This window comes from Acinetobacter sp. ANC 4636, assembly GCF_054454555.1.
Genome location: NZ_JBTKVD010000001.1, coordinates 344,683 through 402,353 on the forward strand (window position 1 = coordinate 344,683; position 57,671 = coordinate 402,353).

At 36.6% G+C, this 57,671-nt stretch carries 46 protein-coding genes and 2 pseudogenes (2 of these 48 only partly in view); 36 read left to right on the top strand and 12 right to left on the bottom strand.

Going from position 1 to position 57,671, the window contains the following annotated elements; genetic code table 11:
* The 3 genes in view from ACX1N5_RS01700 to ACX1N5_RS01710 are tightly spaced (at most 1 nt apart) and all read left to right on the top strand, a layout consistent with a single transcriptional unit that may run on beyond the window.
* Positions 1 to 1,671: the 3' portion of an efflux RND transporter permease subunit gene (locus ACX1N5_RS01700; protein WP_458802260.1), read on the top strand. The gene continues 1,473 nt to the left of window position 1, outside the view; 1,671 of the gene's 3,144 nt are visible here — the last part of the coding sequence; its start codon lies off the left edge, out of view; the stop codon is at positions 1,669 to 1,671.
* Positions 1,668 to 4,784 carry an efflux RND transporter permease subunit gene (locus ACX1N5_RS01705; protein WP_458802258.1) on the top strand — a complete coding sequence of 1,039 codons (3,117 nt, stop codon included), beginning with the start codon at positions 1,668 to 1,670 and terminating at the stop codon, positions 4,782 to 4,784. The genes ACX1N5_RS01700 and ACX1N5_RS01705 overlap by 4 nt, the downstream gene beginning before the upstream one ends.
* Before the next feature lies 1 nt (position 4,785).
* Complete coding sequence (locus ACX1N5_RS01710; protein ID WP_458802256.1) at positions 4,786 to 6,186, top strand: efflux transporter outer membrane subunit; 1,401 nt, start codon at positions 4,786 to 4,788, stop codon at positions 6,184 to 6,186.
* Positions 6,187 to 6,237: 51 nt separating this feature from the next.
* Here the strand turns inward: ACX1N5_RS01710 and ACX1N5_RS01715 are convergent, their stop codons facing one another.
* Both ACX1N5_RS01715 and ACX1N5_RS01720 read right to left on the bottom strand, forming a co-directional pair.
* Positions 6,238 to 7,437: a multidrug effflux MFS transporter gene (locus ACX1N5_RS01715; RefSeq protein WP_458802254.1), complete on the bottom strand. Its 1,200-nt coding sequence runs from the start codon at positions 7,435 to 7,437 to the stop codon at positions 6,238 to 6,240.
* Positions 7,438 to 7,547: 110 nt separating this feature from the next.
* Positions 7,548 to 8,855 carry an SIP domain-containing protein gene (locus ACX1N5_RS01720; protein ID WP_458802253.1) on the bottom strand — a complete coding sequence of 436 codons (1,308 nt, stop codon included), beginning with the start codon at positions 8,853 to 8,855 and terminating at the stop codon, positions 7,548 to 7,550.
* A gap of 458 nt (positions 8,856 to 9,313) precedes the next feature.
* Between ACX1N5_RS01720 and ACX1N5_RS01725 the strand changes: the two genes are divergently transcribed.
* From ACX1N5_RS01725 to ACX1N5_RS01750, 6 genes are all read left to right on the top strand, one after another.
* Positions 9,314 to 11,914, top strand: coding sequence for a PepSY domain-containing protein (locus ACX1N5_RS01725; RefSeq protein ID WP_458802251.1), 2,601 nt, complete (start codon positions 9,314 to 9,316; stop codon positions 11,912 to 11,914).
* A gap of 1,018 nt (positions 11,915 to 12,932) precedes the next feature.
* Entirely contained in the window at positions 12,933 to 14,417 is a 1,485-nt protein-coding gene (locus ACX1N5_RS01730; protein ID WP_458802249.1) for a hypothetical protein, read from the top strand.
* Positions 14,418 to 14,727: 310 nt separating this feature from the next.
* Positions 14,728 to 15,618, top strand: coding sequence for a YagK/YfjJ domain-containing protein (locus tag ACX1N5_RS01735; protein WP_458802247.1), 891 nt, complete (start codon positions 14,728 to 14,730; stop codon positions 15,616 to 15,618).
* A 96-nt stretch (positions 15,619 to 15,714) separates the two neighbouring features.
* Positions 15,715 to 15,993: a hypothetical protein gene (locus ACX1N5_RS01740; protein WP_458802246.1), complete on the top strand. Its 279-nt coding sequence runs from the start codon at positions 15,715 to 15,717 to the stop codon at positions 15,991 to 15,993.
* A gap of 23 nt (positions 15,994 to 16,016) precedes the next feature.
* Positions 16,017 to 17,054, top strand: coding sequence for a DUF932 domain-containing protein (locus tag ACX1N5_RS01745; RefSeq protein WP_458802244.1), 1,038 nt, complete (start codon positions 16,017 to 16,019; stop codon positions 17,052 to 17,054).
* Positions 17,055 to 17,144: 90 nt separating this feature from the next.
* Positions 17,145 to 18,149 carry a YqaJ viral recombinase family nuclease gene (locus ACX1N5_RS01750; RefSeq protein ID WP_458802242.1) on the top strand — a complete coding sequence of 335 codons (1,005 nt, stop codon included), beginning with the start codon at positions 17,145 to 17,147 and terminating at the stop codon, positions 18,147 to 18,149.
* A gap of 22 nt (positions 18,150 to 18,171) precedes the next feature.
* Here the strand turns inward: ACX1N5_RS01750 and ACX1N5_RS01755 are convergent, their stop codons facing one another.
* From ACX1N5_RS01755 to ACX1N5_RS01780, 6 genes and pseudogenes are all read right to left on the bottom strand, one after another.
* Complete coding sequence (locus ACX1N5_RS01755) at positions 18,172 to 18,396, bottom strand: hypothetical protein (protein ID WP_458802240.1); 225 nt, start codon at positions 18,394 to 18,396, stop codon at positions 18,172 to 18,174.
* Positions 18,393 to 18,527, bottom strand: coding sequence for a hypothetical protein (locus tag ACX1N5_RS01760; protein ID WP_458802238.1), 135 nt, complete (start codon positions 18,525 to 18,527; stop codon positions 18,393 to 18,395). The genes ACX1N5_RS01755 and ACX1N5_RS01760 overlap by 4 nt, the downstream gene beginning before the upstream one ends.
* Before the next feature lie 3 nt (positions 18,528 to 18,530).
* The gene (locus tag ACX1N5_RS01765) at positions 18,531 to 18,788 is read right to left on the bottom strand and encodes a hypothetical protein (RefSeq protein WP_458802237.1); all 258 of its coding nucleotides are present in this window, start codon (positions 18,786 to 18,788) and stop codon (positions 18,531 to 18,533) included.
* A 181-nt stretch (positions 18,789 to 18,969) separates the two neighbouring features.
* Positions 18,970 to 19,275 carry a hypothetical protein gene (locus ACX1N5_RS01770; RefSeq protein WP_458802235.1) on the bottom strand — a complete coding sequence of 102 codons (306 nt, stop codon included), beginning with the start codon at positions 19,273 to 19,275 and terminating at the stop codon, positions 18,970 to 18,972.
* Positions 19,276 to 19,303: 28 nt separating this feature from the next.
* Positions 19,304 to 19,687: a DUF4431 domain-containing protein gene (locus ACX1N5_RS01775; RefSeq protein ID WP_458802233.1), complete on the bottom strand. Its 384-nt coding sequence runs from the start codon at positions 19,685 to 19,687 to the stop codon at positions 19,304 to 19,306.
* Between the two features lie 395 nt (positions 19,688 to 20,082).
* Positions 20,083 to 20,157, bottom strand: a pseudogene (locus ACX1N5_RS01780) (hypothetical protein); the annotation flags it as partial.
* A gap of 444 nt (positions 20,158 to 20,601) precedes the next feature.
* Here ACX1N5_RS01780 and ACX1N5_RS01785 point away from each other — a divergent pair.
* The 3 genes from ACX1N5_RS01785 (at position 20,602) to ACX1N5_RS01795 (ending at position 37,474) form a co-directional block, all read left to right on the top strand.
* Positions 20,602 to 36,567: a LysM peptidoglycan-binding domain-containing protein gene (locus ACX1N5_RS01785; RefSeq protein ID WP_458802231.1), complete on the top strand. Its 15,966-nt coding sequence runs from the start codon at positions 20,602 to 20,604 to the stop codon at positions 36,565 to 36,567.
* Between the two features lie 48 nt (positions 36,568 to 36,615).
* Positions 36,616 to 36,789 carry a hypothetical protein gene (locus ACX1N5_RS01790; protein ID WP_458802229.1) on the top strand — a complete coding sequence of 58 codons (174 nt, stop codon included), beginning with the start codon at positions 36,616 to 36,618 and terminating at the stop codon, positions 36,787 to 36,789.
* Between the two features lie 205 nt (positions 36,790 to 36,994).
* Positions 36,995 to 37,474, top strand: a complete 480-nt coding sequence (locus ACX1N5_RS01795; protein WP_458802228.1) for an Sbal_3080 family lipoprotein — start codon at positions 36,995 to 36,997, stop codon at positions 37,472 to 37,474.
* Positions 37,475 to 37,479: 5 nt separating this feature from the next.
* On the opposite strand, the gene ACX1N5_RS01800 is transcribed toward ACX1N5_RS01795, so the two are convergent.
* Positions 37,480 to 38,133 (bottom strand): tetratricopeptide repeat protein, encoded by a 654-nt coding sequence (locus ACX1N5_RS01800; protein ID WP_458802226.1) that lies wholly within the window; start codon positions 38,131 to 38,133, stop codon positions 37,480 to 37,482.
* A complete protein-coding gene (locus ACX1N5_RS01805; RefSeq protein WP_458802224.1) occupies positions 38,133 to 39,335 on the bottom strand; it encodes a tetratricopeptide repeat protein in 1,203 nt (400 codons plus the stop codon). The genes ACX1N5_RS01800 and ACX1N5_RS01805 overlap by 1 nt, the downstream gene beginning before the upstream one ends.
* A 137-nt stretch (positions 39,336 to 39,472) precedes the next feature.
* Between ACX1N5_RS01805 and ACX1N5_RS01810 the strand changes: the two genes are divergently transcribed.
* Genes ACX1N5_RS01810 through fliP form a run of 24 tightly spaced genes read left to right on the top strand, consistent with a single transcriptional unit; the run spans position 39,473 to position 57,099 of the window.
* The gene (locus ACX1N5_RS01810; protein WP_458802222.1) at positions 39,473 to 39,736 is read left to right on the top strand and encodes a flagellar biosynthetic protein FliQ; all 264 of its coding nucleotides are present in this window, start codon (positions 39,473 to 39,475) and stop codon (positions 39,734 to 39,736) included.
* Between the two features lie 6 nt (positions 39,737 to 39,742).
* Positions 39,743 to 40,474: a flagellar biosynthetic protein FliR gene (locus tag ACX1N5_RS01815; RefSeq protein WP_458802220.1), complete on the top strand. Its 732-nt coding sequence runs from the start codon at positions 39,743 to 39,745 to the stop codon at positions 40,472 to 40,474.
* Between the two features lie 17 nt (positions 40,475 to 40,491).
* Positions 40,492 to 41,565 (top strand): EscU/YscU/HrcU family type III secretion system export apparatus switch protein, encoded by a 1,074-nt coding sequence (locus ACX1N5_RS01820; RefSeq protein WP_458802218.1) that lies wholly within the window; start codon positions 40,492 to 40,494, stop codon positions 41,563 to 41,565.
* 3 nt (positions 41,566 to 41,568) lie between these two features.
* On the top strand, positions 41,569 to 43,638 hold the full coding sequence (locus ACX1N5_RS01825; protein ID WP_458802216.1) for a flagellar biosynthesis protein FlhA: 2,070 nt from the start codon (positions 41,569 to 41,571) through the stop codon (positions 43,636 to 43,638).
* A complete protein-coding gene (locus ACX1N5_RS01830; protein ID WP_458802214.1) occupies positions 43,635 to 44,360 on the top strand; it encodes a flagellar hook-basal body complex protein in 726 nt (241 codons plus the stop codon). The genes ACX1N5_RS01825 and ACX1N5_RS01830 overlap by 4 nt, the downstream gene beginning before the upstream one ends.
* A 1-nt stretch (position 44,361) precedes the next feature.
* Complete coding sequence (locus ACX1N5_RS01835; RefSeq protein ID WP_458802212.1) at positions 44,362 to 45,117, top strand: flagellar hook-basal body protein; 756 nt, start codon at positions 44,362 to 44,364, stop codon at positions 45,115 to 45,117.
* A gap of 1 nt (position 45,118) precedes the next feature.
* On the top strand, positions 45,119 to 45,802 hold the full coding sequence (locus ACX1N5_RS01840) for a flagella basal body P-ring formation protein FlgA (protein ID WP_458802210.1): 684 nt from the start codon (positions 45,119 to 45,121) through the stop codon (positions 45,800 to 45,802).
* Complete coding sequence (locus ACX1N5_RS01845) at positions 45,795 to 46,367, top strand: flagellar basal body L-ring protein FlgH (RefSeq protein ID WP_458802208.1); 573 nt, start codon at positions 45,795 to 45,797, stop codon at positions 46,365 to 46,367. The genes ACX1N5_RS01840 and ACX1N5_RS01845 overlap by 8 nt, the downstream gene beginning before the upstream one ends.
* Positions 46,364 to 47,467, top strand: coding sequence for a flagellar basal body P-ring protein FlgI (locus ACX1N5_RS01850; protein ID WP_458802206.1), 1,104 nt, complete (start codon positions 46,364 to 46,366; stop codon positions 47,465 to 47,467). Before ACX1N5_RS01845 ends, ACX1N5_RS01850 begins: the two co-directional genes overlap by 4 nt.
* 10 nt (positions 47,468 to 47,477) lie before the next feature.
* Complete coding sequence (locus tag ACX1N5_RS01855) at positions 47,478 to 47,822, top strand: hypothetical protein (protein WP_458802205.1); 345 nt, start codon at positions 47,478 to 47,480, stop codon at positions 47,820 to 47,822.
* Positions 47,822 to 48,220 (top strand): flagellar basal body rod protein FlgC, encoded by a 399-nt coding sequence (locus ACX1N5_RS01860; RefSeq protein ID WP_458802203.1) that lies wholly within the window; start codon positions 47,822 to 47,824, stop codon positions 48,218 to 48,220. Before ACX1N5_RS01855 ends, ACX1N5_RS01860 begins: the two co-directional genes overlap by 1 nt.
* A gap of 4 nt (positions 48,221 to 48,224) precedes the next feature.
* On the top strand, positions 48,225 to 48,521 hold the full coding sequence (gene fliE, locus ACX1N5_RS01865) for a flagellar hook-basal body complex protein FliE (RefSeq protein WP_458802201.1): 297 nt from the start codon (positions 48,225 to 48,227) through the stop codon (positions 48,519 to 48,521).
* Between the two features lie 25 nt (positions 48,522 to 48,546).
* Positions 48,547 to 49,893: a flagellar basal-body MS-ring/collar protein FliF gene (gene fliF / locus ACX1N5_RS01870; RefSeq protein WP_458802199.1), complete on the top strand. Its 1,347-nt coding sequence runs from the start codon at positions 48,547 to 48,549 to the stop codon at positions 49,891 to 49,893.
* The gene (locus ACX1N5_RS01875) at positions 49,880 to 50,314 is read left to right on the top strand and encodes a hypothetical protein (protein ID WP_458802197.1); all 435 of its coding nucleotides are present in this window, start codon (positions 49,880 to 49,882) and stop codon (positions 50,312 to 50,314) included. Before fliF ends, ACX1N5_RS01875 begins: the two co-directional genes overlap by 14 nt.
* The gene (locus tag ACX1N5_RS01880) at positions 50,298 to 51,008 is read left to right on the top strand and encodes a FliH/SctL family protein (RefSeq protein WP_458802195.1); all 711 of its coding nucleotides are present in this window, start codon (positions 50,298 to 50,300) and stop codon (positions 51,006 to 51,008) included. The genes ACX1N5_RS01875 and ACX1N5_RS01880 overlap by 17 nt, the downstream gene beginning before the upstream one ends.
* Positions 50,998 to 52,341 carry a FliI/YscN family ATPase gene (locus tag ACX1N5_RS01885; protein ID WP_458802193.1) on the top strand — a complete coding sequence of 448 codons (1,344 nt, stop codon included), beginning with the start codon at positions 50,998 to 51,000 and terminating at the stop codon, positions 52,339 to 52,341. Before ACX1N5_RS01880 ends, ACX1N5_RS01885 begins: the two co-directional genes overlap by 11 nt.
* A 5-nt stretch (positions 52,342 to 52,346) precedes the next feature.
* A complete protein-coding gene (locus ACX1N5_RS01890; protein ID WP_458802191.1) occupies positions 52,347 to 52,748 on the top strand; it encodes a hypothetical protein in 402 nt (133 codons plus the stop codon).
* 10 nt (positions 52,749 to 52,758) lie between these two features.
* Positions 52,759 to 53,406 (top strand): hypothetical protein, encoded by a 648-nt coding sequence (locus tag ACX1N5_RS01895; RefSeq protein WP_458802189.1) that lies wholly within the window; start codon positions 52,759 to 52,761, stop codon positions 53,404 to 53,406.
* Positions 53,407 to 53,416: 10 nt separating this feature from the next.
* Positions 53,417 to 53,830: a flagellar hook capping FlgD N-terminal domain-containing protein gene (locus ACX1N5_RS01900; RefSeq protein WP_458802187.1), complete on the top strand. Its 414-nt coding sequence runs from the start codon at positions 53,417 to 53,419 to the stop codon at positions 53,828 to 53,830.
* A 5-nt stretch (positions 53,831 to 53,835) separates the two neighbouring features.
* Positions 53,836 to 54,990, top strand: a complete 1,155-nt coding sequence (locus tag ACX1N5_RS01905) for a flagellar hook-basal body complex protein (protein ID WP_458802185.1) — start codon at positions 53,836 to 53,838, stop codon at positions 54,988 to 54,990.
* 3 nt (positions 54,991 to 54,993) lie between these two features.
* Complete coding sequence (locus tag ACX1N5_RS01910) at positions 54,994 to 55,743, top strand: FliM/FliN family flagellar motor C-terminal domain-containing protein (protein WP_458802183.1); 750 nt, start codon at positions 54,994 to 54,996, stop codon at positions 55,741 to 55,743.
* Positions 55,740 to 56,045, top strand: a complete 306-nt coding sequence (locus ACX1N5_RS01915) for a FliM/FliN family flagellar motor switch protein (protein ID WP_458802181.1) — start codon at positions 55,740 to 55,742, stop codon at positions 56,043 to 56,045. Before ACX1N5_RS01910 ends, ACX1N5_RS01915 begins: the two co-directional genes overlap by 4 nt.
* A gap of 15 nt (positions 56,046 to 56,060) precedes the next feature.
* Complete coding sequence (locus tag ACX1N5_RS01920; RefSeq protein ID WP_458802179.1) at positions 56,061 to 56,378, top strand: hypothetical protein; 318 nt, start codon at positions 56,061 to 56,063, stop codon at positions 56,376 to 56,378.
* Complete coding sequence (gene fliP / locus ACX1N5_RS01925) at positions 56,353 to 57,099, top strand: flagellar type III secretion system pore protein FliP (protein ID WP_458802177.1); 747 nt, start codon at positions 56,353 to 56,355, stop codon at positions 57,097 to 57,099. Before ACX1N5_RS01920 ends, fliP begins: the two co-directional genes overlap by 26 nt.
* Before the next feature lie 138 nt (positions 57,100 to 57,237).
* Here fliP and ACX1N5_RS01930 read toward each other — a convergent pair.
* Positions 57,238 to 57,339: pseudogene (locus ACX1N5_RS01930) on the bottom strand (IS3 family transposase); the annotation flags it as partial.
* A 36-nt stretch (positions 57,340 to 57,375) separates the two neighbouring features.
* Positions 57,376 to 57,671, bottom strand: the final stretch of a protein-coding gene (locus tag ACX1N5_RS01935) for a tyrosine-type recombinase/integrase (RefSeq protein WP_458802175.1). It continues 1,099 nt past the right edge of the window; 296 of the gene's 1,395 nt are visible here — the last part of the coding sequence; its start codon lies beyond the right edge, outside the window — the gene reads right to left on this strand; the stop codon is at positions 57,376 to 57,378.

Sequence of the window (57,671 nt, forward strand, 5' to 3'; positions counted from 1 at the left end):
CATATTCCTGAAGAAAAGCACAATAAACTGGCACAAGGTTTTGGGCGTGGTTTTGACAAACTGCTCAAGGTTTATGAAAAATGCCTGCTTTGGGTATTGGATCATCAACCATTGACATTATGCGTTGCGATTTTATCGCTTGTGATGACAGCCGCCTTATATCTATGGATTCCTAAAGGTTTTTTCCCTTCACAGGATACAGGCAAGATTCAGGGGATTACCCTTGCTTCACAAGATGTGTCGTATGCTGAAATGGTGAAACGTCAGCAGGCAATGGCAACAGAGTTGCAAAAAGATCCTGCTGTGGATTCGATTGCGTCAATTGTCGGGGTAGACGCTGCCAATAACACCTCACTGAATATGGGGCGTTTGCAGATTAGCCTGAAAGATTTTGGTGAGCGCGATAAAGCCGATGTGGTGATTGCCCGTTTAAAAGAGCGTGCTGCGAAAATTGCAGGGATTCAACTGTATGCAATTAAAAGCCAAGACCTGAATGTCGATGATCAGGTCACACCAAGCCAGTATCAATTGACGCTGGATGCTTCTATTCAGAGTGATCTGGAAAACTGGGCGCCGCAGTTTGTTGATGCACTCAAAGAACGTCCTGAATTTAAAGATGTAAATACCAATTTGCAAAATCGGGCAAAAGTTGCGTATGTGCAAATCAATCGCGATGAAGCCAGCCGTTATGGACTAACCGCCAGTGATATTGATACAGCATTGTATAACGCTTTTGGTCAGCATTTAATTTCAACCATTTATACTCAAGCCAATCAGTACCGTGTGGTGCTTGAAGTCCCACCCGAATATAAACAGGATCTGTCAGCCTTTTCGCATATTTATCTGAAAGCAGCAACCAGCTCATCATCAACATCGACCACTACGAGCAGCAGCAGTTCAACCAGCACAAGTAGCACAGCGAGCAGCAGTATGGTGCCGCTGAGTAACCTGATTACGGTCACTGAAAAAGAGGGTTATCTGGCGTATGCACGCCGTGACCAGACGCCAGCGGCAACAGTATCCTTTAACCTTGCTGATGGTTACTCGATTGAACAGGCACGTCAGGCAATTGATGATGTGAAGCAAAAAATCCAGATGCCAGATACGGTTAATCTGCAATATCAAGGGTCGCTCGAAGCATTCAGCTCGTCTAGCCAAAATACTTTGTGGCTGATTCTTGCAGCCGTGATCACCATGTATATCGTACTGGGAATTTTGTATGAAAGCTGGATTCATCCAATTACGGTACTGTCGACTTTACCTTCGGCAGCAATTGGTGCATTACTGGCACTGAAACTCACAGGCACTGAATTTAGTTTGATTGCGTTGATCGGGATTATTTTGCTGATCGGGATTGTGAAGAAAAATGCCATCATGTTGATTGACTTTGCGCTTGATGAGAAGCGCCAAGGGAAAAGTGCGCACGATGCGATTTATCAGGCATGTTTACTGCGTTTCCGTCCAATTTTGATGACTACCTGTGCTGCGTTACTTGGTGCAGTGCCATTGATGCTGGCATCGGGTTCAGGAGCAGAACTGCGTCAACCTCTTGGTTTAGTGATTGTTGGTGGTCTGATTTTTAGTCAACTCCTTACCTTATTTACTACACCTGTGATTTATCTGGCGTTTGAAAAATTAACGCAACGGAAAAAATCAGGGGCAGTGTCATGAACTTGTCTAAAGTCTTTATTTTAAGACCGATAGCAACGATCTTGGTCAGTCTGGCACTGACCTTGCTTGGGGTACTGGCATTTCGTTTGTTACCTGTAGCGCCGTTACCGCAAATTGATACGCCAACGATTATGGTGCAAGCCAGTCTGGCAGGAGCAAGCCCTGAAACCATGGCAGCGACTGTCGCTACTCCACTTGAACGTGCCATGGGGCAGATTGCAGGAATTACGGAACTCACCTCGACCAGTGGTCAGGGTTCAACCAATGTTGTTGTGCAGTTCGACTTAAACCGTGATATTGATGGCGCGGCGCGAGATGTGCAGGCAGCAATCAACGCGGCACGCAGCTTGTTGCCAAGCAGTATGAAAACTTTGCCGACCTATCGTAAGGCAAATCCTTCTGATGCACCGATTTTAATGTTGGCATTGACCTCAGATACCTTAAACCGTGGGCAGTTATATGACTTGGCTTCAAGTCAGTTACAGCAGAAAATTGCACAGGTGCAGGGTGTTGGACAGGTGTCAATTCGTGGTGGTGCTTTGCCTGCGGTGCGGATTAATCTGGATCCCAAACAGCTCACCAGTTATGGCATTAGTTTAGATACAGTACGCGCAGCAGTGGATCATGCCACGACGAATTCTCCGCGAGGTTTGCTCAGTGGGAGTCACTATACGTGGTGGATCGATGCCAATGGGCAGCTCACCAAAGCAAAAGATTATCAAAATCTGATTGTGGCTTATCGTAATGGTGCGGCTGTACGTCTGCACGATGTGGCATCGGTGACGGATTCGATTCAGGATATTTATTCGGCAGGTTATTTTAATAATCAACCTTCAGTTTCGATTGCGGTGACGCGTCAGGCTGGCGCGAATATGCTGGAAACCATTGACTCGATTAAAGCGTTGATTCCTGTGCTGAATGAAATGTTGCCTAAAGGCACACAAATTACTTTAGCTATTGACCGTTCACTGAATATTCGTAGTGCCTTGCATGAAACTGAACGAACGCTGATTATTGCCATCTTATTGGTGATTTCAGTGGTATTTGTTTTCCTGCGCAAAGGTCATGCTTTGCTGATTCCCGCGATTACCTTGCCGATTTCAATTGTCAGTACTTTTGCTGCCATGTACGCTTTGGGTTATAGCCTCGATGCACTGTCGATGATGGCGTTGATTGTCGCCACGGGCTTTGTGGTTGATGATGCGATTGTGGTGCTGGAAAATATTAGTCGCCATATTGAAGACGGCATGAATCCGATGGATGCTGCACTGAAAGGTAGCAAGGAAGTGGGATTTACGGTCTTGTCGATGACTGCATCATTGATTGCGGTGTTTATTCCATTACTGTTGATGGGTGGCGTACTGGGACGTTTGTTTCGTGAATTTGCCGTTACATTGTCGGTTGCGTTGCTCATTTCCATGTTTGTCTCTTTAACGCTGACGCCGATGTTGTGTTCGCGTTTGCTGAAGAAAGAAACAGGTGAGGAAAAAGAAAACCGTGTCATGGCATGGATTGGCAAAGGTTTAGACAAACTACATGTGAGTTATGTCAGCAGTCTTGCGATCGTTATGAAGCATAAGCGTCTGACCATGGTTACGTTATTGCTGACCGTGATCGGTAATGTCTATCTGTATAAGAATGTGGAAAAAGGCTTATTTCCTGATCAGGATAATGGCATGCTGATGGGGCAATTACGTGCCGATCAAGCCACCAGTTTTCAGTCGCTCGAACCGCGATTGAAAGCGATAAGTCGTATGTTACAAAAAGACAAAGACATTCAATATGTCATTGCTTCAACGGGTGGTGGTGGTTTTGGCGCTCGTAATACGGCAAATTTCTTTATTCGCCTCAAAGATGAAACTCAGCGTACACAAACAGCCATGCAAATTGCCAATCGTATCAGTATGAAAACGCGCCACATGGCAGGGGCATCGTTATTTTTAATGCCCGCTCAGGATTTACGTGTTGGCGGGCGTAGTGCCAATGCCACTTATCAGTACAGTTTACAAAGTGATAATTTGCAAACTTTGCGCGAGTGGAGTCCTAAAGCTTATGCGACCTTGAAACAGTTACCTGAACTGACCAGTGTCGATAGTGATGCACAGTCAGGCGGTTTGGACGTCAAAGTGGTGATTGATCGCGCTGTAGCACAGCGTTATGGTTTAAATGTCAATGAAATTGATACCTTTTTAAATAACGCATTTAGTCAGCGTCAAATAGCAACTCAATATCAAATGCTGAACCAGTATTACAGCATTATTGGTTTAAATAACAATTACATTCAAAACCCTGAAGTCTTAAAGCAATTGTATGTACTGACCAGTAATAATCAGTCGATTCCGATTTCAGCCTTTGCGCATCTGGAATATACCACTGCACCATTATCGGTTGCCCATCAAAGTCAGATGGCAACGACCACGATTGCCTTTAACTTGGCAAATGGGGTGTCTTTACAGCAAGCCAAAGCTGTGATTGAGCAAGCGATGGTGAAAATCGGAATGCCTGATTCGATTCATGGCAGCTTGCAAGGGACAGCACAGGTGTTTGAAACTTTGGTTAAACAAATGCCGTGGCTGATTTTGGCAGCTCTGGCAACCATTTATATTTTGCTGGGTATGTTGTATGAAAGCTGGATTCATCCAGTGACAATCTTATCAACTTTGCCGTCGGCAGGAGTCGGTGCACTGGTTCTGATGATGCTCACTGGCACACAGCTTACAGTGATTGCGTTGATCGGGATTTTGCTGTTGATCGGGATTGTGAAGAAAAACGCCATCTTGATGATTGATTTTGCTTTAACCGCAGAAAAACAGCAGCAGCTTTCACCCGAGCAAGCCATTATCAAAGCCTGTGATAAGCGTTTCCGTCCTATTTTAATGACCACGCTGGCTGCATTTTTTGGTGCATTGCCGCTGATTTTGCAGACTGGTTCAAATTCATCACTGCACCGCCCATTGGGAATTGCCATTTGTGGTGGTTTGGTCTTTAGCCAGTTATTAACCTTGTATACAACGCCTGTGGTGTATGTGTATTTAGATCGTTTTGGTTCATGGGTGAAATCGTTCTGGAAACGTCCGAATTCATCGCAAGTGCCCCTGAATGATGAGCATTGATATGTTAAAAAATAAATTATGCCTCGCTTTATGTTGTGTGTTGCCAATCTTCTCAGGTTGTACGGTAGGCCCAAATTACATCAAGCCTGAGATTTCAATGCCTGTGACTTATAAGGAAGTACAAGGTTGGAAAGTCGCTCAGCCACAAGATCAGCAAACTCGTGGCGCGTGGTGGGAAATTTACCAAGATGCAACTTTAAATCACTTACAGCAGCAAGTAGTGCTGTCAAACCAGAATATTGCCCAGTACGTTGCCAAGTATGAACAGGCTGCGGCGTTGGTATCACAGGCGAAAGCCAATCAGTATCCGAGTATAGATGCGACAGGCGCTGGTACGCGTAGCGAACAAAATCAGGCGAAGCCGAGTAGCAGTTATAGTGCTAAGGCGAGTTTGAGTTGGGAGTTGGATGTCTGGGGTAAACTGAAACGCACCGTGCGTGAAAATCAAGCCTCGGCACAAGCCAGTGCAGCAGACCTTGCCAATGCCACTTTAAGCGCACAAGCCACGTTAGCGAAGGATTATTTTGCGCTGCGGGTTCTGGACAAACGTATTGCCCTGTATGACAAAACGATTGACACCTATACGCGTTATCGTAAGGTTTTGGCGGCCAAATATAAAGAAGGCGTGATTGCAAAGTCCGATCTGACTCAGGCTGAGCAGTCACTGTATAGTGCCAAATCAGCACGTGAAGACTTGGTTTGGCAACGTGCCCAGTATGAACATGCCATTGCCATACTCATTGGGAAAATGCCTGCCGAATTTGATCTTCCTGTCAGTCAGGCAGCATTGCCTAAACCTCCAAGCATACCACTGACTTTACCAAGTCGCTTACTCGAACGCCGTCCCGATATTGCGTCTGCTGAGCGCAGTGTGGCTGCAGCAAATGAAGCCATTGGTATTGCGATTACGGGGTATTTTCCTGACATTACGCTATCAGGTTCAAGTGGTTATTCAGCAAGTAGTTTGTCCAATTTAATCAGCGCGCAAAACTTGCTCTGGTCATTGGGTGCTTCTGCGACACAAACGGTATTTGATTTTGGCGCAAACAAAGCCAAAGTGAAACAAGCACGAGCTGCTTATGATGCGTCAGTGGCGAACTATAAGCAGACAGTACTTGAAGCCATGCAAAATATTGAAGACTATTTGGCACAAGGCACAAGTTTAAGTAAAGAAGTGCAACATACCAGTCAGTCTTTGGCAGCGGCAACGGAAACCGCACGGATTATACGTAACCAGTACAATGCAGGCGTGATTGACTATACAAATGTAGCGTCGACTGAAGCCACACGTTTATCAAGCGAACAAAGCTTGTTACAGCTCCAGTCGACCCAATTGCAAAATAGCGTGGCACTCATTACTGCGCTTGGTGGAGGTTGGCAAAGTTCTGATCTGCCAAAATAGTTTTGCTTTAAAAAAAGACCTTGTTCAACAAGGTCTTTTTTTATGTCTCTTTTAAGCAATATGATGAGATTTAATCGGTTGAATTTTCCGAACCAGTATGCCGCCAATCACGCTATATAAGATCATCACGATGCTGACTGAAACTTCTAGTTTTAGCGGTAGAAGATACAAAATTGCACCTGAAACCAGTCCAAAGGCAAATTGTAATGCGCCGAGTAAGGCACTGGCTTGACCTGCGCGTTGTCCTTGTTTGGACAAGGCCAGAACAGTTGCATTGGGGCCAATAAAACCGACACATGCCACAATCATGAACAGACCCGACATTATGCTCCAAACGGCAACATGTTGGCTAAACACAAAAGCGCTCAGAACAATTGCACCTAAAAATTGTATGCTTGAACCTAACTTTAACAGTTCGAGTGAATCATAGCGTTTGATTAGAAAACGATTAAGGTTGGAAACTGCAATAATCCCACAGGCATTCACGCCAAATAACAGGGCAAATATACCTGAACTGACTCCTAAATGATCAATCATGATTTCTGAAGCACTGTTGATATAAGTAAATAGCATGCCCATTAAAATACCACTGGCAACAGCAGGCACAATAAAACTGCGGTCTTGGCATAAATAGATATAACTTTTCAGTGCAGAACTAACTGTATGTTTTTGGCGGCGTTCAGGGGGTAATGTTTCAGGAAATCTAAAATATGAAATGATCATACTGATGATGCCCAAAACCAACAGCACCACAAAAATAGAACGCCAGTTGAACGCCCAAAGCATTAGGCTACCGATAAGAGGGGCAATAATTGGTGCAACCCCTTGAACAATCATCAATAGTGAAAAGGCATGTGCCGCATCTGTCCCATTAAGTCTGTCACGAATTGCGGAGCGAGCCACCACTACACCAACACAGCCACCTAGCGCTTGGGCAATACGTGCAATTAGCAAGACTTCAAGGTGCATAGCAAACACGCACACTGCACTGGCCAGAACATAGAGCGTCAAACCAAAAAATAATGGTTTACGCCGCCCAAAATGGTCGCTAACAGGACCGTAAACCAGCTGCCCAAATGCCAGACCAATAAAGTAAGCCGGTAAACTATTGGCAATTTGTGCAGTGCTCACCGATAAATCTTTTGCCATTGTGGGTAGGGCAGATAGATACATATCAATAGAGAATGGCCCCAATGCCGTAAGTACGGCAAGCGCTGCGATCCACAACAGAGAAAATGGCTTTTGTTGCATGAGAAATACCAAAATAAAAGATGACTGTGGCGCTACTGATGCTGGATTGGTTCATCACATCAGCAACTCAGGTTTTGAGAGTCTAGAATCAGAAGATAACGATGAAAAACTTATTCGTCATCAATGACTGTATGCGCGCTCGATGCACCATGTTGCCAGTAACCTGCTGCTTTAATCGCATGCTTCGCTACCTGATACTGTTCGACCAGTATTTTACGCAACTGGCGTGCGACCTGAGTTTCTGCGGCCAGCCAGATAAAATAATCGTGCTGTGGCAAAGACAGATTTTGTAATGCTTGCTGAAATAAAGTCGTTTGACCACTGGCTTGACCTTCACGGTGCAACCAAGTGATCTGAACTTTAGCCGCCGAATCCAGAACAATTTCATCGGCTGGCGAATTCACTTCGATAATCACTGTTGCCTGAGCCGATGCAGGGAGTTCCTCTAAACGCCGTGCAATTGCAGGTAAGGCAGTGTCATCACCCATCAAGACATAATGTTGATATACCATTGGAATGATCATTGAACCACGAGGGCCACCGATGGCGATTTGATCGCCAATGCTTGCATGTTGTGCCCATTTTGTTGCAGGACCTGCATCATGAATCACAAAATCAATAGTTAAGGTTTTGGCATCTAGGTCAAACAGACGCGGGGTGTAGTCACGTGCAATCGGTTTAGTGTCATCGGCAAATTTTAGGCCTTGTTCAGTCATTTCAGGTTTGACCAAATGTCCTGTTGCCGCATCTTGGAAGAACAGTTTAACGTGGTCATCAAAACTGTCGCTTTTAAAATCGGCGAGATCTTGACCTTTAAATACAATGCGAATCAGGCTTGGGCTAATATTGAAAATATCTTGAACTGTCACAATGCGAAATTTGAGGTGATGGCGCACACGGTAAGGTTTTTTATCGAGCGTTGTTGTACTGGTTGTCACTATTGCATCCTGTTTTAGTTGTTGTAATGTTGTCGCAGCGGTTTGGAGTGCATTTACAAAAATCTCTGCTTCTTCGGCGTTTAGTGGGCGACCTGCCAATACTTCACGCACCTGTTTTTTAAACACATGCAAAGTATCAATAACCGATGTTGGTTGTTGTGAACGAATGTTGATTCGGTTCAAAATTTCCTGAATATGCTCTTTATATGCATCGATCACCTGATGACCAAGTTCAGTCATCTGATAACTTTGTTTACGTGCATCTTCCGCACAGACTTGCATGCGAATCAGTTGTTTTTCCTGTAATTCAGCCAGTAATGGATAGACCATACCTGCACTTGGGCTGTAGTTGCCATTGGTCATTTCTTGGATGGCTTTGATCAGCTCATAGCCATGACGAGGTTTTTGGGCAATCAGATGCAAGACCACCCAGCGTAAACCGCCATGCCCAAAACCTTTGTGATTGGATTTACCACGCATAGGAAGATTAGAAATAAAAAAGATATATCTATATTACACAATAAAAAAGATATATCTATTTTATTTTTTGAATCTGAATCGAAATCAGACTGAAAAAATGTGACAAGATGTAGCCAAATATGCTGCTAGATTTTTTGGAGGAGCTGAGTTGTCACATTGCTTATGTGCAATAAAAGTAACAACTAAAATGAACAGAAATATTCAAAAATACGGAGTATGTTATTTACCACCGATCTTTGTATATCTATGTATTGTGGAGAAATTGATCCTTTGAGGAGAGAAACATCAGCTGATATCAGAGCGAAATGAATAGCTCTCATCTCACTGGTAGGTTGCTTGAGCTGTAAGTTATGAGCAATTTTTTATGATCTTTCTAAATGAGAATGTAAATCCATATTATTTACATAGATGTTCGGTATAATTTATTTCAATTTTAATGAACCTATTCAATAAATAATATGCTGAAAAAAACACTGTTCCAGATTCACTGGTTTTTGGGTATCACCGCAGGTCTGATTTTGTCACTCATGGCTGTCAGTGGTGCTATTTTTTCCTATCAGCCACAAATAACCAAGCTGATTAATCCAGAAAGTTATAATGTGACAGAGCAGCCACGTGCCAAACTGACGCCTAGTGAATTATTTTTTCATTTTAAACAGCAGCAACCTAAGATAGAGATTAATAGTATCAGTGTGACCAAGTCACCGACAGAATCTTCGGTGGTCAATATCCAAAAACAAGGTGAGCGTCGTGGTTATGACATGATGGTCAACCCATATACGGCTGAAGTTCTCCCTGAAATTAAGGGGCAGGCATTTTTCCGTTTTATTGAGCAGTTTCACCGCACTTTGACCGTTGGCGAATTTGGTAAGCAATTGACGGGTGCCAGTGCGCTGATTCTGATTTTCTTTGTGCTCAGTGGTTTGTATTTACGATTTCCCAAAAAGCATTCTTTTAAACAATGGTTTGCTATTAAACCACACCTGAATGGACGTAATTTTTTGTGGGATTTGCATGCGGTAGTCGGTACATGGGTCATGGTGTTTTATCTGACGTTTGCATGCACAGGACTGTTCTGGTCGTATGACTGGTGGCGTGCAGGTATGTTTAAAGTCATGGGTGTGGAAAATACTCGTGTCGGAGGAAAGGAGAAGCCTGAGGGACGCCCAGCAAAAGGGATGCAGCAACGCGGTACAGACGTTCAGCGACCACAACGTGTACCAGAGGCTGAACAGCAAGGTTCAACATTGTCAAATGTATTGGTTCAGCAGCAATTAAACCAAGCATGGGCAGGTTTTAATGCTCAGATTGCGCGTGATTATTCGAGTGTGACTTTCACCGTGCCGCAGCAGGCAGATGGGCGAGTAAAAATTTCATTTGTTGATGCGATTCCACAAAATGAACGTGCACGTAACAGCGCCGTATTTAATCTCAAAAATAATCAACTGGAAAAAGTTGATTTGTATGCCAATAAAAAGCTCAATGAGAAAATCATGTCGAGCATGTTGCCTGTGCATCGTGGCAGTTTCTTTGGCCCTGTATATCAATTCATTGCCATGCTGACAGCACTGGCAATGCCATTATTCTTTGTTACAGGCTGGATGTTGTACCTAAAACGTCGCAAGCAAAAACGTCTAACTCAGGCGGCACGTGGTGATTTGGGATCAGAACATGCAGCATTGACTGAACATGCATGGCTGATTAGCTACGCAACCCAAACCGGCACGGCTGAGCAATTGGCTTTGGCAACAGCCAAGTCTTTACAACAGGCAGGTTATGCAGTTATGGTCAAATCTGTACAGCAGTTAACAGCTCAAGATTTGCAACAAGCCCAGCAGGCACTGTTTATTGTGAGTACTTATGGTACAGGTTCGGCACCTGATCTGGCGGTTGGTTTCAGTAAACAATTTATGAAGTGTCGTGCAGATTTGGCTCAGTTAAACTATGCGGTGCTGGCTTTGGGTTCTAAAGAATATCCCGAAAGTTTCTGTCAGTTTGGTCATGCAGTGGATACATGGTTGGCTCGACAAGGTGCGAATCCTTTATTTAAGTTAATTGAAGTCAATAATGCCAATCCAAAAGAGATTCAGCAGTGGTATGAGGCTTTAGCAGAAGTTACAGCAAGTGATGTTCAGCAAGTTGAAATCAAAAAACAATTTGAAACATGGACACTGAGCAAACGTGAATTACTGAACCCAAACAGTCTTGGCGCGCCAGCCTTTCATCTGGAATTGCAAACCATAGCCGATGTGACATGGCAGGCGGGGGATATCGCTGAAATCCAACCACAAAATAGCGTTGAACGTATTCAGCAATTTTTACAGCAGCAATCTATCTCAGCAGAAAGCCTTACCAGTCAAGGTAAGACGATTTTTGAAGTGTTACGTAGCAAAGATTTAACCCAGCCCATTTGTGCTTATGCCACGCTGGATGAATTGCTCGAACAATTACCTGAACTGCCGCGACGTGAGTATTCAATCGCCAGTATTCCCGAGCAACAGTGTCTACAGTTGGTGGTACGCCAGCAGTCCGATGCTCAAGACCAACTCGGTTTAGGTTCAGGCTGGTTGACTCAGCATAGTGTTATTGGTCAAGAGATGGCGATTGCGATTCGCAGCAATCCATCGTTCCATCTGCTTGAAGATGACCGACCTATCATTTGTATTGGTAATGGGACAGGCATCGCAGGTTTATTAAGTTTATTGAAACAGCGCATCCAGCAAAATCGTGGGCGTAACTGGCTGATTTTTGGTGAACGTCAGCGTGAGCATGATTATTTTTATCAACAACAGCTAGATGTCTGGCAAGCTGAAGGCATGTTGCAACACTTGGATCTAGCTTTTTCCAGAGATCAGGCTGAAAAACAATATGTTCATCACCGCTTACGTGAGCAAGCTGAATTATTAAAAAACTGGATTGCTGACGGTGCGGTACTTTATGTTTGCGGCAGTATTCAGGGTATGGCAACCGATGTTGACCATGCTTTAGAAGAAATTTTAGGTACAGAGCTATTGCAGCAGTTACGTGATGCAGGGCGTTACCGCCGTGATGTTTATTAAGATTTAAAATGTGAATTGCCAGAAAGCTGACGTTTTCTGGCGATCTCATTTAATTCAATAATAGATAGATACATCGGCCCGTAGTTATTTATCGTCTTTATTTTAAATGCATGCTTTTGCGTTGCTCGCTTTTCTTCAGATAAATCATCTATTTCATATCATTGCTGCTTTTTGATGGGCTGCGTGCTTAGACTTCAATCAAGTAGTGCTAAAAACTGTATTTATTCATTATTTTTAAATGCTTTTAAAAGCAGAGGTTTTAAAAAGCATTTGTTGAGATAATTTCGCTTTACGGTGTGGCAAACAATAAGTTTTTGCTAAAATGCGCCACTTGTATTGGTCAGTAAGCCAAATTTTTACGCATTTTAATTTTGAAATTTTAAAGGCATGAATTGATATGACAGACAGTAAAATCATGGCTGATCTTTCCTCCCATACCCCAATGATGCATTGGTTTTTATTTATTGATTTATAATAAAATATTAAATAAATTTTTAAAAAAGTATACTAAAAGGTATACTTTGAAAAATTTACTAACTGATAACAAAAAATATTCTATATAAGTATCAATTTCTAAAAGTAACTCACCTAAGTCAATTATATACAAGGATGATCATACAACCATGCCCATTATTTAGATGAGCGTAAAGTAATGATGCAGCCTTGGTCAGACTATCTTGATCAGCTAAAAGAATAATTTTTTAGATTTATAAAATATATTCCAAATGGATTTTTATTTTTGATGCTTTTGCCTAAAGGTACATGGAGGTAGCTGAGGTGGAGTAATTTCTTGTATTTTTAGCTCATCATAGGCTTGTTCAATAATCTTATATATTTTTTGTTATAAAGATTATTTTTGTTTAAAAAAGCAACAATTTTTTCCATGGGTTCTTGTGGAATTAAGCCTAAAAATAGTGTGAATTCTAGTAAAAATATATGGGAATTAGTAGTTTACTGAGTTGGAATTATAGCGGACAATACGTTGTTTAGAACATGCTTCCACTGGGTAATTATTAGAATGAGCGAAGATACTTTAGAAGAAATTGCTAAGTCTGAAAGTATAGATGAAGACTTAGAGGAAACGACATACACCTTAACAGAGAATTCAATAGAAAAATTATCAGACGAAATTATTGAAAATCTACTGAATAACGAGAAATTTAAAAAAATATTTATTTCTAAGGATATAGGGGAAAGGAGAAGAAGCAGAGATTCACTTACAAGTTCAAATAGAAATAGAGAAGAGAAATTAGAGTATGTTTATTTAAAGGAAATAATACCTAAAGATAATTTGCCACTAAAGTCCAGTCTTAAAAGACTTAAGTCAGCCCAACAATATTTGCATATAGTTGAAATTCTGTATAGGGAACTTCAGGTTGATTATGTAGATTTTCCAATAAGACCTACTCGTAGGAGAGGGTTTGATCTTTTAATGAGGGTAGAAACTTTTATGCTGAGTTTAGCATTACAACCTATACCAGCATTCATAAAATCAGCAAGCCAAGAAGAATATACACAACAAGAAAATACTACTCAATTATTAAAAAGGGTGACTCGTCTAGGAAAAGAGTTTCTTTTTTTATGGGCAAATAAGGAACGTATAAAAAAATTTAGTGGAAACTATTTCACAACAAATGTGCAGATTCTAGCTGAGTTCTTTATAGAGAAAGACAAATTTACGAGAGGTCTGGAATCTAAACTTGATTTAAGTCTCGATGTAACATCTGACTCGTTGAGTCAAATAAATGAATATTTAATTTCACTTAGAAAGTTCATTGAAACTGGTGAGTATAAAATTGGACTCAATCGGCGATATGTAAGAGAAGGTGATCCTGACCCTATCACTAAGATTGTTAAACCTACGCGTATTCAGATGGATGGCAAATGGAAAAAGCGTTCTGAGCGATTTGAATCAGCTATTGAGTACTTTCAGGAATATAAGAAAATAGATATCGTGCTATATAGATTTGAAATAAAAATACAGGTCTCTGATAAGAGAGTAACTGCTAAGCAGTTCCAAGAGTTTTTTACTATTTTGAATAAAAAGGCAATCAGACCTGAAGGATTGGTAGGTTATCTAGGATTTTTGTATTTTTGGAAAGAGGACTTTAGAACAAAAGATTTGATACAAGATATCATCATCATCATGGACAGTCGAAAGTTAATTACATCTCCTGAAACAGGGAATTCTGAAATACTAAAGCTTCGAGATATTCCAAATGAATTTTCTTTATATGTAAAAAATGTTCTTGAACATCAGGCAGAAATTTTTGAAGGAAAATTTGCGAACTTAGATTTGACCGCTGTTCCTGTTTTGAAAAGCAAATTTTGGAACATACCAGCAGAATTTCCAATAGAGTTGGGTAATAGAAAGAATTGGAACTTCTTTGAAACTCATATTTTACCTTATTTTGTTTTTATGGAGATGTTTGACGTGGATTACACAGATGATATTCAACTTAGATTCAGTAGAGCACGATCTTACCCTAAAGAGTTAAAGTAAATTATTTTGCCATCCAGCATCATAACTTTAGCTTCATCCCTCAATAGCAGCAAACAGGTAAATGACTAGATTTCATCTGTTTGCTATAGAAGTATAAAAAATGCTTGGATGGTGAGTCGGTGATGAATTGATATGCAGTTTTGTACTAGGATATATATTTAATATTATTAATTACTTAGACTATATATTCATCAACCCCTATCATCGAAGAAATGATAGGGGTTTGTATCCGTAAAATAATGAGCTGATTAGCAGAAGTAAAAAAATACAGATTGTTCTTTCCTATGGAGTGAATCATAGGAACTTAAACATGAATGAATCTGAGGTATTGCTGGATATTGAGAATTTGATGTTCTCAATGACTCAACGCTCATACATCTGGACAGACTTTGAAGGAGAATATCATCGACTGTTGGATCAGGCTCAGGCGATCTATGATAAAGAACTGACGTATAGCCCATTGATAGAAAACTACTTTGCTTTAATGCCTGAGAGACGATGTAGAAGAAATCGAGAGGTATTTTCAAATCAAGATCTATTTCAAGATTTTCAATATAGCCTAAGAACTCAACATCGCAAATTTCTCGATGATCTGAAATCTAAAAATAAACGGAACAGCAGGAAATTACGGGATTACTTTGACAGTATCCTTGAGCAGCATCGTAAGCTTTTACTGGTGAGAGTCGATTTAGCTTATCGTTATGATGCCAATATTCCCCTTGAGACTTTTGATCAGGATATAAAAATCCTCGTTAATCGTATTCAGAACAAGGACACCTGTTTTAAAGGGCAGGTGGGTTATGCTTATCGATTAGAACAGGGGGGCAAGAGCAAAGGCTATCATTGCCACCTACTTGTGATTTACAACGGTTCTCAACATTGCCGAGATAGCTATCTAGCGCAAGAGATTGGTGAGCTATGGCAAGAGCGTATTACAGACGATCAAGGCTTGTTTTATAACTGTAATCAGAAAGAGCATAAAAGAAGATATGAGCTGACTGATTCGCTAGGGATCGGCATGATTGAACGAAAAGATCAAAAAGCAGTTGAAAATGCTTATACAGCGATTCGTTATCTGGCAAGCCCTGACAAACAAACGCAGTATCTACGTGCATGTTTAACTGAGCGTATGCGTCAATTTCACACAGGTCAACGCAGAAGAACCATTGATGATCGAAGAGTGAATTCAAAAAAATTATAGATATACATCATTAACATGAACAGTGAATGTTTATTCCACATTCAAGGGCTGATCAAACGATCAGCCTTTTTTCATTTTAATGTAGAGGTCTATCTTATGAATATTACATGTCCATATTGCCATTCAGAAAATCTAAGCCGTGTCGTGAATAATCAGCAACAAGGAACATCAGGCAATAGTTTGTCCTCAATGACCTGTGCAGGTCTAGGGGCAACGCTTTCTAAAAGTTTGGCTGCACCATTCTCTCCATTGGTCGGTGGGATTGCAGGTGCTGTCGTTGGAGGTCTATTAGACAGTATTTTCCAACCTGCTCCACAACGGCAGGTGCCAACCAGTTATTTCTATTGTCATGACTGTCAGCGTAACTTCCAGTAAGTCACTGCATGGGGAGAAGCAAAATGGCTCATCAAGTTGAACAAATGGCTTATGTGGGAGAGACTCCGTGGCATGGTCTAGGCAATTCATTAACAGTCGGGCAGCCAATTGAGGTCTGGGCACAGCAGGCAGGGATGGATTGGCAAATCTTATCTTCGGATGTCAATTATATGGCACAGAATGATCGTGGTCAGAATATCATCTTACCTTTTGAAGATCAGCGTGTACTTTATAGATCGGACACCCATGCTCCGCTTTCCGTTGTTAGTCAACGTTACCAAGAAGTACAACCTCGGGAGATTTTAGAGTTTTATCGAGATTTAACCGAGCAGTCTGGCTTTGAACTGGAAACTGCTGGCATCTTAAAAGGAGGTAAGAAGTTTTGGGCACTAGCACGTACAGGTCAAACTTCTGCACTAAAAACTAAAGATGTCAGTCATGGTTATATTCTGCTTGCCACAGCGTGTGATGGAACACTGGCAACCACGGCTCAATTTACCTCAATTCGTGTCGTGTGTAGTAATACCCTGACAATCGCATTACATGGACAAAATGCACAGTCGGGCGTGGTTAAAGTGCCACATAGTACCCGATTTGATGCTGAGAAAATTAAACAGCAGTTGGGCGTCTCGGTTCGAGCATGGGATGAGCACATGTATGAAATGAAACAGCTTAGTCAGCGCAAAGTTAGTCAGAAGGAGGCTTCAGCTTATTTTGATGCGGTATTTAACAATACCCAACTGATCGTCACTGATCAGGAAGACAACTTGATTCAATTCTATCGAGGTGTCGCAGAGAAAGCCAAAAGCACAGAGCTTAAACCTGAACCGAATGGACGTGCCATGAGTAAAGTTATGGAAATGTTTAATGGACAAGGTCGTGGCTCAGAACTCAGTTCTGCAAAAGGTACAGCCTATGGCTTGTTATGCTCAATGACAGAATTTATCGATCATGAACGTCGTGCTATGACCACAGACCATCGAATGGATTCAGCATGGTTTGGTACAGGCGCAGCCTTAAAACAGCGGAGTTTGCAACAAGCATTACAATTTGTCGCTTAGCTGATTGCTAAGATCATTGATTGAACAACGACACCCCTAATCGGGGTGTCGTTTTTTTTATGCCAATTTTTACTGAATCGGAATATCTTCATGAATAACATCAGTCTCAATCCCACAACCACATTAACTCCTTTAGTTCCTTCTTTAAAAGCCCTACGCCCTAAAGCAAAACGCTTGATCAGTACCAAAGCCATGAGTCGCCAAGAATGGTTGCAAACTCGACGTCAGGGTATTGGAAGCAGTGATGCAGCAGCGGCATGTGGTTTAAATCCTCACATGTCCATGCTAGAACTGTGGATGCTTAAAACAGGACGTATTGCTCAATCTGTAGATCAAACCATGACAGACCACTATTCACCATTATATTGGGGCAATCAACTTGAACCTTTGATTGCACATTATTACTGTCAGAAAACAGGTCATCGAGTACATCGTGTGAATGCAATCTTGCAGCATCCTGATCCTGACTATCATTTCATGTTGGCGAATCTTGATTATCGAGTTACAGGTACTCAGGATATACAAATCCTCGAATGTAAGTCTGTGGGTGAGTGGGGGACTAAGCATTGGCGTGAGGGCGTACCTTTATATGTTTTGATTCAGGTTCAGCATCAATTAGCGGTTACAGGTGAACAGGCAGCACATATTTGTGTACTGATTTGTGGGCATGAAGCCAAGATCTATAAAGTGGAACGTAATGAGCAAGTTATCCAGCAATTAATGGCATCTGAAAAAGTCTTTTGGGAATGTGTGGAAAAGGATATTCCACCTGCGGTTGATGCAAGTGACTCATCGGCAAAAGCCTTACAGCTCCTTTATCCTGAACATCATGCTTTAGAAACCGTGGATTTTACAGGGTTAGAAGAAGCCGATGTATTGTTTACCGAGTTATTGCAACAAAGCCAACACCTCGCCAATCACCAAAGCCAATATGATCAGTTAAAACATCAGATTCAAGCCTTGATGAAACATGCTGAGAAAGCCATTTTTTCAGCAGGTTCGGTGACTTGGAAGAAATCTAAAGATAGTTTAGTGCTCGATAGTAAACGTCTTGCCTCCCTTATTTTTTGCTTAAAGTCGTGCGTAGAAGCCTAAACCTCTGTACTACGGATAAGTTCTAACGGCGACGAAGAACCAAAAAGCCAATAATCGCTAAGGTGAGTACACCCCCAATAAATTTACCGACTGAGGGAAACATGACTGCTGGCCAAACGATCCCTTGACCAAGGTTAAACATAAATGACTTGTAGTTGTATCGTCCCCATAAATGCTGATAAATCGCAAAGAGGAAGCCAATAAAAAAGTAGCCGCCAATCAGTGCAGCCTTGATGTTTTGTTTCATTCTTTCTTATCTCCAGCGGCATAGTCCACGAGCAACATGAACAGCCAAAGTAAAATCATAAAACCGATAAAAGGTAAGCCTAGAAAAGCGATCACAACGATGATGACGATAATTCCCGCTAGAACACGCATGGATTACTCCTTCATACACTGCAAGCTACTTTCAACCATATCGTGTTGGAATTCGTCAGTTTGACTGAGGGTATAGAGATTATTCTTTAAACCCTTTTCACCATATTTATCTTCAAGTTTGTCATAAACGCATTTACAGGCAGATTCATCGATTCCACTGGTTTTACAACCACTGATAAACTGGCGTTCCGTTTTACTCGCGCAGCCTGAAAGGATGGTTGAGATGAAAATGAATGAGAGTATAGGTAAGAAAAGCTTCATGATTACTCCGCTAATTGACCTTGAGCGATGGTGCGTATCGTGATTGCTTTAAGGATGATTTTAGAAATCTAGAAAATGAGCCTAGTCCTGATATTGTCTATACCAAAGATATTCAGATCATCACCATCCATCACTCAAAGTGATCAAAGGGCAATATGCCTTGATCAATGAACAATATGGCTTATTTGCAACTGACTTTTTTAGCGTTTTGGAATTCCATGATGCTCGTCAGACCATCGGATTTTTCCAGTTTGCTATCTTTGGCAGTAATCAAAACACAGTCACCTTTCTTAATTGATTTGAGGTTTTGAACCTGTTTGATATTTAAGCCCACGGCATAAATGGAGATGTCGCCTTTATTGGTCGAAAGAAAAGCACCTTCTTCACTCCATTCAACTTTCTGTTTGGCTTTTACGCTGATGGATGCTGCATGGGTATAAGAGACAGCACAGATCGCAACTGCTGCCAGTAGTTTTAATGCTTTCATTGTTGTTAACCTTTTTTATAAATTGGAATTATTTAATTTTTTGGATGCGCTCAACATTACAAAGTACTTCAGTGTAATGATAGATGGTATGGCTACCAAACAAATCACAATCCACTTTAACGGTACTGTTCAGCGCAATGTTTTTTAGCATTTGTGGGCTAGCAGCCAGTTGGATGTTTTTAACATGCTTAACTTGCTTAGGTTCACCCACTTCATCCTGAATAGTTAACGAGCGTGGTGATGAGAGTTGAAGCGCTTTATATTTTACGGGCTTGCCGTGATTGGTCACGCTGACCACATCATGATCAGTTTCAGTTAATGAAACCAATTTGCCTTGTAAGGTTTCAGCAGAAGCGGTGTGTATGGTAAATGGAAGTAGTGTGCCAATAAGAAAAAAGCCAAGCTTTTTCATGGTAATAGACCTCTTGCGTAAAAGAAGTTCTACCAGATTACTGCTAAATAATGGTGGCAGAACGAGAAGGGGTTAGCAGACTGATACACAAGAAACCAGCACGTCCGAAGACGTCCCCCTCCCGTTCCACCGCAGAGGGGGCACGAGGGGCTAGACACTAAAAGAAGATTCTTTTAATGCTCTTGTGTGAAAACGGTCTGCTAAAACCGACTAACCATGTGGGTTAGCAAGGGAATGATAAATTTTAGGATAGGGGAAGTCAATTGAGAATTAAGGGGTTAATGCAAGATTGGCTTTGTAGAGGATGAGAGATTTATTGAGTTTATGACTATTTTTATCAACATATAAATAATGCGATACTATTCTTTTAAAAAAGGCAGTACCGCCTTTAGCTATTTATAAATGCTGTGCTGTGATACACCTAAACGTTCTGCTACATCAGTGATAGAATATCCACGTTCTGTAATCAATTTAACAGCTTCATCTTTAAATTCTGGGGTATATCGTTATCCACTTATAATGTTCTCTCCTATGCAAAAAGAATAGATGATATTTGTCTAGGAGAGTGGTGGCAGTCCAACTCACTATTTTAGCGACCTAAATTCCCGAGAGGATTTCATTTTTAACCCACTATGTGGATGATTGAAATTTTAATCATTCATATAGGTAAAGCACTCAGTAGATTTTTAGCATCAGTTACATCTTTTCACATAATAACGTTTGAATGTCTTTACGCCTCTCTTCTTTAGAAAAAAATAATTTAAGTATTTCAAATCAGAGTAAAGAATATTAGACTGCTTTTTCTGTATAATGGTTATATTTTTGAAATATATAATAAGTTTAAATTTTTTATATTAACTTAATTATTTTCAAACTGTCTAAATTTTATTTAAAAATAAAAAAGAGGTTATATCATGGTTGCAATTGTCTCTGGAAATGGCTTGGGTTTGTTGAATAGCTCATTTAATAATCTAGGTAAAAATGGTGTGCAAGGCAATGCAAACATGGGGCAAGCTCAGCTGCAAAACTATGTCAATTTAGCAGATGGTAATCTTATTATTCGCCAGCTAGATCAAAATCTTGAGGCAACTGGGAAAAATATTCAATCTACTCAAACCTATAACTCCAAAGGGATTTTGAGTGGAGATGTACAATGGAGCGGTGAATGGAGTAAAAGGCTTATATTGGTCGGCAATATCAATGAGGCAGACAGTAAAATACTTGTCACGGCTGAAGATGGACATCAAGTTAGTTTTAAATTTAGTTCGACAAATACTTATGTTTCGACAGAAGGTAGTGGAGCTTATGATACATTAAGTCTAAATGGTAATACATGGACAGTTACTGATGGAGCAAGCTTAGTACGTGAAGTCTATGAATATAATCCAGCTTTAAAAACAGGTCGTTTAGTTGTAGTTAACGACAATAATGGGACAAACTGTATTTATAGTTATGATGCATTAGATCGTTTGGTTTCTATCAAAGATTCAAATAGTACATCATTAAATGAGTTGATCTATAACTATGATGGTACTAGTAATCGAGTCAAACGGATTGATACCAGAGCCAATGGTGTTACGAACCAAAATGTTTATTATGAATATGACAGCTTAAACCGATTATCCAAAGTCATTACTGATTTAACGCCAAGTGATAACAGTATTACAGATCAAAATGTATATACAACAACCTATAGTTATGAACTCAATTCTAGCCGAATAACCGCTATTACACAGAGTGATGGAACATCCGTTCAATTTAGCTATGAGTTTGATAGTGTAAGTAATACATACCGAGTTAAAACATTTAAAGATAGTCAGGGTTTAACCACCTTCAGCTATGCAGCCAATAAGACCACGGTAACGAATAGCTTAAATGAAGTTTGGGAATATAACTATGATGCTAATCAACAATTGATTAGTGTTAAAAATTCAAATGCGGAAGTCTCATCATTTAGTTACGATAACCAAGGAAATGTTATTGCTATTATTGATAACGAAGGGAATGAACTGACATATCGCTATGATAGTAATGGCAATTTAATTGAAGAATACACTCATACCGGTAAGGCGGTTAAATATAGTTATATTAATACTTCACAACTTGCCACAATTACAGAATTTAGTGCTTTAGCTAGCAAAGATATGAATGGGAATTGGATTCTCCCTACAGGAGATGCCAAAAATACCAATTCTATTTACGATAGTTCACAACGTTTACGTTTTGTCATTAGTAGCGAAGGAAACGTATCAGAATATTTATATAACACCAAAGGTCAGCTGACAGGAAAAGCGAATTACCAAAACCAATATAATATTGCAACAGGATTTGCTTACACAACTGTAGAAACCTGGTCTAAAATGAATACACGCAATCAATTGAGTAGCTATGACTATGATATTTTTGGAAATATCAAAAGGGAAACGAACTATAGCTCAATTAATAAGACTGTAGACACGACAACAGGTTTTATCAATAATCAAGGCGTGTTTGAGGATGCAACACAACTCATTGATTATGTTTACGATGCGAAAGGACTATTGCTGCAAAAGATTATTCGTCATGGCGCTGATCGACAAACCACAACCCTTACTTCAGCATCAACTGTACAATCATTCTCCTATGATGGTTTAGGGCGCATTCTATCTGAAGTGAGTGCAGTAGGTACCACAACGTATAGTTATGCAACCAATAAGATCACAGTGACCAATGCAGCAGGTTTAGTTACAACGCAAAGCTTTGATAATTATGGACGACTATTAAATAGCATACAATCAGCGACCAATGTCCCAGATAGAATAACAAGCTATAGCTATGATGACGCAGGTCGACTAGTTTATAGCAAACAACCCACAGGCAATGAACAATTCAACTTCTATGATAAAAAAGGGCGGTTGGTTGGAGTTGTTGATAGCTCAGGTTTGCTGATCGAATATGTTTACAATAAAAATGATCTACAAACCAAAGAAATTCGTTATGCGACTGCGGTGAATTCGGCAGGATGGCTCGTGAATAATAATGTGACAAAAAAAGGAATAGATGAAATTCGTCCTGTTGTCAGCAGTTTTGATCGTGTAATTGGAAAAAATTATAATACAAGCAATCAGTTGACTACAGTTACTCAAGAAAATGGCTTGGTGACAGAATACGGCTACGATACTTTTGGTAATCTCATTCAAACAAAAACAGGCGATCGAATTAGCCGTTATTTTTATAACAAAGATAATCTTCAGGTTGCGGCTTTGGATGCCGAAGGATATTTAGTTGAAACACTTTATAATTCTTTAGGTCAAAAAATTCAGGTGAATCGATACAGTAAATTAACCACAGAAAGTTTACGCACAACAGGGACTTTGTCTCAGTTAAAACCAACAGGTGCAGATAATACAACGCTTAGTACCTTATTTTTTTATAATGCTCAAAGTCAGTTGATTGGTTCCATTGATGAAAAAAATTTTATCACAGCGTATATTTACGATGAAAAAAATAACACAGTTGTAACTCGTCAATATTCAACAGCAACGACTGCAACTCTCAGCAATAGCATGGTATGGGCTGACTTCGTTAGCGCGATTCCAGTAACTAATGTCTATCAAGAAAGCATTAAGTCTTATGACAATCAGGGACGATTAACCCAGTTAAGTGATACGCGCCAAGGAATAACCAGTTATGAATACGATGCAGCAGGTCGAATCATCACTGAAAAACTCGCTACAGGCAGTACGAATGAAAGGCAAGTCAAGACACGTTATAACGCATTTGGAAATGCCACTCATGTTTTAGCAGGTGAGGTGGTCAATGAAATCAAAGCTGGCATGACTGCTGCAGAAATTGATCAAGTCTATGAACAATATGGGATTAAATCCTACTACGATGCTGCGGGGCGTAAGACCCATATTCTCAATGCTGCAGGGCAACTAACAACATTCTATTATGACAAAGTTGGACGCTTAACGCATAGCATTAATGCCGAAGGGAATGTCGTTGAAACGAGCTATACCTTATTTGGTGAGGTAAAGAAGACGACCCAATACGCAAACAGTTTATCTAAGACTGATATGAATGTAACGGATCAGGTTGGAGCTGCTATTCCTGATGCATTTACCAATGCTATTGGTGTAGGTAAACGTTTAAAAGGTGGGGAGTTAACAGCGACCCTCACGAATTTAGTTACTGCGATTAAGGCTGTTGCAAAAGACCGCGTGGATGCATTTGAATACGACAAACTTGGTAATGTTAGTAAAAAAATTGATGCGGAAGAAATAGGTGTAGATTATATTTATAATCAATACGGTGAATTAGAAAAAGAAGCAAGACAAGTTACTCTGAATGGTATTAGGAGAGTTCTTCAAACAAGCTACACCTATTCAAAAAGAGGCGAATTGAAGAGCATTACTTTGGATCAAGGTGGCTTAAATCAGACAAGCAGCAAGGAATATGATGCCTTTGGTCGAGTGATCAAAGAAATAGATGCTAAGGGTAATATTACTAGCTTTGATTATAGTCTAGACCAAGGTCGTACAATACAGATTAAAGCAGCTAATAATAGCCTATCACAAACTAGTTATGATGCATGGAACCGTGTATTAACAGTTAATAATAACAACAATATCACGACTTATAACTATGATGATAAAGCTAGAACACTGACCTTAAAAAGTCCAGAAGGCTTGCAAACTATCACTCGATATAATGAGTTTGGGGACGTAGTCGATATTACCGAAGCAAATAATGGTAAAAGATCATATTTATACAATAAAGATGGTCAGAAAATAAAAGATACTAATGTTGTTGGTGCAATAAATAACTATATTTATGATAAAAATACAGGTCTATTAAAAGAAACAACCAATGCAGAAGGACTTAAAACTGAATATCTCTATGATAATGTTGGTCGAGTACAATCGCAGATTATTAATATTTCTGCAACTGAAAAAATTGAAACTCAGTATCGTTATGATGGTCAAGGGCAGCGCCTAGAAGTGATCGAGGCTTATGGTTCGATTAATCAACGTTCCACTCAATACAATTACGATAAAGTAGGGCGTTTGCTCTCAGTTGTACAAGACTCAACAGGACTTGCTGCAACTACAACCTATGTTTATGATGAAACTGGACGTCAAATTAGCATTACAGATAAAGGCGTTACCACACTGTATAATTATGATGCATTAGGTCATCGTATTTCAGAGATTCAAGATCCAACAGGCATTGCATTAAAAACAGAATACCGTTATGACCTGAATGGAAACCTCACCCGAAAAATTGATGCAGCTGGCAATAGTACTTGGTATGTATATGACAGTGTCAATAAGTTAACTCATACCGTAAATAGCTTGGGTATGACGGTTGCATCTGTTTATGACCTGAATGGTCGTGTAATTGCACAATACAATTTTACTACTTTACAAGATGTAAGCACGTGGGCAAGTAAAGATATCGTCGTTGTAACTGATATCACTGTGAGTAAAACCACGGCCATATTAACTCGATCAGTTTATAATAAAGATGGGCTTGAAGTTTTTAGTATTGATGCTGAAGGTAGTGTTGTTGAAAAACAATATAATGAGCTTGGTAAAGTCACACATACCATTTCTTATGATAAGGTAATCAACCTTAAAGGTGAGAATTTGGCACAAGATGCTATCAAAGCAGAATTACGAATAGTTGGTGCAGGTTCAAAAACAGAATCTTATTATTATGATTTATTAGGCCGTGTTATTTATACCATAGATGCAGCTGGGTATGTGATACGCAATGATTATGATTTATCTAATAATATCATCTATGTCACCAAATTTAGAGAGGTCACCACACTCAGTCGCTTAAGTACATTAGCTCAATTAGATGCTATTTATAAAACAACAACAATTCCAGCTAATTTCAGAGCGATCAGCTATTATGATAAATTAGGTCAAAAAATCTATGATCTAAATGAGAACTCTATTCTCACGCGCTATAGCTACGATGAATTAGGAAATTTGATCAGCAAGAAAGAAATAGCAATGCCTGATGTTTTCTTACTAGATTTGTTAAGAACAAAAGATGCTAATGGGAATTTTACCTCAGATCGACCAGTTGCAACACTAGATAATTATGATGCTGGGTTAAAACTATTAACAGATAATCAGTTTAGAGAAACTACTTATTTTTACGATAAGTTGGGTCGGGTTGCTTATACTATTAATGCTTTAGGTTATGTAACTCGATATGACTACAATGCGCTTAACTATGTGGTCAATACTGTTAAATACTATGATCCAACAAACCTAAATCGAAGTAGTACATTAGAGCAGCTGAATGCAGTCTATCTTGCTTTAACACCATCTACTTATACTGTTAATGGTACATTATATAACTCTGCAGGAAGTAAAATATTTTCATTTAATGAAATGGGATTTTTTACTTACTATAGCTATGATGCTTTAGGTAATATAATTAGTAAAAAAGAATCTACATTTACTGTAGATGGTCTATTGGATTATCTAAGAAAAAAAGATGCTAATGGCAACTTTACATCAGAGCGACCACCTGCAACTTTAGTAAATTATAACCAAGCTATTTTATTAGTACCAATAGCTCAATTACGTGAAACAAAATATTATTATAATAAAGTTGGTCATTTAACTTATGACATTAATCCATTAGGATACGTAACAAATTATAGTTATGATGCTCTTGGTAATTTAACTTCAAGCAAGCAAGCTAATCTAAATATAGGTACGATTTTAGATTTTCTAAGAGTGAAAGATGCTGATGGTAATTTTACTACACCACGCCCTGAACTTAACACAGATAATTTAGAACAAGCATTTAAATTAGTTTCCACAGCTAACTATAGAGAAACTAATTCTTATTATGATAGAAATGGGCGAGTTAGCTATAGTATCGATGCATTAGGGTATGTGACACGTTATAGTTATGATGCTTTTGATAATGTAACTGATATTGCCCAATTTAAGATAGCAACAGTTTTAAGTAGGACTAGTACTTTAGCACAGTTAGATAGTATTTTTAGAACAGCACCAACTTTACCTGAGTATACGATTACCCAGTATCTTTATGATGCTTTAAACCGAAAAGTTAAAGAGATTGATGCAGAAGGTTTCACAATTGAAACTGGATACGATGCATTCGATAATGTGATTTGGGTAAAAGATAAATTAGGTAATAAGGGATATTTTTACTATGATGCTTTAAATCGTAATACATTTAAATTAGATCCTGCTGGCTATTATACTTGCTATAATTATGATGCATTTGGTAATCAAATTGAGGAGTTGAAATATTTAGCACCGGTCAATGGGTTTGATAAAATTGAGAATGAAAATGGATTAATTAACTCAATTAAGCTTCTTGAAACTGCCACAGATATCCTACCTACCACACAGCCTTACCTAAAATTTGATACTTCATATAATTATACAACCTATCAATACGATAAATTAAACCGTAAGACTAAAATTATAGATACTTTAGGTAATTATGAAGAATATACTTATAATAATAGCTTTGCACAGCCATTAACTTACCGTAATAAGCTTGGTGGAGTATATAGTTATGTGTATGATCAATTAGGTCGTTTGATTCAAGAAACATTGCCCGAATCTGTTGCTGGAAAAGCAGTCGTGAACAGCTATGAGTATGATGCATTTGGTAATAGAACTAAACTAATAGAAGCAAAAGGTTTACCAGAACAGCGAATCTCTGTCTATGAATATGATAGCCTAAATAGACTAACTACAAAAGTTGGTGAACCGGTTGATATTATTCAATTTAAAGCATTAGATGTAAATACACCTGATCTAAAAGAAAAGATTGTTACAGTAGGTAGTATTCCACGTGAAAGTTATCAATATGATGGCTATGGTAATCAGATTTTAAAGACCGATGCGAATGGTGCAAAAACATTTAGTTATTATAATAAGAATGGTCAAAAAATATCAGAAATTAATGCTGTTGGGCTATTGACTCGCTGGGAATATAACGCTGCTGGTCAAGTTATTAAACTACAATCTTATGAAACTCCTATAACATTATCTTCTCAATCCAGTGAAGTACTGCCAACTTTACCCTCTGGCAATGTTAGAGTCATTGAATATGGTTATGATAAAGTTGGTCGTCAAAATTTAGTTATTACACCTGATGTTTATACTTACGAATATGATGCTATGGGAGTAGGCGAATTAGTTAAGAGAACTGTGATTCAAAAGACCTATTATGACGGTAATGGCAATGTTATTCGAGTTGAAGATGCTAAAAATAATAATAACTATAATTATTATGACATTATTGGTCGTAAGGTACTTAGTATTGATAATGACGGTTATGCTACACAGTGGACATATAATTATGATGCAACCAATAAAATAAATACTGTAACTGAAATTAAATTCTCGACTAAACTTGCACGTGATTTACTACCTACAGATCAATTAGCTCAAGTCTTAGCATTATTGGTCACTGATACAAATAATGATCGTAAGACCATTACAACCTTTGATAGAAAAGGTAGAGTCAGTAAAACTGAGTTACTAAATGTGAAGTATACAGATGGGACTATAATTAATACTGGGAGTAGCATTACTAGTTTTACCTATAATGCTTTAGATAAAGTTCTCACTAAAACGGATAGTACCGGTATAGTAAAAACTGACTATGATAAACTTGGTCGGGAAACAATACGAACTTTCGGAGAGTATAAAGATAGTAATAATGTTACCGTTAGTCAGCGCATATCTAGTGTCTATAATGGACTAGGGCTATTAGCAAGTAGTGCAGTTTTAGGCGCTAATGATAACGTGACTACAGATGATCGTGTAACACAATATACTTATGATAGGCTTGGACGTTTAATAAAAGAAACGGATGTTAACTTAAATCATAGTGTGAATTATGCTTATGATTTAGTAGGTAATCAAACTTGGATTGGTACTGATCGTAAAACAAGTACAGGAATATTTAAAAGCGATGAAACACTGATTGCATATAATCTATTAGGTAAAGAAATTGTCAGACGTGTAAATGAAGGAACACATACAATAACAACTGTAAGTCCAGACCCATTAGTAACATGGAAAACTTTAGAAGAACGTGAGACACGATATAATGTTTTTGGAGAAGTGACAGGAAAACGATTAGTTAATCCTAATAGTACAACAAAAGCAACAGATCCTTGGCAGGAGGCAACTGAATATAATAATCAAGGTCAGGTATGGAAAAGTAATGCAAATAATGGTGTTACACACTATTATTTATATGATCAAAACGGTAATGCTACACTACAGTTAGACACCGCTGGTACAACTACAATTACGGCAAAAACACCAGATCAACTTAAGGACTTGATGGGTGTCACTTATACCGAAACAATTTACGATAAACGTAATCAGGTTATAACAATTAGACAACCTAAGTTTAGCCAAGAAACATTAGATACGACTTTAAATCTATTTAACCAAACTATTTCACGCTCTGATGAAAAATCTACAGTCATATTAGAAGATACAAGTCATAAACTTATTTTTAATGAAAATACTCAAAAACTGAGTATTCAGACTAATACTCAAGCTAAACGATTAGTTATTAAATATTGGCCAAAAGATGGGGATGTTATAGCTGAAAATACTCTAACTGTTGATATGCAGGTTGGTACAGTTGCAGGTGAATTTGTACTGGATATTTCAGCTATAAAAGCAAACGTAGACTTTAGCTTTAGTTATAGTAGTTCAGATGCTATTGGCACTGTGTTAGAAAGTAGCACAGGTACTGTTAGACGTTCTGTGAATATTATTGATAAATTCACAGGAGGAAATGTAACTGCAAACCCAAATGCAGTTAAAAACGTAGTTTCAACAACTATGGGGACAGTAGCTTTAGATAGCACTTTTAATTATGCAGTTCCAGTTACTATCAATGGGATTAGCCAACAGATAGTAACTAGTCGTAATGATTGGCCATCATCTAGTGGTAGTGGGGTTACTGTAAATTATGATGAAGTAATATCTGTTCAGAGTTTGAAAATTGGAATACCAACTCTGGTTAAAAGTTTTGGAGATGGTAATTTTGAAGTTGAATTAATTGTTGATAGTCAGGTATATACACAATCTGTATCAGCAATGACCAGTAGCCTTACTATTGTTTTAGATAAAAATATCGATAAGGTTTTAAATGGAAAGACTTATAATATTAAGATTTATAAAAGAGTAAATACAACTACAGCGGAGTTGTTACTTAACCAGAGTAATACATTACCTGCGAAGGTTTCTCAAATCTATACTCAAAAATGGAAATATGTAGATGATAGTAATCCACCACCCCTAATGGTTGCTAAAGTGGGTGCAGTGATTAATATTGGAGTAAAAGAATTAAATCAAGAGGTTATTTTAAATAATTACAATCAATTGGTAATTAATAATGTGCCTGTTGAAACAAGCCGTGTAGAAGTGAAGTATAAACTTCAAGGAGTAAGTCAATGGAGTACTTTAATCAGTAATGCAGCTTTATATAATAATATCTCAAATTTTTATCAGATTAATTTAAGTTCATTGGATGGGGATAAAGCTTATGATTATCAATATATTGTGTATAATCATAATGGTGATATAATTGGCGGTGGTCAAGGTTTAATTAATACGACAATCAACCAAGCATCAGTTACACATGAAGCTTTAGAATCAAATTATTTTTCAAATAATTATATAGATAAAAAAGAAATTATAAACAGTCGTCAAGATATATCTGAATCAATAGATTTAGCTGAAAGCTCTGTTGCATTAAATGTAAATTACCCATTCGCACTTATTAATATACCTGTCGAGTTTAGATATAGATTTGATAATAGTATATTGAAAAAATATGTTAATAATGGAAATTATTCTGTATTGATTAAGAATAATAGCTTAAATAAATTTGTAGAGAAAAAATTTAATCTTTCTCAAGATTCAACATTTACAGATGTAGTTATTGATATAGCAGGTTTATTTGAATTTGGTAAAGTTAATAATGTTGAAGTTCAGATTGCAACAATTGATTCTAATCAATTTATAGAAATAGGAAAAGGAAGTGTTTCCTTTAACGCTATTTTTATGGGGTCTCCACAAAATCTTATTACATCCATTCGAACTATACAAATTAACTCGAGTAGTTTAACTTTAAATAAAATTAACAATCTTAGATTGAAAAATCAGCCTATTATTTCCGATAATGTTATTTTGTATTATAGAGAGTTAGGTAATGATCAAGGATTTATTTCTTTAAATAGTGTTCCTCAGTTAAGGGACATGTCTGGAAACAAATTAGATAATAACTTCGATATAAGTATATCGTCATTGTTGTCAGGTAAAAAATATGAAATTCAATATATAACGTTTAGTGGCTCTACTATTGTAAACCGACAGCAGGGTATTCTTGATCTTACTGGTGCTACGGCAAAAATTGATGTAACACCTTTAAATTACGGTGATGATGGTTTTGTTGTATTTAATGAAAATAAAATCAATTTTATTGATCAATTTGCATTGACCAATGCTACGCAATCATCAGCTCAACTGAAAATACGTAAAACAGGTACAACAGTTTGGGAAAATATATCACTCTCATCATTTCAGCCAAATACAAATACCAATATTCGAAACTGGTTCCAATGGGATTATGGTTTACGTACTGGAGAGTATGAGTTTTTACTTGATTCTTTCAATGGTAATGATTTATCCAATCCAGTAAATAGTATATTGGGTAAAGTTCGTTTAGGTGCTCAACCCCAAGTGCTTAACTATATTCCAAAATCATTTGTGCAAAACCAAATTATATTTTCAGGGCAACCTGTAGGAAGCAAAACAGTTACTGTAAAATATGGCACAGTTGCAGGTCAACTCAATCAGACCGCAGTTTTAACTCTAGGTACAGATGGTCAAGCAATTCTAGATGCGACTACTGTTGCAGAAATGAATTTATTGGGTAGTACGACTGTTTACTATAGCTATGAAACAACCGATGAAAAAAATAAGTTACTCAATCGAGCAACAGGTTATATCAATATTGGTCTTGGTGCAGGTTTAGGGCAACATACCAGTCAACTTAATGACAGTTGGCTTGATTTACAACCTGCTCAAAATAATGGCATCAAGATGGAGCTTTCCTATCGTAAACGTCAGATTGATGCAAATGGAAACTTCGTTTCTAATTTTGCAAATGATGATAATACATATTTGGACAGTAAATCTCAATTTACCACAGTGACTTTAACGCCACAAAATGGGGTTTATCGATGGAATGTTAATAGTCTTGTACCTAATTCAGGTTTGGATAACTATGAATATTTTTATCAACTTTATGATGCTAATGGCAAAGTAATTGCGTTTGTACCAGGTCAAGTGACGATTGATAGCAATGGTAATGGGAGTACTCAGCAAACAAAATGGACTATTAATGGTTCAGGGAGTGAACAAAATCAAATCATTCGTAGTCAAAGTTACAATGCATTTGGCGAAATCATTAGTGAAACAGATGGTAATGGAAACACTACAACTTTAAGTTATAACACTCTCGGTAAGCTAACAAAAAAGACATCACCAAAAGTTGATATCCGTAAAACAGATGGTAGTGTTGTTCAAGATAATCCAACTATTGAATATGCATATGATCTCGCAGGGCGATTGCTCACCACCAAAGATGCTAATGGCAATATCAACAAGCAAAATTATCTGAATGGTCATAATCTAGAAACTGGAGACTGGTTAGTTGCAAATGAAATTCATGCTGATACAGGGCAGGTAGTCAACGGGTATGATGTATTTGGTAATTTGACTAACAAAACCAACGAGCTTGGGATTAAGACAGGTTATGAATATGATATCACTGGTAATCTTACTAAAATAACTCGAGAAGCACGTACTACTTATACTCTTATAGAAAGCCCAACGTCATTTACAAATATAGGTAATATAATACCATACAACAGTACAACTAGTGCTCAGCAAACATTAACTGATACTTTTGCTTATGATGAGTTGGGAAATCGAATTTCTACGAGTAATGCTTTAGGAAATATTATAACGACCGATTATGATGCTTTGGGTCGAGTGATCCAGAATCGTTCTGCTGAAGGTGTAGTAACTCGTATTGACTATGCTTATGATGCAACTATTTCCAATAGTAATGGAACCCAAGGTGGGATTAAACGTACAGAAATCGATGCCTTAGGAAAAACAATTATTGATGAACAAGATTATTATGGTCGTAATATTAAACACACCGACAAAGGTGGACATGTATTTAATTATACCTATAATGCGGCTGGCTGGTTAATACGACAAACTAATACTCAAGGTCAGAATATTGACTATAGTTATTATAGTAATGGTTCAATTAAAGAAATCCGCGATGTTAGTTTAAACCTGCTAACGGCTTACCGTTATGATGATAATGGAAATCGCATTGAAGAGCGCTATCAAGAGCTTAATGCAAAATCGGGTGAACCTAGAATTTTCCAAAATGCCTTAATTAATTATGATTCTCTTAATCGGAAAATAAGTGTTCAGGACCAAACATTTAGCACTCATTATGAATATGATGCAAATGGCAATATTATTCATATGTTAGCAAACTACCGTAATGCGGTTAATGCTATCCCTAAAATTCAGGATTTCTGGTATAGCTATGACAATATGAATCGTTTCACAGTCAGTATGGGCGTCTTGAATAGTACGACCAAGAAAGTAGAACGAGGTGATACGGGGATTCTTGTTACCTACGATAAGCTAGGTCAACGATTGTCAGCAGACTATGGTAAAGATGCACTAAACTCAACGAAAGCTCATAAAGAAAGCTATAGTTATACTGCTGATGGTTATATTGAAACTGTAAAAAGTGCAGACTATGGCACAAATGGAGTCTTGGGAACTGAGTATATTTTATCGGTACGTCGTAGTGACGCGCTTGGTAGAGTGATTATGTATCAAGAGTATAATCCAAATAGTAATACAGTTTATCAGACCACAACGACTGTTTATAGCAAAGATAACCAAGTCAGTAGTCAAACAAAAGTTGGAGGTAATGGGGCTGGAACAACAACTTATACTTATTTAGCAGATAAAAGTACGTTAGATAATGTTGTTATGAAACCAACATCGGGATCATCACAGACAACACAATATACCTATGAATGGTGGGATTCGGCAAAGCAAAAAGAGATAAAATTAACAGTAGACAATCTGGTTGGAAAAACCTCATTTAATTATGATGTAAATGGACATATTAGTGGTTTTGTTGATGAGCAAAATGCTCAAAATAAACGAGCTGCGACATATATTAATAACTCACAAGGGATGGTGTTACAGCGTAATGAACTAATTAATAATTCAATCAGTCGTTATCGGAATTTTTATTATATCGATGGGCAAAAAGTAGGGGATGCTAGCAACGATGGTCCTTCACGTGAGGACTATGTGCAAAATATACAAAGTTCTCGTGCCACACCAGTACAAGCAAAAGACTTCAAGCCAATTGCGTCAGCAGATTTTGATGAGAACTTTGAGCCGATCAACGCCCAATATCCATCAAGTGCAGCAACAACCTATGTAGTCAACAATGGAGATACATTACAGAGCATTGCGTTAGCCATATGGGGTGATGCTTCGATGTGGTATTTGCTTGCCGATGTAAATGGTTTGAATGCATCGGATAGACTAACTGCAGATCAGGTTCTAACTGTTCCAAATAAAGTTACTAATATTCATAACAATAGTGAAACGTTTAGAGCTTATAACCCAGGTGAAGCAATAGGTAATACACAGCCAACTATCCCAACTCCGCCACCACCAGCAAAGCCCAAGAAAAAGTGTGGTGGTATTGCACAAATTGTAATGATTGTCGTAGCAGTGGTTGTCACAATTTATACTGCAGGAGCAGCTGCTGTATATTTAGGTGCAGGAGGTAGTAGTTTATTTGCAGCTGGAACAGCGGCAATGGTCGGTGGCGGTACTACTATGACGGCTGGTGTTGCAATTGGTTCTGCAATGGTTGGGGCGGCAGTAGGTAGTGCAGTATCTCAATTAGCTGGTAAAGCAATGGGAGCTGTGGATCATTTCTCATGGTCACAAGTTGGAGTGTCGGCTTTAACAGCAGGGCTCACAGCGGGTGCTGGTGCAGGAATAGGGCAATTAGCAAATAATTATAATTGGGCAAATACGGCTTCCAACGCGATAAAAACTGTGAATGCTAGTAAAGCTGGCTGGACACAAGTAATAGGTGTTGGAGCATATAGTGGTGTAGTTGGTTATAGTTCAAGTTATATCGCCAATCAGATATTTGGCAATAATCAAACTTTTAGTTGGGCAACATTAGGTTCATCAATTGTAGGCTCAATTGCTGCAGCGGGGATGGGGGCAAAAGGGATATTTGATAGTCTAGGTACTACAGCAAGTCCATATGCCTACTCCTTAGCGGGTGCTAATGCCGCAGCAGTGATTGATGACAAGTGGTTTGGTGGAGCGAGACCAGATTACTTAAATGTGTCGATGGCAGCGATCGCAAATACAATAGGTCGGCAGTTTGGGGAGAGTCAGGCTAAATCTACTACTGATTCGAGAATAAACTACTATTTATCTAAAAATGGCGTAAAAGCCAACGATATTGATAAATATAAATCAGATATTCAGATTTTAATAAAGAATAATCCAGAAATTAACATTCAACAATTACTTGAAAATGCAGATTCAGATTTGATGATGTCTTTATATAATTCAAATAACCTACGTAAGCAATATAGTAAACAATTTGAGGAAATGTTTACTAGTAAAGAAGCCTTATTAATAGGTTTAAATACTGATGTAGGAGATTTGAAAGATCAAAGCATAGCCTCCTATCGTGGTGAAAATGCCTTTTCAATTAAGAAGCAAACAACATTGGGCATGACTGTTCTAGAGCAGTCGGAAATATTGAGAGATAAATTAGATCATACTATTGCAGCTACAGGTATTGACCCACAAAAAGCTGCTTTAGCAGCAAGCGTTATTTTATTTGGTCCAGCAGCTGTAGCGAAAGATTATCTTGTTGGTGAGCTTATCAATGCTGTTGCTGGAGATACGTTGGTAGCCTTGCAAAAAGAAGCCACAGGATATATAGCTGCAAAGGCTCATAATCTGTCATTAGATGATTTTAATGCAAAATTGGATCCTACCTATTTGAAAATGGCTCAGGACGATTTAGCTTATTATTCGGCAGATGGTGAATTGTCTCCTACATGGGATCAATCCTATAAAGCTATTGATTTTTCAAAAGACTTAAAGGTTTCTCAAAAACGAGCTGGGGATTTAATTTATTTATTGAGTACAGCGGCTGGTATTGGTACTGTAGCTGGTGCAAGTGCTTATGGTATGATGAGTATTGGTTCTGGGTTTACCCGACCTTCTAATATACCATCTAGTCAGTGGGGTGGGGTGGGAAGTCGTAAATCTACAAGAGATAAAACTTCTGATCAAGAAGTAACAATTGATGGAAAGGTTGCAAATAATGCTGTTTCTTCTAAGTCGCCATTGGTTGTCGAGTTATCCTTTGATAAGGGAACACGAACATGGACAACTCCAGCTGGACTGGATTACGGTCCAGGATCTGTTCACGGCAATCGAGTTAAGCACGTGCTCGATCACGCAGTTCCAAACCCAAACAAGACCACGCATAGTGTGTTTGACGTGAATAAAAACGAGGTCTTGGGGCTGGTCGATGAAGCGTGGTCGATTAAAGGTAATCCATTGTCAAATGACCCAGGTGCCTATGTTGTCCCTATGGGAAGAACTATTGGCACTGCTGGTGAGATGAATATTAAGATCATTGTTCGGCCCGGCACGAACAAGATTATTACAGCCTATCCGTTTCAGTGATTGAGGAAGAGTTTAATGCTGTGCCCAAGATGTGAGCAAGGTGACATTGTGAAAGCGATGATCATGAAAATAGGGAAGGTCATTTTTGTTTGTCAGGAGTGCGAGGCAACATGGTTTTCCGCCGACGAAATCAAGGAGAGAGGATTCGTTGATTTCGGCACCTATATGGAAGAGATCGGGTTGGAGCCTCTGTGGGATGAGTTGGAGGTTGAAAAAATGTAACAACAAGTCCCTTTGCCTCGTTACGTCCTTGTAGGGCGCAATGCCAAACTGGTTGACGGTATGATTCTAACTGAGATTTTCAACTCACTCATAAACCAGTCTGTCTCACTCTACTGTTATTAGCTGGAGTGAGATAAGTTAAGTATTTGAATTGATTGCTCATCACGTTATAATTCTGCATACTTCTAAATATGCCACTTTATATATGAAAAATAAGAAATTAATTTTATCACTATTAAATGGGGTACTTTGTTCTGCATGTACTTCGTGGCAGTGGCAAGCAGACTCGATTCACCGTGATTATCGACCTTTGGTCAAGTCGATCTGTATCGAAAACAATCCAAAGGTCAAAATTGATCATTTTCAGGAAATGTTGATTAATCGACTGGAAAGCTATCGTATACAAACGCAAGTATTTGACTCTCCATATAAACCTGAAACTTGCGATTTTGTTCTTAAATATGATGCGACTGAAGATTATAAAACAGTATTTTTTATCAGTGATGCAACTTTAAAACTGTACAACCGATCAGGTCAAAGAATTGGACTCTCTGAATATCATATTTCTGGGGCGGATCTAACCAAATATCAAAACAATCAGACTAAGATAAATAGATTGGTTGATAAACTTTTAACACCCAAAAAATCAAAGAAGAAGAAAATTACTTCTTCTTTGATTAAATAACCTCATTAATGAGGTCCATTATCTTCATCAATAGTGTCTAAATAAGCACCTAAGAAGCCTGTTAACTTCTTCTGTTCAGTTGTCATATTGGCTGACTCGGTTTGAGCTTGGAAGGTATGATTTGGTTCAATCGTTTCGTTTGTGCTAGTTCGGGCTGTTGAAGATGAATTTATCATTGCATTTTTAATCTGAGTAATGACCCGTTGAATGTCATTGTTCAGTGCATCATTGGAACATACCTCAATACCTTCTTGAAAATGATGAATTGCATCAGTCGTCTGCTCTTTAAATAAAGCCAAATAACCAAGAGAGAAAGCTGAAAGAGCAGGGTCATTCGAACTTAAAGATAGATTACTAAAGAGAGGTTCGGCTTGAAAAACTTGCTGTGTCTGTAGATATAAAAGACCTAGTTGGAATTGAGCAATATCAAAGGTTGGATTGATTTCAATCACATGCTGTAGCGTTGTAATCGCACGCTCAAATAATCCAATCTCAGCATATTGCATAGCAAGAAAATAACAAGCAGCATTATGATCTGGTTGGACATTTAATAATTCAGTTAAATAACGAATAGCAGCGTGAGTATCTCCATGTTCACTGGCATGAATAGCAAGTTTCAATGTTTCATCTGCATCGAAAGGGGATAGAAAATTTTGCATTATGGTCTTTCTTCTTCATTTAAATGTTTTTGAAAATCTGGATGATTACTTAACCATTCATGTACAAGTACTTGTCCTGAGTTTTCACTACTTGGCGCACGTCGAATCAGAATATCATTCATTTTTTGCTGTGCGGCTGTGGTTTGGCGGGCATTACTCAGCAAAATATACTCAGCGTACTGAGCTGCCATACTGTGTTCATCAATATCAAATGCTTGTTGAATGAGTTGATTAGCTTTAATGAAATTATGTTTCATCGCCTCAACTACGGCTAAGCCACCATAAGTATCAGCAAATTCAGTATTGAGTGGTAATGATGTTTCAAAAGCCCAAGCAGCCTTTTCAATATTTTGTTTAAGAACATAACACCACGCTAGTATATGCCATGTACCCACATGGTTATTCATATATTCAATGGCTTGAAGTAGATGTAGCTCAGCTTTTTCAAGATTCATTTCATAAAATTCAAGTTGCCCTAAACCCGACCAAGCACGCCCAGACTGAGGATAATGCTCCAAAATTAAATTAAAAGTGTTGCGAGCTGAAATAATACTGCGCTCATTCAGTTGAACTTCACCGAGAGCTAATAAGGCTTCTAACTGATATGGGTTAATCTTTAAAGCTTTCTCAGCTGTTTCTTTTACATTGAGATAATCCGAGAAATTATGATTAGTTTCATATTGCAATAACGCTAGATTTCCTAAAGCTTCTGCATGTAAAGGGTTTAAAGAAATAGCCTTTTTCAGAGAGCTCATCGCTTGAGCTGGTTGCTCTAAATGATGTAATACTCTTGCATACAGCACATAAGTATCTTCTTCTAGTACGGTTGAAGAGTTTATTAAAGGCTGCAATGTCGCATATGCTTTTTCATATTCAGTCATATAAAGATGAGCATAAGCTAGATTGTATAAAACAATCGTATTCTCAAATTCAGTACCTAGTACATTTTCACCAAAAATAACGGCCTCTGGAAATCTACCGAGTTGCAAACAAATCAAACTTGCGAGGCGATTTAATTGGGGTTCATCAATATCTTGAGTTTGTAGATGGACGATCATTCTGCTAAGAATCTCAATTTGGTTTGTTTCTAATGCCAATTTAAGAATAGAAGAAATTAAATGTATATTTTTAGGATCTTGTTCTAAAAAACTAAGCCATCTTTGAAGTTGACTTATAGATTCTGCTGAAATAGTTGTTGTCATAACACAAAAGAACGCCTGCATTTTTTATTACAACAGCATAAGATAAATATATGAATTTGAGAAGAAATAATATTGATAAAATATCTAGGTTTGTTGGAATGATTCCGTTAAACTGTGCACAGTTTGGAGTACATGTAATGAATCAAGACCAACTCTTATATCTATTAAAAGAAACATTATTAACAACAGCACTGGTCGCTGCACCTTTGCTTTTGGTCATTATGATCGTTGGATTGATTGTCAGTATTTTACAAGTTGCGACACAAATCCAAGAAATGACTTTGACATTTATTCCTAAATTGATTGTTTCAATGATTGTTCTATTGGTTTTAGGAAATTGGATGATTAATCATTTACGTACATTTGCGATAGAAATGTTTCTAAAAGCAGCTAATTTTTAAATTATTATGTTTAGTTTTCTAGAATTCACAACCATCCTATTATTATCTTTACGGTTGCTTCCTATTTTTGTGGTGATGCCTTTAAGCATCTTTAATAAGGCTCCAATACTTTTTCGAATCATTATTGTACTTGCAATTTCAATTATATTAGCTGGTTTAGTACCCGTTACAATAAATATTGTAACACCTTCGATGATTATTAGTGAATTTGTGCTGGGTATTGTCATTGCTTTTAGCTTTCATACGGCATTTGCAAGTTTAGATTTAATGGGAAAATTGTTGGATTTACAAATAGGAATTAACACAGCAGGTATATTTGATCCATCCTCTAGCCATTTAAAGGGTGTTGTTTCTGATCTGTTAATTGCAATCGCAAGTGTATTGTTTTTTATACTGAATTTACATTACACTTTGTTGCATGGATTAGTTGCACTTTTCAAAATAGTACCATTAGGTGCATTTGATTTTCATCTCTTAAATATAAAAAAATTAATCAGTATGATGAGTGAACAATTTATTTTTGCTTTTATTGTATTACTTCCCGTCATACTTGGTGTGTGGTTAGTTGATATTGCTTTTGCAGTCATGTCTCGTTCTATGCCACAAGCAAATATTTATTTCTTGGCACTCCCAGTTAAATTTGTTGTGGGGGTGCTTTTGTTGATGTTTACGATGCCAACAATTGTTCAAAATATTCCTAGACTCTTTGAGCAACCTTTAAAGCTGATCTTATTTTAAGTAATTGAGAGATAAAGATGGATGATCAACAAGAAAAATCTGAACAGGCAACACCTTATAAATTAGAACAAGCCAGGAAAAAAGGTAATGTCGTAAAAAGTTTAGACTTATTGTCCTTTGTTGTGATTGCAACTTTTATTGCAGGTTTTGCTATGTTTGCAGGCAATATTGCGTTAGAGGTCTTTAAGCAAACAGCATGGTGGCTCAGTCATGCTGATATCCTTATTCAGAATGATTTAACGAATGTAGAATATTTAGGAGATAAAAGTTTATCTAAGCTTTTTAGTGTTATTTTTCCATTAATTCTTATGCTTATAATTGCCGCGATAGCTGTTAGTCTTATGTATAGTGGTTTTGTTTTTTCATTTATTACATTAAAACCAGATTTTAGTCGATTAAATCCAATTAAGGGATTAAAAAAAATATTTTCTAAACGAATGTTTGTTGAAGTCATTCGAGTCATTATTAAAGGCTTACTATTCTTCAGTATTACATATTTTGCGATTATCTATATTATTCAACAATTGATGAGTCATTTATCAAGAACTCCTCAATCAATCGTTTTGGGCTTTGGTCAGTCTATTATTACTTTGATGTTGAGCTTAGTTGCAGTTATGGCTATTTTTGCACTTTTTGATATGTGGTATGCCAAACGAGAGTTTTCTCGTCAAATGCGTATGAGTCATAAAGAAGTGAAAGATGAATATCGCCATAAAGAAGGAAGTCCAGAGTTAAAATCGAAACGCCGACAAAATCAGCAAGCATTTTTTACTAAAGTTAAAGCAATTGCCCAAGTTAAAAAAGCCGATGTGGTGATTGTTAATCCAACACATTATGCAGTTGCTCTAGTTTATAATCCAGAAAAAATGCAAACCCCTATTGTTTTGGCAACAGGAACAGGTATGCTTGCGCATATGATTAAGAGGGTTGCATATAAGAATCAGATACCGATATTACATCGCCCAGTTGTGGCTCGATATATTTATGCAAACTGTGTGATTAATCAGTCGATACCGATTGAAATGCATAATGATATCGTTGATATTTATCGCTGGATAATTGCATTACCAAACTCAAAGTTGAAGCTGTAACAGATGATTGATAAAAAGAAATTAAAATTTGAATTTTATAATTTGGCTTTAGTGATTGGAGTTATTGGAATTTTATTGGTGTTGTTTACACCAATTCCGACATGGTTGCTTGATTTCCTATTACTGACGAATTTTTCGGTTGCATTATTGATTTTATTATTGGCTTTGGATACTGAAAAACCTTTAAGTTTTTCTACTTTTCCTTCTTTATTATTAATTACCACATTATTTCGTTTAGCACTGAATATTTCATCAACACGTTTGATTCTAGATCATGCTGACGCAGGTAAAGTAATTGCTGCTGTTGGTCACTACATGGTGGCTGGAAACCTAGTTGTAGGATTTGTGATTTTCTTTATCCTTATTGTAGTTCAGTATATTGTTATCACCAATGGTGCTCAACGTGTTGCAGAAGTCGCTGCTCGTTTTACCTTAGACTCATTGCCAGGTAAGCAGATGAGTATTGATGCTGACCTAAATATGGGACTGATTGATTCAGATGAAGCGAAGCGTCGGCGTCATCAGTTAGAGCAGGAATCTAATTTCTATGGGGCGATGGATGGTGCATCTAAATTTGTAAAAGGTGATGCCATTGCTGGTGTTGTGATTATTATTATTAATATTATCGGTGGTTTATCTATCGGTATGTTGCAACGTGGTATGGGGTGGTCAGAGGCTTTACAGCACTATTCGTTATTAACAATAGGCGATGGTATTGTGACTCAAATTCCATCTTTAATCATTTCAGTTGCAGCAGGTATCATTATTACACGAGCCGCAACAGATACGCGTTTAGGTCAAGCATTAGGCAAGCAATTTTTTGCATATCCTCAAACAATTATTATTGTTGGTTTGACTTTAGTCATAATGCTGTTTTTGCCAGGTTTACCAGTTATACCTATTTTTATTTTATTACTTATTCTATCAGCTGCAGTTTGGTATTCGTTAAAATATAAAGAAAATCAGACTACAGAGAAGGAAGATTCAGGCATCGAGGCAAAGGAAACCGTAGATCAGCAGAAATTAAATGATTTAAAACCAGCTGCGTTTGAATTAAAAATTAGTTCAAATTTAGAATCCTATGTTCTAGGGGAATCTACATCACTTTATCAACGATATAATAGTTTACAAAAGCAACTTTCACTAGATTTGGGTATATTTCTACCAAAACTATCGATTAGTGTCGATAAGAAATTACAAGAAAATCATTATCAAATATTGATTTATAGTGCAGTTGTTGCAAGAGGAAATGTTAATTATTTAAAATTTTTAGCAATTAACTCTGGCAATGCTGCTATGAATAGTATTTCTGGTGAGGAGACTAAAGAACCGACTTATGGTTTGCCAGCTCTGTGGATAGATGAAGTACAAAAACAACAGGCGAAAGCACTAGGATTTACAATTGTTGATCCTGAGACAGTGATTGTGACCCACTTATCTGAGAATATTAAACGTTATCTGAGCGATTTTTTAACACGTGCTGAAACTGAAAAGTTAATTCAACTGCATAAAGACAGTATGGGTTCTTTACTGGATGAGCTTATTCCTACGGTATTGACTTATTCTGATATTCAAAGAGTTCTACAATTGTTACTAAAAGAACAGATTAGTATTAAAAATATTGAGAAGATTCTAGAAGTGCTTGTAGATGTGGGACGGGTGAATAAGATTCCAGAAGATTTAGCAGAAAAAGTACGGGAACGCTTGGGATCTATCATCTATGAACGATTTCTCAGTGTTGATGGTATATTACAAGTGATGACAATTGCACCAGAATTAGAAAGCCATATGTTAGCAATGGTACGGGTCAATAATGAAAGTATGTTACCTCCTCAATATATTGATAAATTTCTGAGAAGTATCGTGCAGGAAACAGAGAAGCAACTAGCGAATAATGTCCAGCCAGTTTTACTGTGTTCACCTTCTATTCGGCGTCCTTTGAGAGCAATGATTTCTCGAGCTATTCCACATGTTGAGGTATTATCGATTGCAGAGTTAGGGCAGTTTATTCAGATTTCATCTGCAGGTATTATCTCAATTCCTGATTTTCACCCAGTGGAGCTGAGTGCATGACCGATTCAATTATGCAATTGGCACAAGTAATTCAACAAGAGTTTAATGCCTTAAAGACAATTTCTCAGAATACTGCCAATATAAATACAGTCGGGTATAGAAGTGAAGGTGTATTTAGTACGCTAAGCTCTTCAACAACAGCACAAAAAACATTCTCAGATTTAGCACAAAGACAAACGTCATCTTATTTAAATTCAAGTAATGGTTCATTCACAGAGACCAATAAACCACTTGATTTTGCTTTATCAGGTAAAGGTTGGTTTGTTATTGCAACAAATAAGGGCTTTGCTTTAACGCGTGATGGGCATTTCCACGTAGATAAAAATGGATACCTCTTAACACGGCAAGGTCTATCTGTTCTAGGTCAGGAAGCAAAGCCAATTATAATTTCAGAAAAGAATTTAGACACTTTGAAAGTAGATTCGAAAGGTCTTATTCATGACTCTGAAAATGATCATGTAATAAATCAAATGTTAGTAGTTTATGCTGAAAATGGTGATGTGAAATCAGAAGGAAATGCATTATATTCGGCTTCAAATGTAAAGCAATCCGATCAGAATGAATATCAGGTTTTTCAAGGAAAACTTGAACAGTCTAATACTGTCATGAGTCAAGATATGGTTAAAATAATGGAATTGTCTAGACATATTGAAAGTTTGCAAAGAGCAGTAAACACTTACGATAATTTATTGGATACTGGTATAAACCAATTGGGGAAATAAAATGATTGATGCAATAAATATTGCAAATTCTGGGCTACTTGCTCAACAAAAATGGTTAGATACTATTTCAAATAATATCTCAAATACACAAACAATGGGCTATAAAAAAGAAAATGCTCAGTTTGCCAATCTTGTTGCAAGTAACAATAGCAATAGTCGAGTATCAGAACAAGGGATCGGGGTTTCATTAGAACAAACCTATACCGATTTTAAAAATGGGGATGTTCAAACGACAAACCAACCGTATGACTTTGCAATACAAGGTCAGGGATTTTTTGAAATTGAGCAAGCGGATGGGAGCTTGGCTTATACACGCATTGGTCAATTTCATGTGAACTCTGATGGACAACTGGCTTTAGCTGGTGGGCAGACTTTAACAGCAGATGTTCGAATCCCACCTGATGTTGAAAAGGTAGTTTTAACGGCTGATGGTACATTGACAGGCAAGATTGTTGGTACAGGCGAAGAGCTAGAACTTGGTAAAATTGAATTAGTTCGATTTGAAAATGAGAGCCAACTGAAGAAAACTGGGAATGGTTTATATATCGCGACTCAACGAAGTGGTGAGCCTGAATTTGGTGAGTTGCGTACAGATGGAATGGGTGTCGTGCTACAGGGGCATTTGGAAATGTCGAATGTAGATTTGGTAAGTGAAATTTCTAATCTGATTATGGCTCAAAGAGCTTATCAATTAAATGCACGAGTGCTACAAGCTGGAGACCAAATTATGGAAACTATAAACAATTTAAGACGTTGATATGCATTTAAAGCGATTATTTCTCTTTGCTTTTTTATTCGTGCATAATAATGTAAATGCTTGCACAGGTTTAAATAGTGAGCAACTCATTGAATCTGCAAATCAGTTAGTAATAAAGCATATAGAAAGTGATCAGTCTTCTAAATTGTTTCCTTTATTTGAATCTTCAGGTCATTTGTATTCGCAGTTAGAGCTGAAAACATCTGTTTATCAATCTAGAATTGCATTTGAGGTTATAGATTGTGAGCCATTAACGGGGATTTCTAGAAATAAAGTATTATGGTTCAGACCTGAAATAAAAATGATGGCTTGGGTTTTTAAACGAAATGTGATTCATAATCAACCGCTTAACAAAAATTTTTTTGAATATCAAGAGATTGATATAATTAAGGAAAAGATTAGAAAAAGTCAACTTGCTATAGCTCCATTTAATGAAGATGTATGGCTTATACAATCGGTAAAATTAAATACTCCTGTTTTGAAAAAATATCTGGGTAAAGCACCTTGGGTTTATAGAGACCAACATGTTCATGTTTTGGCAATTTCGGAAGGTATTACGATTGAGACTGAGGGTATTGCACAGCAATTTGGTCAATATTTAGATAAAGTAAATGTACGTTTATTGAGTAATCATCAACTAGTTAGAACGACAGTGATTGAAAAGGGAACTGTTAAAATTGATTAATAAAATTATTTTGATTTTATCTGTTTTATTGACTAGTCATGCTATAGCACAAACAAGTTTAATAAACACAGAAAATTATCAGGCTTTGACGAGTGACAGACGTGCAGTGAATGTTGGTGATATTTTAACTGTTTTAGTAGCTGAATCGACCTCGGCTAAATCATCTGTTGGAACTAATGCGAAAAATAAAACTAATTTATCATTTTCTGCTAGCACTTTAACAGCTAAAGCGGATGTTGGTTTAGGGGTGGAAGGTGGAGCGAGTGGTGAAGGTAATACATCTAGACAAGGACAATTAAAAACTATTGTTTCTGTTCGAGTTAAAGAAAAATTACCAAATGGATATTTAAAAGTCGAAGGGAGTCAAGAAGCAATTATCAATAATGATAAACAGCTCATTCAAATAAGTGGTTTTATAAGACCTGATGATATTAGTTATGACAATACTATTTATTCATATCGTTTAGCAGATGCAAAAATTCAGATTAATGGTCAAGGTATCGCAGATGATGCTCAAAAACTCAGTATTTTTTACAAACTTTTTCATTGGTTAAGGATAATATGAAAAAAGTATTGATTGGATTCGTTACTCTACTTTGTTTTAATCCACATACCTTAGCTGCAGGTAATATGGTTAGATTAAAAGATTTAGTCCGTGTACAAGATGATCGTGAACATGCTTTGGTCGGTTATGGCTTAGTTGTTGGATTAGCGCGTAGTGGTGACTCCGATAGAAATAGCACAACAAGGCAGGCCTTAGTAAATACCTTAAAACATTTTAATGTGAATATTAATGAGCATGATTTAAATGCACGTAATACTGCTGCGGTAATGATCACTGCGAAAATGCCTCCATATAGTGAAACCGGTGACAAATTTGATGTCGAAGTGTCATCAATTGGTGACGCAAGAAGTTTATTAGGCGGAACTTTAATTTTAACGCCGCTATACGGACCTGATAATAAATTATATGCTTTGGCACAAGGCCCTCTTGTTGTTGGTGGATATTCTTTTGAAGTAAATGGAAATGCAGCACAGAAAAATCATGCAACTGTTGGAAGAATTCCTAAAGGTGCATATTTAGAAAAAGCAATTGAAAATACAAGTTCTCAAGATAAATTGATACTGGTTTTAAATCAACCTGATTATACAACAGCAAATCGAATTGCTCAGGTTATTTCAAAACAAGGAGTGAATGTAAAAGTTATGCATGCTGGAAAAATTGAAGTTTCAATTACGCCTTACATGCAGATCCCTAATTTTATCGCAAGTATTGAGCGCTTGGAAGTTGAGCCTGATCAACTCGCAAGAATTGTAATTAATGAAAAAACGGGAACAATTGTTGCTGGGGCAAATGTTAAAATCAGTGAAGTGAATATTTCACAAGGAAACTTAAATATTAAAGTAAATACAGAATATTTAGTTTCTCAACCTATGTTTGTGGGTCGTAATTATAATCAAAATATTTCTACAGCTGTTGTTCCTCAAACCGATTTAAAAGTGGATGAAAATACAGCAAATTTTATCTCTTTACCAAAAGGTGCAACAGTATCTGGATTAGTTCAAGCACTACAAAAAATGCGTTTAAGTACACGAGATATCATTACGATTATTCAAGCAATTAAGGATGCAGGTGCCTTAAATGCTGACTTAGTCATTCAATAGGTAAATTAATATGAACGATATTTCAAGTATTAGCCACATATTGGTCAATGCGATGAATATACAAGATATGCGAATTAAGGTAGCCGCTACAAATGTAGCAAATATAAATTTATCAGGTACATCAGGCCTTTTTTTTAATTATAAGCAATTGATGAAGGATGTATCTTTACATAACCTGACTTATAATCAGATAGATATGAATAAATATCAAAGCAATATTCCTAAGAGTGAAATAAAGCTCGATGAACAAACATTTGAAGCAGTGACTGCTAGTGGTCGTTATCAAGGGCTCGCAGAAATATTAAATAGGAGTTATGGATTAATGCAATTAGCAATACAAGGAAAAGAGTTGTAATGCAACTTTCTAATTTATCTATTCAAGATGTCATAGCCTTTGGCCTAAAGTATGAAAAAGCAAGAGTTGAAGCTGCAAGTTATAATATCGCTATTGCAAATGTGGCATTGCCAAATAAAAATACGGCTGCTGTTCTACAAGTTAAGACTCATCCAACCTTTTTAAATGATGTAAAAAATAGTATATATTTAGATACTGTATCCAACTCTAAGACAAAAAGTGTCTATGAGCCTAGTCACCCATTGGCTGATAGTAATGGAATGGTGTTTTATCCTGCTGTTAATACAGCAACTGAAATGGCTACTTTGGTTTCAGCAAGCAGAGCGTATGATGCGAATATTCGGATTTTTAATAGTATTAAAGATATGACAGCCAAAGCCTATGAAATTGGAAAATGATTAAATGGATACTCTAAGTGCTATCAGTTTTGATACAACTGCACAATTACCTAAACTGGGAAAACCTCTGAATGGTTCAGTAGAATCAAAACAGCTCAGCTTTTTAGATATGCTTAATCGTAATGATGCAATATATAAAAATGCAACTGAAAAGGTTATGCAATATGCAGCAGGTGAGAATATACCTGTCCATGATGTTATGGTTTCTATGGAAAATGCAAAACTGTCATTTCAATTTGCTGTTCAAGTGAGAAATAAGCTAGTTGAGAGTTATCAAGAAATCACACGTATGCAAATCTAAGCAACTAGTTTGAGTAAGAGATAGAATGAATTTTTGGGGTAGAAAGTCTGCTTTTTTTATAAGCGGAACTGTGCTTATTATTCTTGGATTTATTGGAGCATGTTGGTGGTTTTTAAAGCCAACATATGCACCTTTATTACAACAAGAAAATAAAGATATTCAAGCGAATGTAATTAAGATATTAAACTCATCTAATATTCCTTATACAATCAAAAACAATATCATTGAAGTTGAAGAGAATAGATTAGGTGATGCGAAAATTGCCCTAGATAAAGGCGGTTTAAGCAATCCAAAAACAGTTGGTTTTGAATTATTCAATGAGACTGATTATGGAATGTCAGATTTTGCACAAAAGATTAATTTTCAACGTGCATTAGAAGGTGAACTGGCCCGATCTATTATGACGATGGAGGGTATCAAATATGCTCGTGTTCATCTAACTCCTGAAAAAGATACAATCTATGAAATAGATAAAGCAACCGCTAAGGCATCTGTCGTTATTGAAACGCTTAATAATTATCAATTAAATAAAGAAAGCATAGAGGGTATTCAGAACCTAGTAGCCTCAGCTGTAAGTGGTTTAGACGCTAAAAGCGTTGTGCTATTGAATGACCAAGGAGCAATCATTAGTAATAATTTGAATAATCAATCTAATGCATTAAGTCGATCAGAAGATCTTGAAGCTAAAATAGAAAGTAAAGTAAGAAGTATACTTTTTCAGTCTTTTAATATTAGCAAAGTTAGTGTTTCTGCAAATGTTCAAGTTAATTTTGATAAGAAAAAGGTCACAAGTGAGAAACCTATTCTTTCAGATGCTGGAATTCTATTATTAAGTAAAAAAGAATCATCCTCCAATACATCTAGTATAGAAAATGTAAATACATCTCAGAAAGATAGTTCTCGAGATAGCGAATATGCAATTGGTAAAGAAACATCTGAAGTCGAGTATGCTACAGGGAAAATTAGTAAAATTAATGTAGGCGTGATCGTTCCGAATACATTAAGTGCTACACAGCTGCTTAACATTCAACAAGTTTTAGAGGTCGGTCTTGGGATTGATAAAAAACGAGGTGATAATCTTGCACTTGTTAGTAGTATGGTTCAACCTACAAATATCGTATCTGTACCAACACAACCACAAAAAGCTGAAGTGCTAGATCATGATACGCAGGTTTCTACATCTAATATTTTTAGTCCTTTCAATATTATACTTTTCTCAACTTCATTTTTGATATTGCTATTTCTTATTATTAAATTTATTCGTCAAAAATCAAAGCTTGTAAAGAATGAAAAGAATACATTGTCTGATGAAGAAAGAGAGCAACTTTTGGTAAATCTCAAATATTGGTTGGGTAAAAATGGATCCAAATGAATCTGCTTTAAGAAGTTGGGTGCTAAAATTTTATAGTTTATGCACGGTTGACCAAGAAAAAATTAAATCGAAGTTATCTCAGTCTGAACAAGAAAAGCTAGATGAACTATTAGCACAAATTAAGGCATTAGGTATTGAACAAGACTCACCATTACTTGGTGAGCCTACTTTAGATGATCTAGGTCATCAAGATGTATCATCTATACTTCTTGAGAAAATGGCTGAAGTAATACCTCCTTTTTGGTATGTTCTTGTTGGTAATAAACTTTTTTCAGATATTTCTTTAAGCAAAAAACCATCATATTTTAAAGAATATCTTGATTATAAAGAACATCTTAAAGATTTTGTACTAGCACCTAAAATGCAAGCCACTTTAGATGTATATTTCAATGAAAAGGTATCCAATGAGTACAAAAAATAAGGAATCTTCAGTCTTATTAAAGCAAGTACAGAAAGTTGGTAATACCATTACATTAGGTCAAGTACCACCTGACAATCAGGCTTTCAATAAGCAAGGAAACCAGCCATCAAGAAATGACATAGATTTATCTAAGAATTTATCTCAAGTTAAAGAGCGAAAGAATAATTTTAGAGTACAAGAGTTAGCTGAACTCAAAGAAACTTATGAGTTGGAATATAAAAGAGCAATTGAGAGCGAGAAACTAAGATTAAAAAGACTCCATGATCAACAGTTATCACTGTTGGAAAGTCAATTTAAAGCAAAAGTGAATACTTTAAACAGTTGTATTGCTGAGTTTGATCGGAACTTAAAAGATTTGAATGTTTCTATGGAGAAAATTTCTGTAAAAATTATTGATAATATTTTAGAGAAAATGGTGTTTAGCTTATCAGGTCATGAGAAATTTATTGTGGATATAATAAAAAAAGCGGCACATCAACACAATCTAAATGATGGGTTTCTATTAAAGGTTCCTACATGCGATTTTGATATGATTAAAAATGTGATTGAAGATTTAGAATCTTATAAAATAACAATAGAAAAAGATAGTAGTTTAGCAAGTGGGCAGATTATTGTAGAACTCAATAATTCATTCATAGACATTGGTTTCAGCCAACAAATCAACAATGCTAGGCAGTTATTAAATGACAAGTAATGTTGATCGTGTCACAACCAGTATTTTAAAAAAACTTACAGTTGCATCTTTTAGCCAGATTATTGGCAAAATTAAGGGTATTAGTGGTGTAAGTATTGAAGCAACAGGTTTAAATGTAAGTATTGGAGAAATTGTACTTATCATTAGTCGTGATACTTCTGTTGATATGTTTGCCGAAGTCATCTCTGTGAATGAATGTTCTTTCATCTTAATGCCTTTTGGTGATATTCATGGACTTAGCCTAGATTGTAAAATTATATCTTCAGCAAAATCTATTCAAATTCCAGTTAGCTTAGACTTAAGAGGGCGAGTATTTGATTCATTAGGAAATCCAATTGATGAAAAGCCTTTACCAGAGTCGGTAGAGTTTCTTTCTAAAAATTTAATACCCATTAATCCGTTACATCGTATTCCGATTACTCAAAAATTAAATACAGGGATAAAGGCAATAGACCTATTTACTCCAATAGGTATTGGACAACGTATAGGAATTTTTGCTGGTAGTGGTGTAGGTAAAAGTACCTTATTGGGAATGTTGTGCAAATATGCGACTACAGATGTGATTATCATTGCATTAGTAGGCGAACGGGGGCGTGAAGTTACTGATTTTATTTCCGGAGTTTTGGGTGAACAAGGTCTAAAAAGATCCATCGTTTATGTCGCTACAGCAGAACAACCAGCAGTGTTCCGTAGATTTATTGCTTATACAGCAACTGTTGTCGCAGATTGGTATCGGGCAAAAGGCTTTAATGTATTATTAGTGATGGACTCAATTACACGGTTTGCTTATGCACAACGTGAAATTGGTTTAGCTGCATCAGAGCCTACAGGCCTAAGAGGTTACCCAGCTTCAGTATTTTCTCAATTACCACCTTTAATTGAAAGAGGTGGAGCATTGATAGGTCAAGGTTCGATTACATCCATTTATACCATTCTTGTAGAGGGGGATGATTATAATGAGCCGATATCTGATCATATGCGGTCAATCTTGGATGGACATATCATGCTTGATCGTTCACTCGCTGATAAAGGGCACTTTCCTTCAATTAATGTCCTGAAAAGTATTAGTCGACTTTCAAGTGTTTTACATACTAAAGAACAAAAAACTGTGATTGCCCAACTCAAAAAGTACTTGGCTTTGTATGAAGAGTTCTCAGATATGATTCAGTTAGGTGCATATCAATCAGGTCAAAATATATTGCTAGATTGTGTTATAAAAAATAAGCCTAAGATTGATGCGATGCTAATTCAACTTGAAAACGAAGTTTTAGCAACGGATGATATATGGATAATTGCAAAAAATATTGTAGATGAAATTAACGCTGTAGGTTAAATGCTATGGACATGAATTTCTTAGTAAAGAAACAGGCAGTTGTTAAATTTTTTCAATTACAGTACATGATGATGCAAAATGAGGTAAATACATTAAAAATGAAATGTCATGAAACTGATACCTTGATGTATAAAAGTCAACATGAATATTCGGTTCTGTTAGAGAGCGTTTCCAAACTTCAAAGAAATTTGGGGTTTTTTATCGATAACAAAACTTATGATGAGAATTTTATTTTGATTAATAAGAAATATCATGAATATTTAAGTAATAAAAAAGCGAGTCACGAATTAAAAGAAGCATTGCACGATAAGATGAATCTTTTGGTGATACATAAAAGAAAAATTGACCATTTGAATAGTTCTATTCGAGAATTTCAGTTGGTAGAATCTTATAATCGTTTAGATTGAGTATATTGTTTTGGTCAGTACTAAAGTAGATTACACAGCAAAAACTGTTTATGATAGCAAAGATAAATTAGTCAAAAATACAAAAGAGCAGGGCAATGATCTGTTTAACCAAAGTTTTTTAAATATGATTAAAGAAAAAAAGGTAAGCGGAATTGATATTGATAAAGACCTATACCTAAAAGAAACTATACATCCAATTAACTCAAAAATGATAAATTATGGAAAAAGTTATGATTTTAAAAGTACTGCTGTAAACCACTTATCTTACTTAAATGAAATAAATAATTTTCAATTGTCTCATCAAGTAGCTTCTATTGAATACTCTAGGAACTCTATATCTATGCAAAAAAATACTATGAAGAATTTTTCAATAGACAAGAAAACTGTAGATAAATCTATTCAATTAGTCAATTTTTTTAACCAAAAAGGCTTTAAGGTTGAGATGAGCACTAATAATAAAGATTTAATTGATCCAGCGAAGATTTTAGGGGCATCGCCTAATTTTTTTAAGAAAAATATTTTGATTACAAAATCAGAGTTATTTATCCGAAGTTTCTCGGAAGATTGTACTGAATTGCTGGAAAATATTCAAAGACAACTCCCTAATAATATTGATAGAATATGGCTGAATGGAAAAATCATTTGGTCCAAAATTTAACGAGATACATATGGCTATAGAGGCTCTTGGAAATAGTTTAACTGCTGCTACTGGAGAAGTCAGTCGCAGTAATTTAAGTCAAAATGATTTCATCAAACTTTTTATGACTGAATTAACATTTCAGGATCCACTTGAACCGATCAATAATAGAGAATTTCTTGCCCAAATGGCTCAATTCACTAATCTAGAACAAGCCAGACTTACGAATGAAAATATAAGTAATTTAGTATCAATTAATGCAACTTTACAGTCGCTTAGTATTATTGGAAAACAAGTAGAAATTGTAACAGATAGTGGTAACAATATAACAGGTACTGTATCTGCCGTGAATTTTTCACAAGATGGGTCTTTAATCAATATAAAACAGGCTGATGGTAATTTTTTAACTAATATAAAAATGTCTCAAATTAAAACTGTAAGGTAATAAAAATGACTCAAGCACATTTCAATGGTGTAAGTGGCTTAATTGCATTTTCTACCCAGCTTAATAATGTTTCTCAGAATATTAGTAATATGAATACACCTGGTTATAAGGGAAAAGATAGTTTTTTAAAAGATGTAGAAAGTAATAATGGTATGGGTTTGGGAGTCAGCTATGAAGGTACGGGAACAAGAACTAAAAATGGTGACTCTAAACAAACTGGTAATCAAACTGATTTATATATAAATGGTAAAGGTTACTTTATATTAAAGGACTCAAAACAAGAGCTATATTATACACGTGCTGGTCAATTCAAATTTGATGAGAAAGGAAATCTTGTTGATCAGTCTGGTATGTATAGCGTTATGGGGTTTAATGATGGAAAATTAACGGCCATAAATATAAATAATTATCTATCTCTTCCTCCTGCACAAACAACAATTCTTGATATTAATGGAACACTAAGTACAGCAGAGACAACACCTTATAAATTAAATAATGTTAGTGTTTATGATGCCACGGGTTCTTTACGAAACTTATCAATTAGTTTTGAAAAACAATCTACTAATACAACTGTAGGGAGTAAATGGTCTTATACAATAGTTGATGCAAATAATAAAACACTAAATACAGGTGTAATAAATTTTACATTAGCAGGAACTGTACAAGACCAATCTTTGGATATTGAGTTAAACTTTGATGAAGGAAAGCAAAGCTTAAAACTTGATTTGAGTGGTATTAGTACTGTATCTGTTGGAACAAGTAGTATACAAGCAAGTGCTACAGATGGAGGTGCTCGTGCAGGTATCATTGGATATAGTTTCGGGGCAGATGGTATCGTCGAAATAAGCTATAATAATGGACAAAAGAAAAAAACAACTCAGGCTGTTAGTTTAGCTGACTTTTCTGATGAATCAAAACTTATTCAAGATCAAAATGCCTTTTTCCAAAAACCTGAGAACGTCTCTGTTAAGTATAGTAAACCCGATTCAGAATACTTTGGGAAAATCCAAGGTGGGTATATTGAATTAGCAAATATCGATCTAGCTCAAGAGTTTGGTAATATTTTAATTATTCAAAGAGGATATCAAGCGAGTTCACGTGTAATGAATGTCGCTAATGAAATGCTAGAACAGCTTTATAATTCTTCTCGCGGCGGTTAGTAAATGAAATATGATATAGGGTTTTTAAACAAAAATGAAAAGAACCAACTTATAGAAATTATTCATGAATCGACTAAACAGTGGTGTAACGAGTGGCTAAGTTCAGTTGATAGCGCAATTATTGAATTAAGAGAGTATTCAATACACCATCAAGTGTTGATTAAAGATGTAGGTTTTGTTTGCTTTGATCACAATCAAAAAGTAGGCTTTTTAAACAGCAACTATGAGCATTGGATAAAAATTCTGTTCAAAGGCATTGAGCAAAAAATACCTGTTAGTGCTTTAACTTCTTTCCTTATTGAGGGTGCCCAAAAAGATTTCTTAGTTAAAGTTCTAGAAAATGGTGAGTCAAAGGATATTGGACATCATTTAACTGAAACTAATGATATAAGCTTTCTAGGAATTCCAGTTGTCATTGACATTACTTTAGGGAACGAAAAAATTCAGTTATTAGTGGATTCAAATTTGGTTGATACTAGACTGAATGATAGATTAAATATCTCAAATAATTTTATAACTCTTGATTCCGTTTATGAAGAAGTTGTTAATTTATCTATAAAATTTAATTTGGATAAGCTATTAGTTCAAGATTTAATGGACATTCAGGTTGGAGATGTCATTAAATCCAACCATTATCTTACTGAGCCTTTTAATGTTCTCTGTAATGAGAATAAAATAGCATTTTGTTCATTAGGGCAATCAGAAAATCATCGAGCAATATTATTGACATCTAATCATGAGATTAAAAAGTGACTACTAAAATTAATGAAATTAACTTACCAACCTTAACTGAGGTTGCTGAAAAAAACTCTCCTAATTTAATTAAAGATAAACTTTCTGTTGTTGACCAAGTTGAAGTTGAATTAATTATCGAAGTAGGCAGTGCCAAACTCATGATTGGTGAATTATTCAATTTAAAGCAAGGTAGTCTCATTAAGCTAGACCAGCTTGTTGATGAGCCTTTAAAATTATACCTGAAAGATCGACTCCTTGGTTATGGGAAATTAGTTGCTGTTGATGATGTGCTTGGATTTCAAATTACTCAACTTAATTGATAAATAGTATCTAACATGAATTTTAAGCAAGATGAATTAATCTCATCTGGGTATGTATTCTATACTTTAGGAATTACCATAACATTATTAGTAATAGCTTATCTTATATTATTCTTTTTCAAGAAAAATCTAATTGCTAAGTTTTCTCATCAATTAAAGAACGATGAGAAATCACAAGTGATTAAGCTATCACCTAAAGTTACGTTGTATATTATTGATAGAAATGATTATGATCTAGTGATTGTTGAATCTAATCATAATGTTTCTATTACTCATATATCAAGGAATCCTAATAGTACAGTTTTTGATGATGGGCAAAGTATTAATGAGTAATAGGTCATTTAATAAAATATTAATCACTTTGTTTAGTTTCTTGATTAGTTTTGATTGTTTGGGAGCAGTTGAGTCTAAACAAACAAGTATCCTGAATATGATGAATCCAACATCAACATTCATATCCCTAACCATACTAAGTTTAATTCCTTTAATTCTTATAGCAACTACTACATTTGTCAGAAATGTAATTGTATTATCGATTATGCGGCAAGCATTAGGTTTACAACAAACTCCACCAAATATTGTCCTAATTTTGCTATCTTTTTTTTTAGTAATGATTGTTATGGGACCAACATTTGAAGCCATTAATCAAGCTGCATTCCAACCATATCTAGAAAATAAGATAACAATAGAAGCTTTCTTTACTAAAGCTTGGGAGCCGTTAAAAACTTTTATGATCACACAGACGCATCAATCTGATATCAAATTGATCTATGAATTATCGAAAATGCCTTTACCCACAGATAGCGTAAGTATTTCACCAGTTAAGCTAATACCAGCATTTATGCTAAGTGAACTGAAAATTGCATTTCAAATAGGCTTTGTAATTTTATTGCCATTTTTAGTAATTGATATCATAGTCGCTTCGATTTTGATGTCCCTTGGTATGATTATGGTTCCTCCAGTTACTATTTCATTACCAATTAAATTATTATTATTCCTTTTAATTGACGGATGGAGCCTCCTTTTTGAAGTGCTCATTAGAAGTGCTCATTAAAAAATTTAGGGGCTGTCTTAGATAAGGTTTAAATTTGAGTCTAAAGACGCAGAATTTTTAGCTGCTGCTTTGGACTGCCATAATTAAATCTAAACTCATATTCTGGACTGCTCCCAGTATCCTAGACATGAGACAGCCTCATTTTGAAGCTGTCTTAAAGGCTTCTGGACTCATCCCATCAAGATGCGAATGATGCTTAATTCGATTGTAAAACATCTTGATATAATCAAATACTGAACTAAAGCACTTAGCCATTTTATATCTCTAAAGTTAACGTTACGTTATCTTTAGAGGAGCTATGTGTTCATTATTTTGTCTAGGATCAGTACCAAGCCCATCCATATAATCAGCCCATTTTTGTAACCATATTGCACATTCCTTTTCATAGCCATGCAGGTTGTAAGTACCCTCAATACCTTTTTTAGAATGACCAAGTACCGCTTCTGCCACATCGGATGGGCACCCTAATTTAGATAAGCCTGTTCGTACAGTTCTTCTTAAGTCATGTGGATTCCAGTCTTCCATATGTTTTAACCATAATTGTTCAGGTCTAAATTCTACTCTACCAATAT

Bases quoted from the DNA above. Each gene is read 5' to 3' on its own strand.
- ACX1N5_RS01705 (WP_458802258.1), top strand. From the start codon at position 1,668: ATGAACTTGTCTAAAGTCTTTATTTTAAGACCGATAGCAACGATCTTG.
- ACX1N5_RS01710 (WP_458802256.1), top strand. From the start codon at position 4,786: ATGTTAAAAAATAAATTATGCCTCGCTTTATGTTGTGTGTTGCCAATC.
- ACX1N5_RS01715 (WP_458802254.1), bottom strand. From the start codon at position 7,437: ATGCAACAAAAGCCATTTTCTCTGTTGTGGATCGCAGCGCTTGCCGTA.
- ACX1N5_RS01720 (WP_458802253.1), bottom strand. From the start codon at position 8,855: ATGCGTGGTAAATCCAATCACAAAGGTTTTGGGCATGGCGGTTTACGC.
- ACX1N5_RS01725 (WP_458802251.1), top strand. From the start codon at position 9,314: ATGCTGAAAAAAACACTGTTCCAGATTCACTGGTTTTTGGGTATCACC.
- ACX1N5_RS01730 (WP_458802249.1), top strand. From the start codon at position 12,933: ATGAGCGAAGATACTTTAGAAGAAATTGCTAAGTCTGAAAGTATAGAT.
- ACX1N5_RS01735 (WP_458802247.1), top strand. From the start codon at position 14,728: ATGAATGAATCTGAGGTATTGCTGGATATTGAGAATTTGATGTTCTCA.
- ACX1N5_RS01740 (WP_458802246.1), top strand. From the start codon at position 15,715: ATGAATATTACATGTCCATATTGCCATTCAGAAAATCTAAGCCGTGTC.
- ACX1N5_RS01745 (WP_458802244.1), top strand. From the start codon at position 16,017: ATGGCTCATCAAGTTGAACAAATGGCTTATGTGGGAGAGACTCCGTGG.
- ACX1N5_RS01750 (WP_458802242.1), top strand. From the start codon at position 17,145: ATGAATAACATCAGTCTCAATCCCACAACCACATTAACTCCTTTAGTT.
- ACX1N5_RS01755 (WP_458802240.1), bottom strand. From the start codon at position 18,396: ATGAAACAAAACATCAAGGCTGCACTGATTGGCGGCTACTTTTTTATT.
- ACX1N5_RS01760 (WP_458802238.1), bottom strand. From the start codon at position 18,527: ATGCGTGTTCTAGCGGGAATTATCGTCATCATCGTTGTGATCGCTTTT.
- ACX1N5_RS01765 (WP_458802237.1), bottom strand. From the start codon at position 18,788: ATGAAGCTTTTCTTACCTATACTCTCATTCATTTTCATCTCAACCATC.
- ACX1N5_RS01770 (WP_458802235.1), bottom strand. From the start codon at position 19,275: ATGAAAGCATTAAAACTACTGGCAGCAGTTGCGATCTGTGCTGTCTCT.
- ACX1N5_RS01775 (WP_458802233.1), bottom strand. From the start codon at position 19,687: ATGAAAAAGCTTGGCTTTTTTCTTATTGGCACACTACTTCCATTTACC.
- ACX1N5_RS01785 (WP_458802231.1), top strand. From the start codon at position 20,602: ATGGTTGCAATTGTCTCTGGAAATGGCTTGGGTTTGTTGAATAGCTCA.
- ACX1N5_RS01795 (WP_458802228.1), top strand. From the start codon at position 36,995: ATGAAAAATAAGAAATTAATTTTATCACTATTAAATGGGGTACTTTGT.
- ACX1N5_RS01800 (WP_458802226.1), bottom strand. From the start codon at position 38,133: ATGCAAAATTTTCTATCCCCTTTCGATGCAGATGAAACATTGAAACTT.
- ACX1N5_RS01805 (WP_458802224.1), bottom strand. From the start codon at position 39,335: ATGACAACAACTATTTCAGCAGAATCTATAAGTCAACTTCAAAGATGG.
- ACX1N5_RS01810 (WP_458802222.1), top strand. From the start codon at position 39,473: ATGAATCAAGACCAACTCTTATATCTATTAAAAGAAACATTATTAACA.
- ACX1N5_RS01815 (WP_458802220.1), top strand. From the start codon at position 39,743: ATGTTTAGTTTTCTAGAATTCACAACCATCCTATTATTATCTTTACGG.
- ACX1N5_RS01820 (WP_458802218.1), top strand. From the start codon at position 40,492: ATGGATGATCAACAAGAAAAATCTGAACAGGCAACACCTTATAAATTA.
- ACX1N5_RS01825 (WP_458802216.1), top strand. From the start codon at position 41,569: ATGATTGATAAAAAGAAATTAAAATTTGAATTTTATAATTTGGCTTTA.
- ACX1N5_RS01830 (WP_458802214.1), top strand. From the start codon at position 43,635: ATGACCGATTCAATTATGCAATTGGCACAAGTAATTCAACAAGAGTTT.
- ACX1N5_RS01835 (WP_458802212.1), top strand. From the start codon at position 44,362: ATGATTGATGCAATAAATATTGCAAATTCTGGGCTACTTGCTCAACAA.
- ACX1N5_RS01840 (WP_458802210.1), top strand. From the start codon at position 45,119: ATGCATTTAAAGCGATTATTTCTCTTTGCTTTTTTATTCGTGCATAAT.
- ACX1N5_RS01850 (WP_458802206.1), top strand. From the start codon at position 46,364: ATGAAAAAAGTATTGATTGGATTCGTTACTCTACTTTGTTTTAATCCA.
- ACX1N5_RS01855 (WP_458802205.1), top strand. From the start codon at position 47,478: ATGAACGATATTTCAAGTATTAGCCACATATTGGTCAATGCGATGAAT.
- ACX1N5_RS01860 (WP_458802203.1), top strand. From the start codon at position 47,822: ATGCAACTTTCTAATTTATCTATTCAAGATGTCATAGCCTTTGGCCTA.
- fliE (WP_458802201.1), top strand. From the start codon at position 48,225: ATGGATACTCTAAGTGCTATCAGTTTTGATACAACTGCACAATTACCT.
- fliF (WP_458802199.1), top strand. From the start codon at position 48,547: ATGAATTTTTGGGGTAGAAAGTCTGCTTTTTTTATAAGCGGAACTGTG.
- ACX1N5_RS01875 (WP_458802197.1), top strand. From the start codon at position 49,880: ATGGATCCAAATGAATCTGCTTTAAGAAGTTGGGTGCTAAAATTTTAT.
- ACX1N5_RS01880 (WP_458802195.1), top strand. From the start codon at position 50,298: ATGAGTACAAAAAATAAGGAATCTTCAGTCTTATTAAAGCAAGTACAG.
- ACX1N5_RS01885 (WP_458802193.1), top strand. From the start codon at position 50,998: ATGACAAGTAATGTTGATCGTGTCACAACCAGTATTTTAAAAAAACTT.
- ACX1N5_RS01890 (WP_458802191.1), top strand. From the start codon at position 52,347: ATGGACATGAATTTCTTAGTAAAGAAACAGGCAGTTGTTAAATTTTTT.
- ACX1N5_RS01900 (WP_458802187.1), top strand. From the start codon at position 53,417: ATGGCTATAGAGGCTCTTGGAAATAGTTTAACTGCTGCTACTGGAGAA.
- ACX1N5_RS01905 (WP_458802185.1), top strand. From the start codon at position 53,836: ATGACTCAAGCACATTTCAATGGTGTAAGTGGCTTAATTGCATTTTCT.
- ACX1N5_RS01910 (WP_458802183.1), top strand. From the start codon at position 54,994: ATGAAATATGATATAGGGTTTTTAAACAAAAATGAAAAGAACCAACTT.
- ACX1N5_RS01920 (WP_458802179.1), top strand. From the start codon at position 56,061: ATGAATTTTAAGCAAGATGAATTAATCTCATCTGGGTATGTATTCTAT.
- fliP (WP_458802177.1), top strand. From the start codon at position 56,353: ATGATGGGCAAAGTATTAATGAGTAATAGGTCATTTAATAAAATATTA.